The following is a 57,671-nucleotide window of genomic DNA, read 5'->3' as shown; positions in this document are numbered from 1 at the left end:
GAGCACGAGCACCTGGCACCGCGACAACAGCGCGCCGTTGATCTCGAAACTCGGGTTCTCCGTTGTGGCACCGACCAGCGTGACCACGCCACTTTCGACGAAGGGCAAGAATCCGTCCTGCTGCGCCTTGTTGAAACGGTGGATTTCATCGACGAACAGGAGCGTTCCCTTGCCAACCTTCCGGCGGCCCTCAGCCCGGTCGAACGCCGCGCGCAAATCCTTCACGCCTGAAAAGATTGCACTGATTGCCTCAAATTCGAGATCGGTTTCCTGCGCCAGTAGCCGGGCAATCGTTGTTTTCCCGACGCCGGGCGGGCCCCAGAAGATAATGGACGACAGGCGTTTGGCCTGCAGCATCCGCGATAGGGTACCATCCGGACCGACCAGATGGTCCTGCCCGACAACCTCGGACAGCTTCTGAGGGCGCAGCCTGTCTGCGAGGGGACGCGGGGCCCCATCTGACAGACCGGCAGATTCGAACAGATCGCTCATGACCTGTGTTCTAGGCGAGCTGGCGCGCCGTGATAAGGTGGGTGTCGGAGGAAACGCATATGAGCCTGGAGATTACCCCCTCCGGGCAGGCCTGCGGCGCCACTGTGCGCGGCGTGGACCTGACCCGGCCCCTGAATACGGACATGATCGCCCAGATCCGGAAGGCCTGGCTGGACCACCAGGTCCTGTCTTTCCCGGATCAGAAGATGACTAATTCGGACTTAGAGCGATTTACGCAATACTTCGGGCCGTTCGGGGATGACCCATTCATTGCCCCCATCGAGGGCCATCCGCATATTATCGCCGTGAAGCGGGCCGCCGACGAGACGGCCCCCATCTTTGCCGAGAGCTGGCACTCCGACTGGAGCTTCCAGAAGCGTCCGCCTGCCGGTACCTGCCTGTTCGGCATCACGATCCCGCCCAGCGGCGGCGACACGCTTTTCGCCAACCAGTACATGGCGCTGGACCAGATGCCGGATGATTTGCGGAAACGGCTCGAAGGGCGTCACGCCATACACTCGGCCCGCAACGCCTATTCTCCTGTCGGCATGTATGGCGATGATGACAAAGCCAAAGGACGCAGCATGGACATCCGCCCGTCTGCCGATGCGGACGCGACGGAGCGCCATGACATCATCCGCACGCACCCCGAGACCGGCCGCAAGGCCATTTTTGGCTGTGCCGGCTATATCGTGGGAATTGCCGGGATGGAGCATGATGAAGGCTGGGAGCTGGTGACCGAACTCTATCGCTGGCAGACCCGGCCGGAATTCCAGTACAGGCACAAATGGAAGCCCGACATGTTGCTGATGTGGGACAATCGCTGCCTGCTGCACATGGCCACCGGCGGATATGCCGGGCACGATCGCTTGTTGCACCGCACAACAATTGGGGCGGCATAAAAACTTCCCAGAAACAGGCTTCGCACGTACTCTCCTCCCCATAAGGGCAAAAAAATGCCTGTTTGGGAGGAAAATATGGCCGACACAGCACAGTCGATTGACGTGGAAGTACCAGACCCCTGGAGCCTGCCGCTGGAAGGGTTTGACGTTTCGAAAGCGGAAATCTTCCAGCAAAACAAACAGGGCGAGTATTTCCGCCGGCTGCGCCAGGAAGCGCCTGTCCATTATTGCCCGGACAGCGCGGTCGGCGCGTATTGGTCTGTGACCAAGTACAACGACATCATCGCCGTCGATTCGAACCACAAGGTTTTCTCGTCCGTCCCCAGCATCGTGATCGGGGATCCGTCAGACGATTTCCAGCCGCCGATGTTCATTGCCATGGACCCACCGATCCATGACATCCAGCGCAAGGCCGCTCAGCCCGCTGTCGCTCCCAGCCAGCTGTCAGAGCTGGAAGACCTGATCCGCCAGCGCGTCTGCAATATTCTGGACGGCCTGCCGGTCGGCCAGGAATTCAACTGGGTGGACCGGGTTTCCATCGAACTGACGACGCAAATGCTCGCCACCCTGTTCGACTATCCATTCGAAGACCGGCACAAGCTGCCCTTCTGGTCCGACGTTGCAACGACGTCAGACGCGGTTGGCGTGGCCGGGGCCGACATGGAATGGCGGATGAAGCATCTCAACGAGTGCCTCGCAAGCTTCACCGAGCTCTGGCACCAGCGCGCGGCTGAGCCCCGGAAATTCGATTTCATCTCCCTGCTCGCCCATGATCCCCAGACGAAGGACATGGTGAACAACCCGATAGAACTGCTCGGCAACCTGATGCTGCTGATCGTCGGCGGCAACGACACGACGCGGAACTCCATTTCGGGCGGAGTCTACTTCCTCAACAAATTCCCGGACCAGTATGCGAAGCTGAAAGCCGACCCGTCGCTGATTCCGAACATGGTATCTGAGATCATTCGCTATCAGACGCCACTGGCGCATATGCGCCGCGTCGCCACGGAAGACACCGAACTCGGTGGACAGAAGATCCGCAAAGGCGACAAGGTGGTGATGTGGTACGTTTCAGGCAATCGCGATGAAGAAGCGATCGAACGGCCGGACGAGTTCCTGATCGACCGCCAGAATGCCCGGCGCCATGTGTCCTTCGGCTTCGGCATTCACCGCTGCATGGGCAATCGCGTCGCCGAGATGCAGCTTCGCATCCTGTGGGAAGAAATCATGAACCGTTTCGAGCATGTCGAAGTCGTCGGTGAGCCGGAACGTGTCCTGTCGAACTTCGTCCTGGGATACACCCACCTTCCGGTGGTCCTGCACGCGAAAGCGAACTGATCTCGCGCTAGAGGCGGACTGTCCCCCGGATGGTCCGCCCGTTGCGGTCCAGCTCAATATCCCAGCTACGGTCGGAGTCGCGCAAGACGGCTTCGAGATCTTTCACGGTCGTGGTCTTCTTTCCGTTGACGGAGCGGATAACATCTCCCGGCCGGAAGTAGTTGCGCGCGATGGAGCGGCGCGCGACCGAGTAAACATAGATGCCGGAGCCCTTCTGGAACGGATCGAGCCCATTCTCCTCCGCGAGGCGAGGTGACAGTTCAACAACACGGGCCCCGTTGAATACATCCTGGCCTTCCAGCAACACGATGTCCGCTTCGGTCGCCCCCGGAGGCGGCTCGACCTTCACGCCGATCACCTGGTTCCGTCCGCCGCGCAGAACGTTCAGCTGCGCCTTTTCTCCGGGATTGCGGATGGCCGCGAGGAATTTCAGGCCCTTCTCGTCAAAGACTTCCCGGCCGTCGATGGCGGTGACCAGATCGCCGCGCCGCAGGCCTGCCTTGTCCGCCGGCCCCCCATCATAGACTTCGGTGACCATCACGCCGATCGGGCGGGACAGGCCCTGAGCCTTCGCCATGTCAAAACTGACTGACTGGGCCGCAAGGCCAAGCCATGGACGCACAAAGGTGCCTTCATTCATGGCAGCATCAACGACGCGCTTCACCATCTCGGACGGAATGGCAAAGCCGATCCCGTTCGATCCGCCACCACGGGAGAAGATCGCCGTGTTCACGCCGACAAGCTGGCCTCTCATGTTCACGAGAGCGCCACCCGAATTGCCCGGGTTCACGGCCGCGTCGGTCTGGATGAAGAAGGAGTAGTCGGAGATGCCGACATCAGTCCGCGCCGTGGCGGAGATAATGCCGCTGGTCACCGTCTGGCCGACCCCGAACGGGTTGCCGATGGCCATGACCAGATCTCCGACCTGGGCTTCGCGCGTGTCGGCAAAATGGAGAACGGGCAGCGTATCGCCGCCTGTATCGATCTTCAGAACCGCCAAATCCGTCCGCTCGTCGTTCAGAACGAGCTCGGCCGGATATTCCCGACGGTCGCTGAGCACGACGCGGAACGAGTCAGCGTCTTCAACCACATGATTGTTCGTGACTATCACACCGTCTTCCCGCACGATCACACCGGACCCGAGGGAGTTCTGAACACGGCTCTGCGGGGCTGCGCGGCCATAGAGCAGCATCTCCATCGGCGTGACACCAGTCTTGACCGTTTTCTGGGTGTAGACGTTCACCACGGCAGGCGAGACTTCCTTCACCAGTGGCGCAAAGGTCAGGTCGATCTCCGACCGTGTTTCCGGCAATCGCTGGGCGTGCGCCATAAGGGGGGAAACCGCCAGCACCAGAAGGGCCACCACGCAAAGCCCGGCCAACGCCAGGAACTTTGAAACATGTCTTGTCATGCGAAGAGCGTGCATCATGTCTATGGCTCTATTGCGGCGCCAAGGGAGTGGCAATTCGGCGGTTCATGACAATTCAGTCAGGAATTCAGGAGGCTGTCTCTTCTTCCACCCTCGCCGCGAGCGCTGCAAGGTTTCTCTCATGGCTCTCCCGGCTGATCCGGTAGAAGGAAACCGCGACGATCATCAGCGTCCAGGCAACCAGCAATGAGACCGCATAGCCCCAGCCAAGCGACCGGATGGCCTCCGGCCCGGCTGCCGCAACTCCGCCGCCCTGGGACAGCCCCGCTACGCTCAGCACGACAGACGCAATCATGACCCCCCCGCCCTGCGACAGCTTTTTGATGAAGCTGATGCCAGCAAAGAAGATGCCTTCATTACGGCGGCCGGTCTGAAGCTCGCTGTCTTCGACGATGTCGGCGACCATCGCCCCCATCAGCATCTGGGTCGTGATGATCAGGGCCAGGTCAAAGATCGTGATGGCGAGCACGATATTATACAGGCTCTCCGTTCCATTTGGCGGAAGCAAACCGAACTGCCTCAGGATGACCGGCATGGGCGCGATGGTGAATGCCAGGATCCCGATACCGATCGCACCTTTCTTCTTGCCAATCGTCTTGCCGACAATCGGCGCAATGATCAGCGCCAGCACTGCCGAGACATAGACCCCCATGGTCAGCCCGGCGATCTGTTCGTTATCGAACTCCCAGAAAATCGTATTGATGTACTGGTTCAGCGTCGCCGAAATGCCCGTGGCCATCAGGCCGAACAGGGTCGCCAGGAACAGCGCGCGGAAAGACGGGTTGGAAACGGTTTCGAAAATCTCGGCGAAGATCCGGCTGAGGGTCAGCTTTCGCGCCGCTGGCGGTGCCTTCAGATGCGGAATGTGACTGTGGGTTCCGACGGCGCACAGGAAGACCGCGATGAGAATGCAGACCGCCGCGATGGCACCATAGGTGTTCCAGCCATCCACATTGAACACACCGACCTGAATTTCCGGCGTGGGAACCAGCAGATATTTGAACAACAGGATCTGGATCGTGAGCCCGCCAAACCAGGCAAAGAAGTAGCGAAGCGACATCAGTCCGGTTCGCGTGTCATAGTCCTGGGTCAGTTCCGCCGCCAGCGCCTGGCTGGAGACTTCGTAAAAGGTAAAGCTCAGCCGCACGAAAATGGTCATGCCGACCAGCCAGGGGAACAGGGCGTTTCCGTCCATGCCGTCTGGCGGGTTCCATGTCAGGTAATAAGCCAGCGCCACCGGCACCAGCGCAGCATACATGAAGGGATGGCGCCGCCCGAACCGGGTGCGGAGATTGTCAGACCAGTAACCGACAACCGGATCCGAAATCGCATCGACAATCAGCGCGACCAGAAGCGCCATGCCGACCAGGCCGGCATCGACGCCCAGGATGTTGCTGTAGAAGAACAACAGGACATAATCGAACCCGTTATTCTTTATGCCCTCAGCTGCCCCGCCGATCCCGAAGGAAAGGCGCGTCAGAAACCCGGGTTTATTTGTACCGGCGACAAAACCGGCCTGAGCCGTATCGGACATCCGCTTGCTGGCCGTCAGAGCCCAAGAACCATCTTGGCCATGATGTTCCGCTGGATTTCATTGGAACCGGCATAGATGGAAGTTTTCCGATAATTGAAATAGTTCGGCGCTGCGACCAGGTCGTGCTGAGGTGTCGGACACGTTTCATTGCCGCCGGCCTCCAGCAGGGCGATCGTGTCCTGCACGAACGGCGCGGCGTAGAACCCTGCTGCCTCAAGCGCCAGTTCGGTGATCGCCTGCTGTGCTTCAGACCCGGCACATTTCAGCATTGAGCTTTCCGGCCCGACATTCTGACCAGCCGACAGGGACGACAGCACCCGCCGCTCGGTCGCGTCCAGCATATCGATCCGGATCTCCAGCTGGGCCAGCTTGCGGGCAAAATCCGGATCGCGGATCACCGGCTCCCCTCCGGCGATTTCCTTCGAGGCGACCTTGCGGGCCTTGCGCAGCATGTGGCGCAGCCCCGGCGCATAGGCGTTGCCGCGCTCGAACTCCAGCAGGTACTTGGCATAGGTCCAGCCCATGTTCTCCTCGCCGATGAGGGCATCTTTGATAGGCACACGGACGTTCTCGAAGAAGACCTGGTTGATCTCGTGCTGACCCTCAGCCGGGCCGTCCAGCGTCGGCAATGGCCGGATGGTAATACCCGGCGAGGTCATCGGGAACACGATAAAGCTGATCCCTTCCTGCGGCTTGCCCGATTTCGAGGTCCGTACCAGGCAGAAGATCATGTCGGCCCACTGGGCCAGCGTCGTCCATATCTTGGAGCCATTCAGCACATAATCGTCACCATCACGCACAGCGCTCATCTGAAGCGAAGCGAGGTCAGATCCCGCGCCCGGTTCCGAATAGCCCTGACACCACCAGATGTCAGACGCGAGGATCGGCGGCAGGTGCTTCTTCTTCTGCTCCTCGCTGCCAAAGGCCATGATGACCGGCGCGACCATGGACACGCCAAACGGCGCGACATTCGGCGTGCCGGCGCCGGACAGTTCTGAATGCAGAATGTAGCGCTCGGTCGCCGAGAGGCCCGGTCCGCCATATTGCTTCGGCCAGTTCGGCGCGATCCAGCCCTTGGACGCCAGCTTCTTCTGCCAGGCCACCTGGCTTGCCTTGTCGACATAGCCATTCTTGGACAGTGCCATCCGGGCGCGCAGGTCAGCGTCAAAATTGACGTCAATCCAGTCGCGCACCTCTTTCTGGAATTTCATGTCGACGGGCGAGAGCGAGAGATCCATGGCCGCCCGTCCCCTATTCGACGATGTCGTAATACTGGATTTCGGGCGCACCGGCGAGGCAGGCGCCGATGGCCGGACCAGCGGCCTTGAAATAGTCGCTCTGGCCGTGCGCCTTGAAGGCTTCTTCGGAAGCATACTGCTCCATGAAGATGTAGACGTGCGCATCCTTCTTGGATTTGTAGAGCTGATAGGTCAGGCAGCCCGGCTCGTTGGCTTTAACCTTGGCCATAAGGTCCTTGCCGACCTGCTCGAATTCAGACTCTTTGTCCGGCTGGATCGTCAGTTTCGCCACAACGCCAATCATTTTGAGCATCTCCTCCTGTTTCAACCCACCATATGGGGTTCGGCCAGCGCGGCAAGATTGACGTTGGGTATGCCTTTTGTCCGGAAAGCACACTGGAGTGGAATGGAATTTGCTCCCCCATCAGGGGAAAACTGTTACCAGAGGTCGCCATGAGTGCGCATGCAATGGCTCAAATCGATAACAACGACGCGCCGGAACCGGCGCCGGGCGCGATTCTGGCTGTCATTCCGGCTCTGAATGAAGAGCGCCACATTGAAACATGCATACGCTCGCTGATGGCGGGCAGCCCAGAGCTTCGCCAGGTTCCGCTTGTCGTCGCGGATGGCGGCAGCACCGACGGAACCGTCGCCATTGTCGAGCGCATGAAGTCGGAATTCCCGAACCTGCAGGTGATTCATAACCCGAAACGGCTGCAGGCAGCCGCGATGAACCTGGCCGTTGAGAGCCTCAGCACACCTCAGACACGCTATATCGTTCGCTGCGATGCCCATTCGATCTATCCGGCAGGCTTTATCCTTTCTGTCGCCCGGACACTCCAGGCAACGGGCGCGTCGTCTGTCGTCATTCCCATGGATGCCGTTGGTGACACCTGCTTCGAGCGCGCAAATGCGTGGATTGTGGATACGCCGCTCGGTTCGGGCGGGTCTGCCCATCGTGGCGGCACGGTATCCGGCTATGTCGATCATGGACATCATGCCGGTTTCGACATCGCCATGTACCGTCAGGTCGGCGGCTATGACGAAACCTTCTCGCACAATGAAGACGCCGAATATGATGAACGGGTGGCCCAGTCCGGCGGCAAGATCTTTCTCGATGCAGGCATCCGCATCCGCTATATCCCCCGCGGCTCCGTCCAGCGGCTGGCGAAACAGTATTTCAACTATGGCAAGGGCCGCGCGCGGAATGTGCGCAAACACGGCCAGCGTCTGAAGATCCGCCAAGCCTTGCCGGTATTCGCCCTGTTGGCCAGCAGCGGCGGATTTGTTCTTTCGCCCGTCTTCCTGCCGGCCATCCTCCTGCCAGCCGGCTATATCGGCGTACTGGCCGCCGCATCACTCGCAATTGCTGTCTGGAAACGGTCCATGTGCGGCCTTCTTGCTGGCCTGATTTCCGGCACGATGCATATGAGCTGGGCAGCCGGTTTTCTGAAGGAAGCGGTGACCGGTTCGAAACCCTGAAATTCCCGCCCCGATTGGTTTAAGACCAGAAAGCGCTATAAGTAATTGTTAATACTGACGCCCAGATGAGCAAAATGTCCGACCAAACCCGGCAAAGCTTCCTGCAACGGATCGGCAACCTGACGCGGTCCGCGACCTCTCTGCGTGCGCGAATCCGCCGGGGTATTGGCAGGTCCTCACCTGAAGTCGCCGAGCCTGAAAGCGAAGCGGCGCCGGTTGAGGTAACTCGCCAGACCCGCACGCCGGACGGCCAGTGCATTTACGCTATCGGAGACGTTCACGGCCGGTGCGACCTGTTGAAAAAACTGGTCGAACAGATCGAGGAGGACTCAAAATCCCTCCCCAATGGCACGAAGCGAGTCCTTGTATTTCTTGGAGATTACATCGATCGGGGCCTCCAATCCAAGGACGTCATCGACTTCCTGCAAAGCGAACAGGTTCAGGCTTTCGAGCGGGTTTTCCTGATGGGCAATCACGAGGAAGCCCTGCTGCGGTTCCTCAATGATGTGAATTTCGGCAAGCAGTGGGTTCGCTATGGTGGCGCTGAGACGCTCTACTCCTATGGCCTTCAACCGCCCCCGAATGCCCGGGCAGCCATGCAGTCTCACGAAGCAATGCAGGCCTATCAGCGCGCCTGGGACAAGGTCTGGACCGAGTTCCGGAACCGCCTGCCGGAAAACCACCTGAAATTTTACCAGGGGCTTCAGCACTACCACGTCGCCGGGGACTATCTTTTCGTGCACGCTGGCCTTCGGCCAGGCGAAGAGCTCGAGAAACAGACCGTGCGTGACATGCTTTGGATCCGGGAGGAATTCCTGGACGCGCCGGAACAGTTTCCTCAAGTCGTGGTGCATGGACACACGCCCACTGATGCCGTCTTCCGGGACAATCGCCGGATCGGACTGGATACCGGCGCCTTCATCAGCGGAAAACTTTCAGCCGTGCGCCTGTTCGGGGATGAAGTTTCCTTCCTCTCCACCTGAAACTCTGGAATAGGTCTTGCTACGCGGCAGGACCGCCAAACCTGGGAGAATAGAGACGATGAATTTCCTGCGCCCCCTTCTCATGGCCACTCTGGGCAGCCTGCTTCTGTTGGTTGCCGCCTGTGAGACAGCGATCCCCGCTGGCCCCAGCACCTCCGGAGAGCAAGTGGTGCAGCAGCAAGCAGTTAGCGCCTACACTCTGGGCAATGGCGACCAGCTGCGCATTACGGTCTTCGGACAGCCAGACCTTTCCGGACAATTCGAAGTGGACGGCACCGGCTCCATCTCCATGCCGCTGATCGGCCAGGTCGAAGCCCTGGGTCTGACGACGCCTCAGCTGGAAGACCGCATCGTCGAAAAGCTTGAAGGCGATTATGTCCTCAATCCGCGCGTCAGCGCCGAGGTGATCAACTACCGCCCCTACTACATCCTCGGCGAAGTGAACCGCCCTGGCGAATATCCCTATAATTCTGGCCTGACTGTCGTGAATGCTGTTGCTGCGGCCGGCGGCTGGACCTACCGCGCCAGGAAAAATGTCGTCTACATCAAGAGCGTGGATTCGAACCAGGAGCAGGCAATCGAACTCACAACTTCCACGGTCGTCAGCCCAGGCGACACGATCCGGATTGGTGAACGCAGATTCTGATTTTCACCAATCAGACTCACGAATCAGAGCGGCAGGAACCCCGGTTCCTGCCGCTTTCTTTTTCGTGTCGAAATGGTACGCGACTGACCTGTCCTGGGACACATCCCCAACCCGATGCACCTCAAATCGAGGTATTTTGGTTAATAAATGCGCACATGACCCCGATTACTTGAAAATTACTTCTCCTGTCAGGCGAATTTCAGGAAAAAGGCCCAAATATTCGGCCCAATCCCGGTATACAGATTGCAAACCTCCCCAAATGAAATAAAGGTTTTGCCGTTCTCCAAGTTAACGTTTGTTGGCTGGGTGCGGGAAATTCCGGGAAGATTTCGCGCACCTCTTGGTAGAGTTCCGGGGACAGTTATGGGTCTGAGATTAAGTAACCAATCACGACATGCGGAGACCGCCGCATACTCCTCCACGCGTCACGACCGCACGGAGTATGAGACCGGTACGAGCGCCAAGCGCCTGATGGACATCGCGATTGCGAGCCTCGCGCTGGTGTTTGTCTTCCCTCTCCTGCTTGTCGTCGGCACGCTCATCCGCCTGCAGGACGGCGGCAAGGCGGTTTATTCCCAGAAACGTTACGGCCGCAACGGGCGCACCTTCAAGTGCTACAAGCTCCGCTCCATGGTCGCCAACGCTGACGAACGGCTGCAGGAAATCCTGGCCACCAACCCTGAAGCCCGCGCTGAATGGGAAGAGACCCAGAAGCTCGTGAACGACCCGCGCATCACGCCGCTGGGCCACTTCATCCGCAAGACCTCGATCGACGAACTGCCGCAGCTGATCAACATCATTCGCGGTGAGATGTCCCTCGTGGGCCCGCGCCCGATCGTCGAGAACGAAATTGCCAAATATGGCGAATACTATCGCGATTATTGCGCTGTCCGTCCGGGCCTGACCGGCCTGTGGCAGGTCGAAGGCCGCAGCGACACGACCTATGAAGAGCGCGTTCAGCTGGACGTGAAATACGCAAACAGCCGCACCTTCACCGGCGACATCATGATCATGCTCCGCACGGTTCCTGCTGTCCTGCTTTCGAAAGGTGCTCGCTGACCCCAGCGCCTGAAGTATTCAACAAAACAAAAGCCCCGGCTGATACCGGGGCTTTTTTGTTGTCTGGATACAGCAACCAGTCTAGCCGAAGAGGGCCACGACGGCGCTGATGATACCTGCCCACAGCAATGCGCTGAGGCCTACGATGATCACCAAACGGGCCCAGACCGGCCATTTGTCATAGGCTTCCTGCTCGGCGTGAGCGCCGGTTTCCCAGTTACGGCGAGCAATTGAAGCATTGGCAATGTCGACCACAGGTCTGCTCCCTGACACGGATGAAGTGGCGTTACTCATCACCCCCCATCAACGCCCCTAACTCTTAAGGGCGTGTTAAATGCCCGTTGAAGTCTATACGTTTCGGATCTGAATTTGGTTCCAGTCCATGTCAGCAATGTGGTCCGCGATGGCAGGAGATGCGGCTGACGGATTTGTCACCGGAGCGGCAGGATCAGTCCATATTTAGAAAAATGCGAGAGCATCACTCTGTTTTAAATGGATATTTCACCCACCTATAGCGCCAGGACGTCCACTTACCCCTCATACCGAACCGGAGAGAGTCCAGGAGGTCAATATCGATATGAGAGCATTTCCGATGGCGCGCCTTCCATGCTCACGGGATCGGATGCGTCATCAGGCAAGTGACGTCAGCGGGCCGGCCGGACGCTGGTGTCACTGACTTTCACCGGGATGTATCCCTCAAACTTCCGGCGGTGCGAGCTGAAGGCCGCCGTCGACGCCAATAGCATGATATTCACCGGCGTATTGAAGACACCCCAGGGCGTGGATTCCGTGAATGTGGTGATGAAGACCAGCAGGAGCAGCATCAGGAGCGCGGAAGCTTCCAGATCCCGGGATACCATCCAGTTCCGGATTGCCCGTTGTCCCTGCCAGATCCATGTGCCGATATAGAGCGCCCAGCCAATCAGACCGAGATGGACGCGCACTTCCATATAGGAGTTATGGAAGGTCAGCACAGTGCCGTAGGGCTTGAAGTCATAATAGTTGATGGACTGCGCTGCGCCGTTATCAGGCTGCCAGAAGCCCGAGAGCCCCGTACCGAAGATCGGGTTCTGATCCTGCACAACGCGGCCGGCCGCCCAGATTTCCGTTCGCCCGCTCAGCGTGCCGTCCTTGCCCAGGGCCTGCAGCACATCGTCGACGAAATCTTCGCCCGGCATGGCCAGCGCAACCGTCAAAATCGCAAAGATGAAAACGATACCGCTCAGAAACAACAGGCTGCGGGCGTTCTTGATGCCACCAATGTCGACCCACAGAACACGAAGTGCGATGAGACCCATGATGCCAGCCGCGCCCAACACCAGATTGGTCGCCGAGTTGGCCGCGATAACAAACAGGATCCCAAGCGGAATAAACGGCAGCGCCGCCAGGCGGATCCATGTCAGTTCGTTCTTGTTCAGGGCCGCCGCCAGAGACAGCAGCATCATGAAGTTCATCTGCAGGGCGACATAGTTCTTGGATGGGTATGGTCCACCGGAGTCGATTGAGGAGAACTTCGCCAGCACCATGAAAGATGTGATCCAGCCTGCGAACATGAGACACCGCATGGCCCTGCGCGCATCCAGCACAGAGATAATCGTAATGATGAACAGCGGCGTGAGTATGAAATACACGCCCTGCTTCAGCGCCTCTGAAGGATAGGGCGACCAGAGAATGGACGATGTCGCAAAGGCCGGCAGCACGAAGAGTGGCCAGGCGCGCACAATGTTCGGCAGGACCGTCGAACTCTTCAGCGCGATCACTCCAAACAGAGCCAACACCAGCAGGTAGCGGACTGCTGTCACGGCCGGAAAATCGATATAGGTCGCGAAGAACCAGGCGGTGACAATGAACTGGAACCAGATCGGCGCACTCTTGTCTTCCGAAAAGACCTTGGCCCAGACCAGCGTCGTGTCTTCGGTCACTTTCATTTTCCGGGACATGACGTTCATGCCGCACCGCCTTCCGCAAGCGCGGAATCTACCAGATCTGAAAGCATGCCGACAGGCTGGACGAAGTCATCTTCTGGACAGGCCGCAAGCGCGCGGGCGCAAGCCTGGATGGGCTCGCGGTCGTCGATCAGGCTCACGATGAGCTCAGGCAATGTGTCACCAAGCGGCTCTTCGATAACGAAACCGCCCTGCCGCTGGCTGACCCATTCGGCCGTCTGCGTCCCGGCAGGTGCGATGGCGGGTACGCAGTAATAACCGCCTTCGTAAATCCGGTTCGGCAACAGCCAGACGGAATTGAACCCGGCTTCCATGAAGTCACCCGCCCAGACCATATCGAGACCATGATAGAGCTCTGACAGATCTTCAGGTGACTTATAGCGACCATGATAGATCATGTTCGGATGTTTCGCGATCTCCGGCTCGAAGAAGGGAATTTCCGTCCGCGCCGGCACGCCATGAAGGTGGATTTCCAGAGTCTCCGGAAACCGGTCGGCCAGCGCACAAAGCAAATCGAGCGAACGCTGGCACCGGAGCACGCCGACCCAGCCAAGACGCAACGGACGATCCTTCGCCGGCATTTCCGGAACTGGCCGCGGCCCATACTCGGCGCCGGCCGCAAGCCTGTTCTCCACAAGATACGACCGGAACTGACCGGGATAATACCGCTCGAAATGATTTTTCAGGAATGCCGGCGAACTGACAATCAGCCCCCTCGTCCTACGCAGGAGACGGCCTTCTAGCCAGCGCAGGGTCTTGCCAATCGGATCCTGCCGGCAAAGGAGCCGGTGGATGTCCAGCGACTCATAGATCACCGGCGTGTCGAGTTTGGCCTTGCGTTTGGCCAGAAAGGCGCAGGCCAGCATGTCGAGATTGCGCGCGACGATCACGTCTGCTTCCGCCAGTTCATCCCGTTTTGCCGCTGCCTTTCCAGCCCCCGCAAAGACCTGCCGGATACGCTGAAGGAAGGCCCCGTCTGCCGTGCGGCCGAGATCGATATTGGTCCACTCTGTAGAAGACGCTTCACCCCGGCGCATCATGAAGCCGGTCACCGAGACGCCATCATCTGCAAAAGCCCGGACACGGCGGCGGATCGCAGCGTCCCCGGCGTCATGCCCGAAATAGGCGACGCGCCGTGGCCGCGAGCCCGTCACGGCCTCGCGCTCCATGGATGGTTTCGCGATCCGCGCATCTCCTGACATGGAACCGTCTCGCTTCGTGCCGGCTATTCAAATCCCACAGGGACTTCTTCTTCCATCGTCCCCTTGGCCTTCTCCGGCGGGGTCTGAATGGCCACGGGGCCCTTCCCGCCTTTCTTCCGCTTGCCAGCGCCGTTGAGATCGAAGCCGAACACGGACTTCTTGCTCTCCATCTGGTAGTACTTGCGGTAGGCCTTGTAGCTGGCGCCCGGATCACGGTGATGCCGGCGGCGGTTGAGGTCGACCATGTTGAGGGTCGCGCCGAGGACATCCGCATTGAACGAACGCAGCAGGCTAAGCGACTGCTTGACGGCAGCGCGGGTGGAATGGCGCCAACGCACCATAAGGATCGTCTTGTCGACCTTGCCGGCCACGACGCGAGCTTCGGCCATCAGCAGAAGCGGCCCCGTGTCGATCAGGATCAGGTCATACATGGAGCGCAGGCGCGACAGCAGGTCATCGAAAGCGCGCGTTCCGAACACGTCGTGCGGCGTGTGGCCAGACTGGGACAATGGCAGAATGTCCAGCATGGTCTTGCTGTCTTTCTGGATCGCATCGGACAGCTGACCGGCGCCGAACAGGTGTTCGATGAAGCCAATCTCCGGAGACATGCCTGCCGCTTCCGTCAGCTGGCGGCGGCGGAAGTCCCCGTCGATGACGATGGTGCGCGAGCCCGACATGGCCGACATGCGGCCGAGGCTGAGCGTGAGGCTGGTCTTGCCTTCGTCCGGCAAGGACGAGGTGATCGCCACCGTCTTCGTCTCGCTGTCGAGGTCAGAGAAGGCAATGGCCGCGCGCAAGTACCGGACACTTTCCGCGTACGCAGATAGAGGGTTCTCGACCAGGTAATCGGCCGGATTGGTCTGGCCGAGGCCAAACAGGCTGGAGGCACGGATCAGCGGCACAGAGCCGATCGAGGTCACACCGAGCTTGCGCTCAATATCTTCTGTCGAGCTGATCTTGGCATCGAACATTTCGGCCAGGATGGCCATGGCCGCGCCGATTGCCGCGCCCAGCACCGCACCGATCAGCAGGTTCAGCTTCTTCTTCGGAGCAGCCGGCTGGCTCGGCACCGACGCCGCTGACAGGATAACAGCATCCGCCTGGACGAGGTCGTCCTGGACACTCGTTTCCTTTGAGCGGGCGATAAATTCTTCATAGAGCACGCGGCTCGTCTCAGCGTCGCGCTCAAGCTCGCGCAGGCGCACGCTGGCGATGGAGTTGCCGCGCAGCTGGGCGTTCGCCTGGTTGATACGGGCCTGGATTGCGTTGACCTGGCTTTGTTTCGCTGCGACTTCACTCGCAAGGTTGTCGGCAATCCGATTGACCTCGGCGGCCATCTGCCGCTCGACGTCACGAACTTCGTTCCGGGCACCAATCAGTTCAGGGTGCTGAGGGCCAAGCTTCGTTTCCAGCTCAGCAACACGGCCGCGCAGGATGGAGAGCTGTTCCTTGAGGCGGGAAACCAGAGCAGAATCAAGTACTTCGCTGATCCCGTCGACCCCTTCGCCGGAGTCGATCTGGCGGCGCATGTTTTCATAGCGGGACCGCGCCTGGCTGAGTTCGAAATCAAGCTGTGTCTTCTGCTTGGTCAGATCGGCGATCTTCTGCTCGGACAGCGTGGTGCCCATGGCGGTATCGAGATTGTTCTCGGCACGATAGACGGCAACACGCTTTTCCTTCTCGGCCACTTCATCGCGAAGCCCCGAGACGCGTTCACCCAGCCATTCCGTTGCGCGGCGGGTCGCATCCAGCTTGGTGTCCAGCTGCTGGACCCGGTACTGATCTGCAACCGCGTTCGCAAGGCGGGCTGACGTCTCCGGAGAGGTCGACATCACCGTCACCTTCAGAAGATAGGTTGTGCCAACCCGGGAAACCGTCACGCGGTTTGACAGGGCCTCGACCACAGCTTCAAGGATCGCAGCTTCGCGCTCTTCTTCGCTGAGGCCGGCATACGGGTCGACCCGCTCTGTCCGCATACCGAGGCTTTTCTTGATCGGCTTGACCAACCCGTCGATCAGGCCAGGTTTCTGCTCAACAAGGGTCCAGTTGAATTCCGGATCTTCAACCAGCTTCTGGCGCTCCGCCACCTTCGTCAGAAGGGATTTGGAGCTGATGACCATCACTTCCGTGTCAATCGCCGCCGTGTTGGCAACGATGCCGCCCAGCACGCTGCCAAGGTCGATAACGTTCTCCTGGTTCGTGCCCAGCTGGATCGTCGTCGATGCCTTGTACACCGGCGTCGCGGTGAAGGTGATGTAGGCCACTGCCAGAAACACGACCAGAAAACCGGTCACGATCAGCCAGAACCGGCGATAGACCATGCCGATCAGAGATTTCAGGTCAAAAGATGTTTCCTCGCCCGACGGCCCGTCATGGCCGGTCATCTGGGAAGGTAGCTCGAAGCTGAAACTCTTGGTCAAAACACCACACCGAAAATTAGAGTGAGCAGGAAAAGCGGACAGGCTCGCCCTTGCTTAGGGATGGAAGCGAAGCTCCACGCCGATCAGATTGATTCCGTAAGACGGGACAAACGCCACATCCGAACCGCTGGAGTCCCAGGCCAGGTGACGCGCGAAGGCATCGATGTGCAGGCGTTTGTTCATCTTGTACTTCGCCGCCACACCAATGTTGGACATTTCGTCGGTCCGGTCGATTTCCTGATAGTCATAGTCGGTGAACCCGGCATGAGCGGACAGGATAAGGTTCCGGCGAAGCTCGTGATCAATTTCCGCCCGATACGTCGTGGCCAGGGCGCTCGGCGACGTGAAGACGCCCGTGTCCGCGACCCGGCGGCTGCCGAGGAAGGTGACCGTGGTCAGGCGCGACGGGAACCACTGGATGCGCGCATCCAGCGACAGGCCGTCGACGTCCGCGAAATAGTCATCCTTCTTGTCCTCATTGAGATAGCCGACGGCCACATCACCGCGGATCAGGGACTGAAGTTCGAAATCGACACCGGCTGCAACCGTGTAGCCTTGAGAGTCACGCTTGCGCGGCAAACCGCCGATGATCTGCGTCGAGTTGTAGGCTTCGTCGTGAACAGTGCCCTGTGTGTAGACCGCCAGATCCGGTGAGATGGCGTAGGACAGACGGGTCCGGGCGTAGGTGTTGTCGCGGTCACGGAAATCCTGGTCGGCTTCCGCACCCGTGCCGATGATCCGGCCGTCTTTATAATCGTAGGACGTCACACCGACCGCATTGTTCCAGCGGAACCGGTCATTGGTGTAGTCGGCGCTGACTTCGCCGCCTGCCACGGTGTACTCGATCGGCTTTTCCAGACCGCCAAGGCCGGCCGGCTCATAGCGCTGTTCCACGGCCTTGTCGGCAAACACGCGGGCACCAAGCGAGAAGTCACGGGTCACATCCAGACGGCCGCGTATCCCGGCATGAAGCGTCGGCGCCGACTCATCAGACAGATCCAGATATTCGTTCTGATAGGCAGACACATCGAAGCCGACTTCGTGAACGGCCCAGTTCGTCCGCCCGACAACTTCGCCGCCGATCCGGACGATCACGTCGGATTCCTCGTTATTGTTCTGAGCGTAGACGTTCGAATTGTAGGTCACGCCAACCAGGCCGGTCGCATCGACCAGGAATGTGCCGAGACGAATAGGCTCCGGATCGAATGCCGGCTGCTGGCGGTCTTTGACCGCTTCATACTTGTTTCTGCTGTAATAATTATCGGCGCCCTGCCCTTGCGCAGCAGCTGTTCCGGCAACGAGGCTGCTGCCGGCAACCGTAAGAAGACAAAGACTTTTCAGGTGGTTCATTTTTTCTGTGTTCCCTCACATGCGCGCCGAGTAACCGTACAGGTCGCCATTTACCTCAATCGTTTTGCAAGTGTCATACCATCGACCTGCAAGCTTCCCCGAGGTTGTTAACCTTTAAATACACGAGAACTAGCCACTGCGGCGAATTTTCGTGCCAACCTCCCCTGTTGCGCGTACCTTTTCAAGCGGCGGCGCTTCAAACTCGTTAAATTAACCTTGGAAAAAAGGATCGGTTCTTTGTTGCGGGTTGCCTTCCGGCGACTTGAACCCATACCCGCGAACTGGACCAAATTGTCACACGATCATGGCGAGATCAGGCCGATTTTCCCGCCTGGCGCCCCTTGCCGGAAAGTTTGCCGCCAAATGCTTTCATGAGATTGCCCGCGACATGCCAGCTTGCCGGACCGGATATGGTGAGTGCGCGGACCAGGCCTGCCGGCCGCTTGGCACGAATGGCCTCAATGGCCGTCCAGGCCGCCCATTCCTGCTCGCAATAGCGCGTAAACCCCGCAAATGCCTCGCGCTCAGCCGGCGCAAGTCCGTCCCGCTTCAGGAATGCCCGGCCCATCATGGCCAGCTTGCGGTGATCGTCGGCGCCTTGCCGGTGAGAGGCCGAGCCGTCACGGACAACAAACAGATAGCCTTCCGGGTCTGTCAGAACCGCTTTGGCACCATCCGCCAGCAGGCGGGCATACAATTCAAAATCCTCACCGAACCGGAGATCGGGCTGATAGGGCTCAGCCCCGGATTTGACCGCCCGGCGGCGGATCAGCGGCTTCAGAAAGCCCAGTTCAGACCGCTCGGTCTCTGCCGCATAGGAGCGGCTGACAAACAGTTCCGTTGTCAGAGACACATCGCCCTCGGGTTTTCCCGGCCACAGATGACGGATGACCGTCTCCGGCGCCTTTGTGGAGCTGATCAGCAGATTGTCCGCGACAATATCAAGGTCACCCTGCCGTGCCTTATCGAGCAGATTGGCGACGCGTTCCGGCAGCATGATGTCGTCGCTATCGAACGGCGTGAACCAGCCGGCATCGGTCTCCTTCAGCGCGCGGTTCCGGGCAGCCGCCGGACCGCCATTCTGGTCCATCCGCAGGAAGGTCACGTTGTCGAACCTACGGGCATAATCCTCTGCGATCTCCGGACCGGAATCCCGAGAACCGTCATCGACCACAATCACGTCAAAACGGATGCCCTCGGGCGCCTTCTGCGCGACGGCACTTTCGAGCGCGCGCGCAATGTTCGCTTCGTCATTATAGAGCGGAATTATGATCGCGACCTTGGTCTCGTCATACGTCATGAGGGCGGGCTCTACCGGCATCGGTTCTGAAATATACTTCTCTCTGGTGTCAGGATATGCAATTTCCGGGCAAATATCATGCATTTTAGGCCAATCGCTCACCACACGTTCCGGTCCGGGGCGGCCCCGGAAATACGTGCAGGCAGGACTGGTCCTTAATATGCATGCCCCACAACACTAAAGACCAATGCCGGCAAAAGCCACACACAGGGTTAACGACACTTGATGGAAACCGAAGCCATCGTCATCGGGGCCGGCGCGGTCGGGCTGGCCTGTGCGGCGGCCCTTGCCCGTTCCGGACGTGAAACACTCGTTCTTGAAAGCGCCGCAGGCATCGGCACAGGCACCTCGGCCCGCAACAGCGAAGTTATCCATGCCGGACTCTACTACCCGACCGGCTCTCTGCGTCACCGGATGTGCGTCAGCGGCCGCAGGCAACTTTACCAATGGCTGTCGGAGCGCGGCGTGCCTCACCGGAAAACCGGAAAGCTGATCGTTGGAACATCGGACGCCCAGATCCCGCGCATGGAAACCCTGTTCGAACAAGGCCGGCGCAACGATGTCGAGGGCCTGCACTTCCTGACCAGGGCAGAAGCGATTGCGCTCGAACCGGAACTCACCTGCACGGCCGCCGTGCTGTCTGAAGAAACCGGTATCCTCGACAGCCACGCCTACATGCTTTCCCTACAGGGAGACCTGGAAGATCATGGCGGCTCCGTCGTCATCGGCGCGCCTGTTAATCGGGTTGAGATACTGCCGGATGGACGGTTCAGGCTGGATGTCGGCGGCGCGGAGCCCGCCAGCATCACGACGCCTATCCTCGTAAACAGTGCAGGCCTTCACGCCGTCCGGATCGCCCGCAACATGACCGGCTACGCCGCTGACCTCATTCCATTTTTTACGCTGGCAAAAGGGAATTATTTCAGCTGCCTCACCAAACCGGCATTCCAGCACCTGATCTATCCGGCACCAGTCGAAGGCGGGCTCGGTGTGCATATCACCCTCGACCTTGCCGGTCGCATGCGGTTCGGACCGGACGTGGAGTGGCTGGGCCACGACGATCCGGACAGGATAGATTACAAGGTCGATCTCAGCCGGGCGGATCAGTTCTATGAAGCCGTCCGCAAGTATTGGCCGGGTTTGCCAGATAACGCGATCGCAACAGACTATTCCGGATGCCGGCCAAAACTCTCCGCTCCGGGAGAGCCGGCGGCAGACTTCCGGATCGATGGGCCAGGCATCCACAGCCACCCCGGACTGGTGCACTTGTTCGGCATAGAATCCCCTGGCCTGACCAGTTCCCTCGCCATTGCAGACGAAGTTGTCGGCCTGCTCTCAGACCACGTCTGATTTTAGTTCCGAACCATTTGGCGTCCTCATGCATACATCTCGCGAAAGGACCCTGGATTCACCATGACCGCAATTGTCCCCCGCCGGAGCTATCGGCGGCATCGCACCACTCGCAAATCCCGTTTGAGACCGAACGGCCACGGAACCTGGATACGCGCCTCGATGGTCGATTGGTCTGCTGCAGGTGTTAGCCTGACAGGACCGGTTGAGGACGTTCCGCTTGGCCCCGCCATTCTGGCTGTTTCACCTGTGGACGGCACTGACGACATCCACCTCTCATGCGTTGTCGTCTGGCAAAAGGAAGACAAAGTCGGCCTGAAACTGCTCGGGCCTGTAAACCATTAATACCTGAAACATCGCACTGGCGGTGAACTTGCATTGGCGTCAGGGAAGAACAACCCTAACACCGATCCCCATGACCGACGCCACCAAGACACTGACCCTACTGGTCCAGCGCCAGCTCGACGCGATCACCACCGGTAACGGTGCGTTCCTCGAAACCTTTCTGCGCACCGCGAAAGCGGCGGGTTTCCGAGTCCGGGTCGTCTTCGCACCGTGGCACGCGTTCGGAAACCGTCCATTTGCGTCGGTGCATCCGAGATTGCGCGCCCTGATCGATGAAATTGTCTGGGACGGCACGATTGAGGCCGGCGGGCGCTACTGGTCCGTGTCACCGCGCATCTGGGTCCGCTTCGGCATCCGCCTTGTGCATGAAATCATGCGGCGCGCTGGCCTGAAAGTGCAATGGCGCAACTATTTCGGCCGTCCCATGCCGACCGCCGAAGTGCGTGCCATGGCTCGGGCAGCCGACCGTCAGCCCAGTGATCTGACCATTGCCGAATACAGCTCCGTTGGCCCCGTTCTGGACCAGCTTCAGCACCCTACCCGCAAAGGCGTGTTCGTGCATGATGTGCTCTGGATGCGTGCCCGCCGCTACCGCGAAAAAGGGCTCGCTTTCGATTTCTACGAAACCAGCGAAGCCGAAGAGTGCGATTGGGTAAAATCGGCTGACTTTTTCGTCCATGCCTCGGCCAATGAAATGGAATTTTTCCCGCCTCAGTTTTCGCCGCACCATATGGTCTGGCTACGTCCTGTTCCGCCTGAATTCGGAGACCTGCCCACCGAAGGCAAAGCCGAAGTGGTCTTTCTCGGAACCACGCATGCGGGGAATGTGGATGCGCTCAATCACTTCCTGAAGGACATCTGGCCAATCATTCTGAAACGCCAGCCGGATGCCGTGCTGAAAGTGGCCGGCAGTGTGGGTGACGCGATCGAACCATCTCTGAAAAAGTCTCCGAACATGACGCTTCTTGGCCGGATCGAGAAACTGGAAGACATCGGTGGCTCGCATGCCATCGGCATTGCCCCGACACGGCTCGCCACCGGGGTCAGCATCAAAGTCGCCGAATACCTCATGCTCGGCATGCCGGTCGTCGCCTACCCGTTGGCGATGGAGGGCTTTGGCGGCCGGCTCGACGGCATGGTCGAAATTGCCGATGCGCCCGATGCATTTGCAAACACCATTATCCGCCTGCTGAACAACAAGACAGAACGAGAAAAGCTCTCGGATGGTGCACCGGCCCGCACACGAGAAATTCTGTCGAACCAGGAAGTCGCGGATTTCCTCACCAGGGAAGCTTCCCTGAAACCCGCCTGACAAAGAAAACGGGGGACCGCCTGAACGATCCCCCGCCTACATTTTGAATTCGCAGAACGAGCTTATTCAGCCGCTGCCGGAACGTCTGCAGCAGAGAGTTCCGTGTAGCGCTTCAGGTGATGGTCGACATTGCCGAATTCGGAGTCGATCATGGTCAGGCGCTTGAAGTAGTGGCCGACAGCCAGTTCGTCCGTCATGCCCATACCGCCGTGGATCTGGATCGACTGCTGGCCGACGAAACGGCCGCCCTGGCCGATACGCACCTTGGCAGCAGAAGCCGCTTTCTTGCGGGTGACTTCGTCATCGCCCAGCTTCAGCGTGGCCATGTAGGTCATGGAGACCGACTGCTCATATTCCATGAACATGTCGACCATGCGGTGCTGCAGTACCTGGAACTTGCCGATCGGCGTGCCGAACTGCTTACGCTGGCGCGAGTATTCGACCGTCATCTCGTGGGCAACTTTCATCGCACCGCATGCCTCGGCGCAGAGCGCTGCGATCGCTTCGTCGGAGACGAGTTCGATCAGCGGCAGGCCGTTGTCGACTTCGCCGATGACAGCTTCCGCGCCAACAGCGACGTTTTCGAAATACACTTCCGAAGCCCGGCGGCCATCGACCGTCGGATAGTCGCGGGTGGAGATGCCCGGTGCTGATTTCTCGACGACGAAGACGGTCACACCGTTCTTGTCGCGGCGGTCACCGGAGGTCCGTGCCGTGACGATCAGGTGGGTGGCCCAGGGCGCACCGATGACAACAGCCTTGTGGCCGTTGATCACGAAGCCTTCGCCGTCTTTCTTGGCGGTAGTTTCGAGATCAGCCAGGTTGTAGCGACCGCGCGGCTCTGCATAAGCGAAGGCGAAGATTGTTTCGCCGGACATGATGCCGGTGAGGTATTCTTCTTTCTGCGCATCCGTTCCGCGCTTGATGAAGCCGCCGCCGCAAACAACGCTTGGTACGTACGGCTCGACCACAAGGCCTTTGCCGAACTCTTCCATCACGACCATCGCGTCGATCGGGCCACCGCCGAGGCCGCCGTCTTCCTCGCTGAACGGTGCCATCATCAGGCCCAGCTCGGCGAACTGCATCCACATGTCCTTGCGCCAGCCTTCAGCCGAAGCCACCACCTTGCGGCGGGATTCGAAGTCGTACTGATCGCGGATCATCTTCGCGAGGCTGTCGCGAAGCATTCCCTGTTCTTCAGTGAAATTGAAGTCCATTTGAGTCGTTTCCTCTCTGGCCTCGGGCTTAAAGGCCCAGGATCATTTTCGTGATGATGTTGCGCTGAATTTCGTTGGAGCCGCCATAGATCGACGTCTTACGCATGTTGAAATACGTCTCGGCCGCAAAGTCCGCATAGTCCGGACCGATGCCGGCACCGTTGCCGGTGGCTTCCATGCCATAGGCGTAAGGCGCACCGTAATGGTTCACCGCTTCCAGCGTGAGTTCCGTCAGGCGCTGCTGCACCTCGGTGCCCTTCACTTTCAGGATGGAGCTTTCCGGCCCCGGGCCCTTGCCGGCGGCTTCGGACGCAAGCGTGCGGAGCTCGGTGAATTCAAGCGCGGTCAGGTCAATCTCAAGCTGGCTGATCTTGCGCGCGAATTCCGGCGTTTCGATCAGCGGCGTGCCGTCGACGGTTTCCTGGGTAGCGATGTCACGAAGGCGTTCGATGCCACGCTTGGAGCGAGCAACGCCGGCAATGCCGGAACGTTCGTGAGCGAGCAGGAACTTGGCGTACGTCCAGCCCTTGTTCTCTTCGCCAACGAGGTTCTCGACCGGAACGCGGACATCCGTCAGCCAAGTCTCGTTCACTTCATGCGTGCCGTCGATCAGCTTGATCGGGCGCACTTCGATGCCCGGCGTCTTCATGTCGACGAGGATGAAGGAAATACCTTCCTGGGCTTTCGCGTTCGGGTCCGTCCGGCAAAGGAAGAAGCCCCAGTCGGCGTGCTGGGCGAGCGTAGTCCAGGTCTTCTGGCCATTGATGACATAGTGGTCGCCATCGCGGACGGCCGTGGTCTTCACGCTTGCAAGGTCGGAGCCTGCACCCGGCTCGGAATAACCCTGGCACCACCAGACGTCACCGGAACGGATGCCCGGCAGGTGCTTTGCCTTTTGCTCTTCATTGCCGAACGTGTAGATGACCGGGCCGACCATCGAGACGCCGAACGGCAGCGGCATGATTGCATCCATACGGGCGTTCTCTTCGCCCCAGATGTACTTCTGCGTCGAGGTCCAGCCTGTGCCGCCATATTTCTCCGGCCATGCCGGGACGGACCAGCCTTTTTTGCCGAGGATTTTGTGCCAGGCGAGGAATTGCTCGCGGCTCAGATCCTCGCGTGTGCCGGTTCCAACCAGCTCCTTGGGATAGTTCTCTTCAATGAAGGCCCGAACTTCCTTACGGAATTCGATCTCTTCCGGTGTAAACTCCAGATTCATTACGTGCTCCTCCGAAACGGTCTGATCCTGCTGCCAGGCACACGCTCTCTATGTCAGTCATTTGTATTGGCTGGCAAGGTGACGCGAACGTCAACGTAAAGGAAGTCGCATATAAGTCGCAGATGACCCTGCGTCAGGTCGATGCCGGCTCTGCGATGAAGGGCGCACAGGCCGTTTTCAGCAGGCCGATCGCAGAGGCTGACCCCAAGCCGCCACCCGTCTGGAACTCCATCTGCATGAGCGGCTTCAGGCCCAGCCGCTCCAGCGCGGCCTCATGTGCCGGCCGGCGCGTGATGTGCGAGGCCAGGCAATGGCTGATCGCTTTCGGATCGATGGCATGAACCACACCCGCTGCAATCGTTGTCGCGAAGCCGTCCAGAACGACGGGGATTCCCTGATGCCGCGCGGCGATAATGGCACCGACACACGCTGCCAGCTCCCGGCCACCGAGGCAGCGCAGCGCTTCCAGCGGGTCCGACAGGTGACCGCGGTGCAGGGTCAGCGCCCGGCTGACGAGGTCAATCCGCTTGCGGGCAAGGGTTGCTGTCGTCTGGCTGCTTGGGCGGACCCAGTAATCCGGTGATCCGCCATACAGCGCGCAGGCAACGGCCGCAGCAGCCGTCCCCACACCTGCGCCAGCTACCGCAAGTGCCAGCAGGTCCGGATGGTCTTCCGTCGCCTCGAATCCATAGGCGATGGTTGCCGCGCACTCTTTTTCGGACATCGCGGCCGTTTCAGCGATGCTCGGCGTGGGCCTGTCCAGGGCCAGTTCGAAGACCCGGATGGAGGCTCCGGCCTGTGTCGCAATGGCAGACAGCGGCGCGCGCCCTTCCCGCAGCGCATCGACATGCGCCTGAGTATCGCTGTTGGAAGACATGGAAACGCCTTCCTCAACAATGCCGTGGGACCCGGCAAAAATAGCCAGGGTCGGTTTTTCAATGCGCGGCGGATACCGGTTCTGCCAGTTCGCAAGCCACTCTGCAGCCTCGCCCAGACGACCGAAATCCCCTTCCCGGCCCATTCCGAGCAGGGCTTCGCGGACCTGTTTGCCAGGTTCTGTCGCGGGGGGTGGCGCGCTCATGATGAGCGCGCGCACATCCGCCAATGGTGAGCCTTCGCGAACAGGTTCTGGCACGTTACTTTACTCCCGCATTCCTCTGACGCGTTTCACACGTCATAATAGCAGGTTGCAAGGTGGCTGCACGACAAGGATTTGTTACCTTGCCGCTCATACACTCCGCCCCGCAACCCGCACTGGACACAGGGTATATTGATGTCTCGCGAACCGATAAAGTCCCCATGTATCAAGGTATGTGCAGTTGACGCCTCAACTGGCTGGTGCCTAGGCTGTGGGCGCACATTGAAAGAAATTGGCCAATGGGTCGCCATGGGGGAGCCTGGCCGCGAGCGCGTTCTCTGCGAACTGCCTGAGCGGATTGGCAAGCTGGAGGCTCTGGGGAAGCGCTGACGCCATGTACGCCAGACATATCTTGCCCATGCTCGCCGCAGCGCTGCTCATCGCTGCGACCGCTGTGTTTTTCATCGTCCCGAAAACAGACGCCATGGGCAGCGCAACGCCGGCCGCCGCATCACTGACCAATTCCGCAGTCCCGGATGTCAGCACGCGTCCCCGGGCAAACTTCGACAAGGCCGCGATCATCAGCCGGGAAGCCGACGGCCATTACTGGACAAGGGCAGATGTCCAGGGAACCGATGTCCGGTTCATGGTGGATACAGGCGCAAGTATCATTGCCCTGACCCTGCATGACGCCCAGCGGATTGGTCTCAACCCGGCAGAGCTCGAATTTGACAATGAAGTGCGCACCGCCGGCGGCCTGACCCAAGGGGCCTATATCGTGCTGGACCGTGTGCGTATCGGCCGCGTCGAGATGGAAGACGTCCGCGCGATGGTGCTGAAAGAGGGGCTGGAACAGTCCCTGCTCGGCATGAGCTTCCTCGGCGAACTCTATTCCTATGAGTTCAAAGGCGACACGCTGATCATACGCCAGTAATCGGCTTTCCGTCCTCGCCCTTGCCGACGCCGACTTCCCAGGCGAAGCGCGCCTCATCCCCGGCCCAGCGCGCATAGGCGACACGGCCTTTGAGACCAGCGGCCTCCATCAGGTCACGATACCAATTCGTCGCGCCGGCATTGAGCCGCTGGGGATGCACGCCCCAGAGAAGGCAGGCCTGCCGCAAACGCCGGTCGTCCAGCGAACCGTAAAGGATCGGTGCGGGCCCACGGACCCGGGAAAATCTGGCCAACCGGTCAAACGCGCCGGTTCTGAGCGCAAGCGCGCCAGCGCCCTCGGCACACGCCATCGCCTGAGCCGTTGTTGCGATGACGTCCACAGCCGAAGCCTCGGCCTCAGTTCCCGCGAACTGGGCGATGGACTGGCGATAGTCCTCCGCGGACTCCGTCGCGCGTATGATCCGGGCCATGATGGCGACAGCCGTCGCCGGATGCCGGCCGACTGCTGTCTCGGCCGACAGCATCACGGCGTCGGCGCCCTGATAGATCGCGGTTGCCACATCAGAGGCTTCCGCCCGGGTGGGCGCTGCGTTCTCGATCATGGATTCCAGCATTTGCGTCGCGACGATGACCGGACGCCCGCGTGACCGCGCCACACGCACGATCCGGCGTTGGATGACCGGCACGTCTTCCGGCGCAAACTCGACCCCGAGGTCGCCGCGGGCGACCATCACAGCGTCGGACGCTTCGACGATGGCTTCCAGATTTGTAATCGCCGCGGGCTTTTCCAGTTTGGAGACCAGCGGTGCCCGGCCTGCGATGATGGCCTTCACCTCTTCAACATCTGAAACGCTCTGCACAAAGGAGAGCGCAACAATGTCGACACCGATCTCAAGGGCGAAGTCCAGGTCCGCCCGGTCCTTGTCTGTCAGTGCACGGACCGGGAGCGGTTTTCCGCGCACTGTAAAGCCCTTCTTGTCGGAAAGCTTGCCCGGCACTTCCGCCCGGACCTTCGGCGTTTTGCCTGTCTCGGTCACCGTCAGGATCAGCTTCCCGTCATCGACGAGGATCGTGTCACCTTCTTCGAGAATTTCGACGATTTCTGCATGCGGTACGGGGATCGTGTTTTCGTCGGCGCCCTCTTCCGCCGCCACGATGTTGTACTCTTTCCGGAACCCGAGACGCAGGCTGCCGTCAGGAAATTTTCCGACGCGGACTTTCGGCCCCTGAAGGTCTGCCAGAACGGCCAGCGGCCGGTCCGTTTTCGCCTCTGCTGCACGCACAGCCTGAAGCGCTTCAAGATGGGCGGCGTGCTCACCATGGCTGAAATTCAGGCGGAAGACGTCGACCCCGGCATAGGCCAGTGCCACCACCTCTTTCGGCGAACGGCTGCCCGGGCCAAGCGTCGCGACAATCTTCGCGTTTTCGCCCAGAAGCGGTTTCTCTGCCATGATTGTTCCGCCCCTTCCCGTGGACACTGCTCCTGTTTAGGCGACTCGCAGCCTGCCTTCCAGTCGCAGCGGCGACAGAATCTGAAAACTCAGGCCGCGAAGGGATCGTAATTGAGGATCGGCGCCAGCCACCGCTCGGCCGTGCGCAGGTCCCAGCCCTTCCGGCGGGCATAATCCTCTACCTGGTCCTTCTCGATCCGGCCGACGGCGAAATACACCGCTTCGGGATGCGCGAAATACATCCCTGAAACACTGGCCGCCGGCGTCATGGCGAAGCTGGACGTCAGCGACACACCGATGCGGTTCTCAGCGTCCAGCAGGCGGAAGAGGGTTTCCTTTTCCGTATGATCCGGCTGGCTGGGATAACCGGGCGCCGGGCGGATGCCCTGGTATTTCTCGGCGATGAGGTCGCTGTTCGTCAGCGTCTCATCCGGCGCATAGGCCCACAGCTCGCGGCGCACGCGTTCGTGCATGTATTCGGCCATGGCCTCGGCAAAGCGGTCAGCCAGTGCCTTCACCATGATGGAGGAGTAGTCGTCCCCCTTCTTCGCAAACTCTGCCGCGATCGTCTCGGCTTCGCCGCCCGCGGTCACGCAGAAACCGCCGATCCAGTCTTCACCTTCCGGGGCAACAAAGTCCGACATGGCGAAATTCGCGCGGGTATTGTCCTTTTCCATCTGCTGGCGGAGCGTGTGGAACACATCGCCCGTCTCAAGGCGAATATCGTCCCCGTCGCGATTGGCCTTCCAGAAGCCGACGACCGCCTTCGGCTTCAGCCAGGCCTCACCAACCAGTTGCTGCATCATGGCTTCGGTATCGCGCCACAGCGTTGTCGCAGCCTCCCCGACAATCTCGTCCTCCAGGATCGCCGGATACTTCCCGGCAAGGTCCCAGGCGGAAAAGTACGGTGTCCAGTCGATGTAGCGCGCGAGTGTTGCCAGATCGATGTCCTCGAATGTCTGTACACCGCTGAACGTCGGGACGGGCCTGTCATAAGCCTCCCAATCCGGCTTGAGCGCCTTCTCTCTCGCAACTTCAATCGGCAGGCGCGGCTTCGGCGGGCCACCCTGACGGGACTCGCGCATGCGCTGGTAACGGGCCCGCGTCTGCTCGACCAGCCCCTGCTTCTCACCGGCGCTGAGCAGCGCACTCACCACACCGACAGCACGGCTGGCATCCGTCACATGCAGCACCGGCGCCGACTTGATGACCGGGTCGATCTTCACGGCCGTGTGGGCCGGGCTTGTGGTCGCCCCGCCGATCAGCAGCGGCTGCACCATGCCGCGGCGCTGCATTTCGGCAGCGACATAGACCATCTCGTCGAGGCTCGGCGTGATCAGTCCGGAGAGTCCAATCACGTCCACCTTCTCTTTCTCGGCCGTATCGAGAATTGTTTCGGCTGGCACCATGACGCCAAGATCGAGAATTTCATACCCGTTACAGGCCAGCACGACCCCGACAATGTTCTTGCCGATGTCGTGCACGTCGCCCTTCACGGTCGCCATCAGCACTTTGCCATTGGAGACATCCACCGTGCCAAGGCGCTGCTTCTCTTCCTCCATATAAGGCTCGAGCCAGGCGACGGCCTGTTTCATCACACGGGCGGATTTCACCACCTGCGGCAGGAACATCTTGCCGGATCCGAACAGGTCACCGACGACATTCATGCCGTCCATCAGCGGGCCCTCGATCACATGCAGCGGACGCTCCGCCTTCAGGCGGGCCTCTTCCGTATCCTGATCGATGAATTCGGTGATGCCATGAACAAGCGCGTGCTCAAGCCGCTTTTCCACCGGCGCCTCACGCCAGGAAAGATCCTTCACCGCGGTCTTGCCCTTCTGCCCTTTCAGGCCTTCGGCAATCTCGACCAGGCGCTCCGTCGCATCCGGGCGTCGATTGAGGATGACGTCCTCAACGCGCTCCCTGAGTTCGGCGGGAATATCATCATAAATGTCCAGCTGGCCTGCATTGACGATTCCCATGTCCATGCCCGCCGGAATGGCGTGGTAGAGGAACACGGAGTGCATCGCGCGGCGCACGGGCTCGTTTCCGCGGAAGCTGAAGGACACATTCGAGAGGCCACCGGAGATGTGGCAGCCTGGGCAGGTTTCCCGGATAATGCGCGCGGCTTCGATGAAGTCGACCGCGTAATTGTTGTGTTCCTCAATCCCCGTCGCCACAGCGAAAATGTTGGGGTCGAAGATGATGTCTTCAGCCGGGAAGCCGACATCTTCGGTCAAGATCCTGAAGGCCCTCTGGCAGATCTCGACCTTCCGGTCTTTGGTGTCCGCCTGCCCGACTTCATCAAAAGCCATGACGACAACAGCCGCCCCGTAGGACAGGCATTTTGCCGCCTGCTCGCGGAACGTATCTTCGCCCTCCTTCATGGAGATCGAGTTGACGATACACTTACCCTGAACGCATTTCAGGCCGGCTTCGATGACGTCCCATTTGGAGCTATCGATCATCACCGGCACGCGGGCGATGTCCGGCTCGGCTGCGATCAGGTTCAGGAAAGTGCGCATGGCTTCGGCACCGTCCAGCATGCCTTCATCCATATTGACGTCGATCACCTGCGCGCCGTTCTCCACCTGCTGGCGGGCGACCTCCACGGCGTCAGCGTAACGGCCCTCCGTGATCATGCGGCGGAAGACGGCGGAGCCTGTCACGTTGGTGCGTTCACCAACGTTCACGAAGGATTGGGATGCTGAAGTAGTCATTTTCTCGTTTTTCCGGCGTCGAGCGGCCAGTTGCCATCGGCGACGGGCGAAAAGCCATCGACCGGTTTGTTATACCAGTAGATCCAGGCGGTTTCGCCAGTCTCATTTCCAGTGTCATCGCAAAGCGGGATGCGGGTGCGGATATAGAGGCTGGTGGCCGGATCGTCAGTCACATCCTCAAAATCGTCCATGGGGTCGACAATGGAGACGTCGTCCAGCTTCCAGCGGATTCCGTGGCACAGTTCATCACCAGCCACGACGCCCGGAAAGCCGCCCAGATCGACCATCCGCCCACGGAACCGGCACGGCGCGCCGAAGGCCCCGGCGGTCCCGAGTGGCAGTTCGGCCGGCTGTCCTGCCGCGCCCAGTTTCAGGAGGCCGTAGAAGACGAACAGGTCTCCGGCCTGAACAGGTGGTTTTGTCACGACGCCACCTCGAACGGCTCAAGCCCCGCAAGACGCATCGTATGTTTCTCTGGCGCCGGGTCGCGCGGCTTCACGCCTTCGACGGCTTTCGCAATCGCCGCGATATGCTCCGGCGTGGTGCCGCAGCAGCCGCCGAGAATGTTCACCAGTCCATCCTGCGCCCAGCCGCCAACCGCGCCCGATGTTTGCTCAGGCTGCTCATCATACTGGCCCATCTCGTTCGGCAGGCCGGCATTCGGATAGGCCGCGACCAGCGTATCGGCGATGCGCGACAGCGCCGCGATGTGAGGCCGCATCAGGTCTGCCCCGAGGGCGCAGTTAAAGCCGATGGCAAATGGCTTGGCGTGGCGCACGGAGTTCCAGAACGCCTCCACCGTCTGACCTGACAAGGTACGGCCGGAACGGTCGGTGATCGTGCCGGAAATCCAGATCGGCAGCTTCTCCATGCCCTCGGCCTCAAGATCCATGATCGCCTTGATACATGCCTTGCAGTTCAGCGTGTCAGTGATCGTCTCGATCAGATAGAGGTCCACGCCGCCCTCGTTCAGCGCCTGGATCTGCTGGCGGTAAGCCTCATACACTTCGTCGAACGTAACAGAGCGCGCGCCCGGATCGTTCACGTCGGAAGACATGGACAACATCTTGTTCAGCGGCCCGATAGAGCCGGCAAGGAAGCGCGGCTTGTGCGGTTCCTTCGCGGTCCATGCATCCGCCGCCTCACGGCCGAGGCGGGCGCCTTCGAGATTGATGTCACGCACGGAGTCCGCGTCCAGCTTGTAATCATCCTGCGCGATGACGGTTGCGCTGAATGTATTCGTCTCGGAAATGTCAGCGCCTGCGGCGAAATAGGCATCGTGCAGGTCGGTCACGATGTCCGGCCGGGTGATGCAGAGGATGTCATTGTTCCCCTTCATCTGGCCCGGATACTTCGCCTCGGTGAAGCGGTCGCCGCGATAGTCGGCTTCCTCCAGGCCGCGCCGCTGGATCATGACGCCCCACGACCCATCGAGAATGAGAATGCGTTCTTTCGCGGCTGCCTTCAGCGCCGCAATCCGTTCCTGACGTGTCATCTAAAGCTCCATGCTTCCGTCTTCGCGCAATGGCGAATACGGGTTGTATGCGACTTCCCAAAGGTGGCCGTCGGGATCAGAGAAATATCCCGAATAGCCGCCCCAGAAGACTTTCTCCGCAGCCTTTACCAGCTGACCGCCCGCCTTGACCGCACGGGCCAGGGCATCATCGACCGCGTCCTCGTCCGGCTGGTTCCAGGCCAGCGTGACAGCCCGAAAGCCTTCGCCGTGCGGTGGCACGCCCGCATCCTCCGCAAGTGGCTCACGCCCGAACAGGCCAAGCGCGACGCCGCCCATGTCAAAGAACGCAACAGCCTCTTGCGAGGCAGGTGCGCGCTTCAGGCCGAGCGTCTCATAGAACGCCGCAGAAGCCTGCACGTCGGCGACCCCGAGCGTGACCAGTGTGATATGGATCGGATTGCCGGCCATGGTCTCAGGCAGCCTCCGCCGGGTGGGGTTTCAGGCCGAGCAGGCGGCAGGTGGACAGGGCGAGGCCCGCCCGGTTCAGCGTATAGAAGTGAAAGTTTTCGACGCCCTGCTCCGCCAGCTTGCGGCAGAGGTCGGCAGCGACATTTGCAGTCACCAGCTCGCGGGTCTCCTCGTCATCGTCGAGGCCGTCATAAAGGTCTGCCAGCCAGTCCGGTATAGTCGCCCCGCAGAGTCCACTGATCCGTTGTAGTCCGCGGAAGTTCGCCTGAAGCATGATTCCGGGCACGATAGGCATGGTCACGCCGCCTGCCCGGGCCTTGTCCAGGAAGTTCAGATAGGTCTCCGGTTCGAAGAAGAATTGCGTGATCGCCCGGTCAGCGCCGGCGTCCTGCTTGGCCTTGAGATAGGCGATCTCGGCCTCCCAGCCCTGACTTTCCGGATGGAGTTCGGGATAGCAAGACACTGAAATCTCGAAACATTTCCCAAGTTCGGGCCGGTGTTCGCGCAATCCTTTCACCAGATCGACAGCATCGCGGAAGCCGCCCGGATGAACCTCGAATTCCGCTCCCATGCCCGCCGGCGGATCGCCCCGCAGCGCCACAATATGCTTCACACCCGCCTGCCAGTACTCCTCCGCAACCGCCAGCACCTCCGCCTTCGTCGCGGACACACAAGTCAGGTGCCCAGCCGGCTTGAGGCTGGTCTCTTGTGCAATGCGCTTTACAGTTTCATGCGTCCGTTCGCGGGTGGAGCCACCGGCGCCGTAGGTCACGGACACAAAGTCCGGCGCCATGGGTTCAAGGCGCTGCACCGTGTCCCATAGGCGATTTGCCATCGCGTCGCTCTTGGGCGGGAAAAATTCAAATGAAACGTGGGGTGTAGAGGTGCTCATGCCGCGGATTCCTGCGCGTCTGCGGGCTTTTCGGCGGTCCAGATATGGACTGTCAGCCCTTGTTCATTCCCGGGAGGCGGCGCGAAAGCGCGCGGCTCCGACAGTTTCAGCCCTGCCGCGGAAGCCCATCTTTCCATGGCTTCCGGCGACATGCCCAGGCGGTGATGGCCATGTTCGGTCCGGAGGAACTCCAGATCGTGCGGCGCGAAATCGACGATGAGCAAGCGCCCGCCGGGCTGCAGGACACGCGCTGCTTCAGCGATCACCCGATGCGGCGCATCCACATAATGCAGTACCTGATGAATGATCACGAGGTCAGCCGAGGCATCCCTGAAAGGCGCTGCCGTAACATCACCTTGCCTGACGCGGGCAACCGGGCTCCCGTCCCGTTCCAGATTCGCCCTCGCCACAGTCAGCATGTGATGGCTGAGATCGATTCCTTCAGCTTCCGCTGCGAGTGGCGCGAAAAGCGTCAGCATGCGCCCGGTTCCGGTTCCGAAATCCACAACACGCTGGAACGGCCCCGGCCCGGCAATCTCCAGCAAAGCCTGCTCGATCGCCTCGTTCGGGTAGTGAAGCGTCCGGATTGCGTCCCAATTGTCTGCAACCGACGAGAAATAGGCCTGCGCCGAGGCAGCGCGCGAGGCACTGATCTCATCCAGCCTTTCTGCATCTCTTTGCAGTTCCGGCACATCAGCGCCTAACTGATCGAAAAGCGTATCGAGGAAGCGCCGTCCGTCACCACCACTCGCGGCCCGGTAGAACACAAACGACCCTTCCGGCAGACGCTCGACCAGCCCTGCACCCGTCAATGCTTTCAGGTGATGAGACAGCCGCGGCTGGCTGAGGGAAAGAATCTGTACGATTTCGCCCACAGAAAGGTCGCGTTCACGCAGTAGTGCGAGAATACGCAGGCGTGTTGGTTCTCCAGCCGCCCGCAAGCGCTCCAGCGTAAGGTTAAATCGGTCACTCATGAGGAACGTATAAACATTCTTTTATACGTTTTGCAAGCAACCTCACAGCTGTTGCACCATAGTCGCATGTAATTGAAATTACATAAGTGTGAGTTGCGTCAGTTGGGGGAAGTAACCATGTACCGGGCCAAGAAACGGGAAATCGCAATTATGAACGTTCGGTTTGCGGCCACTGCGGTGGTCTTCACGCTTGGCGCATGCGCTTCAACTCCACCGAATCCTTCGGACCCCGGTTCGATTGCCGACCCCTATGAGGGATTCAACCGACAGATGTTCGCTTTCAACAATGGCGTGGACAAATATGCCCTCGGTCCGGCTGCGGATGCATATGAAACTGTCACCCCCCGTTTCGCGCGCGACCGGATTGGTGATTTCCTGCGCAACCTGCGGGCGCCCGTTATTTTTGTGAATGACGTCCTTCAGGCAGAACCGTCACGCGCCGCCGATACTTTTGTGCGGTTCACCATCAACACAACGGTCGGCGTTGCCGGCCTGTGGGATGCAGCCGACCATTTTGGCGTAGAGCATCACTCGGAAGACTTCGGACAAACACTGGCAGTCTGGGGAGTCGATAGTGGCCCCTACCTGGTGATGCCAATCATGGGTCCGACAACGCCGCGCGACCTTTTCGGCTCAGGAGTCGACCGGGCTCTTGACCCGCTGACCTGGACGGAATTCGACGGCGATCCCGACCTGGATGACAAAATCGCCATCAGCCGGGGCGTTCTTTCCGGGCTGAATGCCCGCGTCGCGCTGGACGATCAGATCGAACAATTGAACTCCCAGCCGGAACCTTATGTGGCCCTCCGCCGTATTTATTCATCTCAGCGTCAGGCTGAAATTCGTAATGGTCGCCCGGAAGATGAGTCAGAGATGTACGAAGATCTCCCAGATTTTGACGAATTTGACCAATAGCGACGAAGACACGACTGAGATCAGGAGCCCACCCGTGAAACGCCTTGTGACCCCCGCAATTGCCCTCGCTGCGCTATCCGCGCTGGCGCTGCCGGCGCTCGCGGATGCCAAGACCGAAGCCTATGTTCAGAAAAACGCCAGTGAAGTCCTCGCTTCCCTGAATGATCCGTCCCTGAATGCAGACGAGCGCACTGCGAAGTTCAATGCCTATATGGACGAGTTCACGGACATGAAGGCCGTCGCCAATTTCGCGATTGGCAAATATGCGCGCCGCTTCACCGAGTCCGAACTCGCCGCCTACCAGAAAGTCTTCCGGGAATACGCTCTGGCAGTCTACGAAAACGAGCTTGATGCCTATCGCGGCGAAGCGGTCGTCGTGAAGGATTCGGTGGACCGGTCTGACACCGATTCGATCGTAAATACCGTCATCCGCCGCGACGACGGAAAAGATATGGATGTCCGCTGGCGTGTTCTCCTGCGCGATGGGCAGTATCAGGTGGTGGATGTCGCCCTGAATCTCGACGGCAACCTGATCTGGCTCGGCATTGAACAACGTGCCCAATTCCTGGCGCTGCTCGACAGGACCAATGGCTCAGCTCAGGCGCTGATCGACAAGATCGAGAGCATGAAACACAAGCTGGAAAACGAAAAACGTACCTGATTGCTTTCTGGCACCCAACGCAAAAAGCCCGCTTCTGCACCGAAGCGGGCTTTTTTTAGCGACCGAGCAGACGGCGCGGAACGCCGCATGCCTCCTTCCCCATGAGATGATATGGTTAATTCGCGTCTGTCGATTGATGCGGCTTTCCATTATAGTGCCGCTCAAACGCAGGAAGCTGCGCAGATTGGTGGGTGAGGCAATGACGGCACAGTCAGTAAAACGGTTCTGGAAAACGCCCCTCGGCGCAATTTGCCTCCTGTCGATTGCAAGTTGCGCCTCTGCTCCGCCAACAACACCAGGTCCGGCAGCTGCCAATCAATGGTCCTCCCTCAGAGACTGTTTCGAACGCAACATCGACGTCCCCAAAACGGGCGCAGAAAACATGGCGCGGACCTGTGAGGGGCCTTCAGCCGCGGGAGATCCCTCACGAAGCGGGATCGACCGGGCCAATGCCTACTTCAATGCCGCAATCGCCTATAATCGCCTCGCTGCGTCCGAGGCTCCCAACACGCTGTGCCGGACAAAAGGCGCATGTAGCCAGCAGGCCCTCAGTCTGCTCGATCAGTCGCTGACATCGCAGCAGGACAACCAGATCAGTCTGACCGGAGATGCTCAGCAGGCTGCTGCCAACAAGCACTTCATCTTACGGCGCACACTCGCCCGCAGCCGCGCCTTGCAAGGGATCGCCCGAAGCGGCGTCATCGATGCGAGCTGCGGTGCCCCATCGGCGTGCCTGACAGATGCTGCAGCGTTGCTCTCCGCAGTCACGGTGGATATTCCACCCGCCGACGAAGCGCCGGAGACGGCCCGCCTCGGCTGCGAAGTGCTGGACACACGCTGGCGGATCAACAGCGATCTCGGGCGGGAGCGAGAATATCTTTATGTCGAAGACCTGAGGCGCCTCGTCAGTTCATGCCCCTCATTCGCCGCATCGGCCACCGACCAGCTTGCCTCGATTGCATTCGATCGAGCCGAACGCGTGAAGGAAGCCCTGGTCAGTGCAGATCCGGCTCCGTCGGTCGAAGCTTCGCTTGGCGCGATCACCGACTATCGGGACGCGCTGAGGGTCGACCGGTTCAAATTGCCCGCCAACAGGGGGATGGGCGCAATTTATCAGGTCCTTGCCCGGCGCGACCCGACGGGCGCCCGGACATATCTTGAAAATGCTGTTGCGGCCTATGGTGATGCGGCAACGCTATCTGCTTCCGCGCCCGCCGCTGAACGTGCAGCAGATCTCGAAAATCTTGGCGCGTCACTTCTGGCGCTCGCCAGCGTGACCGGCACACCCGGGTCAGAAGCACGCACAGCCATGGCTGAACGCGCCGCGGCGACTTTGCAGGATGCAGTCGACCTGTCCCCAACCTCCGCCCGCTTTGTGCTGCTCGGAGAAGCGTACGACAAAACGGGCCAGTGCACACTGGCAATCCCGGCATACAATTCTGCCCTGCCCGGACTCGCAGGAACGGCGAAAATCTCGGCGGTCCTGGCGCTGTCAGCTGCCTATGACGCTTGCGGCCAGCCGGACCTCTCGTTGCAAGCCCTCAACCAGGCAAATGCCGCAGGTACGGTCTCTGCAGAAGTTCGATACGAGATCGGACGGAAGGAGTTCGACAATGGGAATTTTGGCGCTGCGCTGAGGGCCCTGCAAGTTGCGGAAACCGGTCTGAATGGCGCGCAAGCCGCAGACGCGAACTATATGATGAGCGTCGCAGAAACGATCACCCGGCCGTCCGGATGGCAGCAAAGCGCACTCACTCATGCAGAGCGGGCCGTGTCACTGAACGCGCGGACGTGGAAGTACAACCGGCAGGCCTGTCTCGCGACGATCCTGAGAGCAGGCAGAAGTGTCAAAGATGGCAGCAGCCTGGCCCGGTGCCCCGATACGGGCACACCGGAAGCAGACCTGTTGCGCGGCATGTATTTCCTGAAGCAGGCTCAGTCGATGGATGTCAGCGCCTACAATCTCGCCTCCCAGACGCAATGGCGCAGCGTGTTGCGCGCGGCCGAAACTGCATTCACGAGAGGCCAGGAAACGCTCGCTGATGCACCGGAGCGTGAGAAGTTTGTGTACTTCGATGATCTGCAGACGGATGTCGACATCTCCGCGCGGCTGACACAGGGGCTGACCGTGATCCAGAGGTGCAATCGCGAAATCACGCTTGGTCCGCAGGATCCGGTCTGGAACGATCTGAATGCTTTCTATGGTCATTACGGAGTCCTGAAATGCTCCTGACGGCGACGAACACAGAGAATGAGGAAACCTCGGTATGACGGTGCCAACAGTCCAATCTTCCGACAACTCGGACATGCAAGTGTTCCAGTCGGTGCCTACGCATGACGACATGATGGCCTTGTCGCATCAACTGAAGGAAGCCAAACGCGGGCAGGCCCGGCTGCTTATCATGGTCATCTTCCTTGCGGGCGTTTTGGTCGCCGCCGTGGTGGCCTTGTTTATGGTCTTTTCGAACACGGACGCGAAGCTCGCAGAGGCCGATCAGAAACTGGCAACGCAGACGGCCGAACTGGAAAAGATGGAAACCCAGGTCAGCAATCGCGATCAGGTCATTGCGCAACAGCAGGCAACCATCGCCAGCTATGCCGGCTTCCAAAGCATCGTTCAGCTACAGCAACAATCGAAGGCATTGGAGAAGGACATCGCTGACCTTCTGGCACAGCCCAGCCGCGCCAATGCGCCACGCCGCCTGAGAGAACTTCCGGAGAATGTCGAGTGGCTGGATGACGTCATCACCAGCCTGACAGAGCGCAGAGACGCCCTGGCGGAACTTAAATCCGATGTCGAAGCCTGGCCGCCGGTTCCGGCGCCCGTCCGGCCAGATTGATCCAACCGCTTGCCGCCTTATACACCCACGCAGGAGCACACGCAGATGGGCGACCAACAAGACAACTCTCAGGCATTGTTCGGCCCGATTACCGCCGAGAAGAAATCGGGCTTCAGCATGCAGGAACTGGTGACTGAATTCCCTGACCACCCCAATGACTGGAGTATCCCGGAGGCCTTTCTCTGCCTGATCCTCTCATCCGCTTTTGCAGACGGACGCATAGCGGAACAGGAACAGGAAGAAATTCGGGCGCTGTCCCGCCGGTCTCGGACACTGAAAAACCTTGACCAGAATGAACTGGCTCAGGTGAACCGGGTCGTGCTGAAGCGCCGCGCAGATCGGCCGGACTGGCTGGCAGAAGCCTGCGAGGCGCTACCTAAGGACATGCATCTTGCCGTCTTTGCGCACTGCCTGGACATCACGCTTGCAGATGGCGTCCTCGTCCCCGCCGAAGCCGAGTTTCTGGAGAAACTGATCGGCCTGCTCACTATCACCGAGGAAGAAGCGAAGCTCATCACCAAAGTGATCTCACTCAAGAACCGCTTCTGACCCCGCAGCCCACCAGCAAATACGCTTCTTATTTCAGCATCGCTTCGGAGATTTCCGGCCGGTCTTCTGCGCTTTTCAGATAGTGCGGGTCAGGCCGGAGTTTGCTCGCCTGCTCATAGGCATAACCATAGGCCAGGATCGCCGCATCATCGCCGGCCGAACCGATGAAGGACACACCGACCGGTATACCGTGCACGTCACCCATGGGCACCGTGAGGTGCGGGTAGCCTGCCTGCGCCGCCATCCAGCCAGCCCCAGCCCATTGCGGCCAGACATCGCCATTCACCGGATCGATCCGTGGCGCGACCGGCCCGGACGGCGAGACCAGAACGTTCACGTCATATTCAGCCAGAAGACGGTCAATCCCCTGCTCGCGCGTTGAAAACCGCACTGCCGCCTTCGCTGCGATATAGGCCGGATCTGTGAGCGGTCCACGTGCCTCCGACGCCTTGAACAGGCTCTGCCCAAACAGGGGCATTTCCTGGTCAGCATTGGTTTCATTGAATGCGATCAGCTCCCGCAGGTTTCTGGTCGTCACCGTATCCGGCGTTGTCGCCAGATAGGCATTAAGACTGTCTTTGAACTCAAATTCGAGAAGCGGCTGCGTACTATCCCAAAAATTTTCCGCAGCTGGTTCAAACTCATCGATGTCGACGAGTGTTGCTCCCTGTGCCTCCATTTCGGCCAGCGCGGCGGCAAAGCGGTCTTTGATGTCCTTGTTCGCTCCTTCGGCGAACCGCATCACACCGATCCGCATGCCATTCAGCGCATCCGGCGAAAGGCTCAGCGTATAATCTTCATTACCCGGGTCCATCGCGTTCAGCATCAGGGCCGCCCCGCGTACCGTGCGCGTCATCGGGCCGGCCGTATCCTGCGACGGTGAGATCGGGACGATCCACTCCTGTGAAATCAGGCCAACCGTCGGCTTGAAACCGACGATGCCATTGACGTTGGAAGGGCAGATGATCGAGCCATTGGTCTCCGTACCGACCGCACCCGCAGCGAGGGACGCGGCGACAGCCACCCCAGAGCCGGAGCTGGAGCCACAAGGGTTCCGGTCCAGCATATGAGGGTTATGAACTTGTCCGCCAACGGAAGACCATCCGCTCACGGAATCGTCGTCACGGAAATTCGCCCATTGGCTAAGGTTTGTTTTTCCAAGAATGATGGCGCCTTGGGCGCGCAAGCCTGCCACCAGAGGACTATCCCGCCCGGTAATGTTGTCTTTCAATGCCAGAGATCCTGCGGTCGTCGGCATCGGATCCAGGCTCTCGATATTGTCCTTCAGCAACACGGGCACGCCATCCAGCGGCCCAAGCGCATTTCCGCTTGCCCGGCGCTGATCGCTTGCACGTGCCAACGGAAGGGCATTCGGGTTGAGCGAGATGATACTCTGAAGCCTGGGGCCCTCGCGGTCGAGACGTGCGATCCGGTCCAGATAGGCCTGCACCAGTTCTTCAGAAGTTACGCCCCCCTCCGACAGATCATCGACCAGTTCCGGAAGCGTTTTTGCTGTAATTCCGCTGGCTTCATAGGTCGGCATGACGGCAATCTCTTCTTGCGGGGCAGGTGCCGGAGGTCCTCCGCATCCCACCAGCAAAAGTGCTGCCAGAGAAGCTGTCGCCAGAACTCTCATATCCGATACCCCTTTACATACTAAGCCGGAGCCTAGCGGACAGGTATCTGAGGGCAAGAGCAATCGTTTGGGATCAGGTTACAATGCCCAGGCGCTTGCGAAGCATGCGGCCCAGCTTGTTCATCCAGGCTGGACGGGCTGCTACATCTATCTTCCAGGACAGGACGGTACGCGCCGTCCCGTTCGGCAGAAGGCCGATCAAGATCCACCACGCATTCCGGGCGAGAGTCTTGCTGCCAAACCGCTCACGATTAGCGGCGCGGAGTTTCTTAAGGAGTCCGGCACGTGTGTCTGTGCTTACCGGATGCTGTTCCGGCTCGAACAGAAGCGAGACCAATCGTTCCTGCAGATGTCCCGGATCGCGTTCTCCGAGGTCTTCTGCGGTTGGCAGTCCCTGACGCGCCGCATGGTCCCGGATGCAGTCGAAACAGGCTTGTTGGTGACCGATGCGCCAGCGCGCTCGTTTGGCGTACGCTTTGGCAAATTGAGAATGCTGGGAGCCGTGGAGACGATAAGCGGAAATCGGCTGGTCAAAGCCTTTCGCTGTTACATGCAAAGGCACGGTCGCCGACAGATACCCATCACCGCCCTGCCGGAACGTCTCCGAATCCATTGGCATGACCTGTTCCAAAGCGGTGCGGGTGTAGACCAGGCCAGATGTGATTGTCCCGGAGTAGTGCCCCATTTCCCGCAGCTGAGCGGCAACATCGCCGTCAGCCAATGGCACTTGCGGCGGCGGAAACAACCCGCCGAGCGTACCCTGCTCATCGGCATAGTTCATCCGGTACAGATACATGCCGATGTCCGGGTCATAATTGGAAACTATGGTCTTGCCGGCGCCAGGCAGCAGGAAGTCGTCGGCATCAAGGAACATGACCAGATCGCCCGTCGTACGGGCATATCCGGCATTGAAGCCCCCGCCATGCCCCTGATTCACATCCTGAAGAACCGGGACGATCCGGTCTCCATAAGAACGGATGATGTCCCGCGAATTGTCCTTCGAACAATCATCAACGACCACAAGTTCGATCTCAACGTCCTGGGACAAAACGCTGTCGATCGCCGTGGCAACAAAGGCGGCATAATTATAGTTCGTGATCACGACCGAAAGTTTCGGCGAGGCACTTGTCGTCATATCGGGCTCCCTGACGCCCTACCCTTACGCAAGATTCGCACCGAATTGCGTGAAGGCAGACGTCAGAGGCCGACTAAACTCTCCTAGCGCGCGAATTTCTTGAACTTCAGGCGCTTTGGATTCACCGCATCTTCGCCGAGACGGCGCTTCTTGTCTTCCAGATAGGAGGAGAAATCACCCTCAAACCATTCGACATGGGAATCGCCCTCGAAGGCGAGAATATGGGTCGCCATACGATCCAGGAACCAGCGGTCGTGGCTGATGATCACGGCGCAGCCCGGGAAAGCATCGAGGCCTTCTTCCAGCGCCTGAAGCGTTTCCACGTCGAGGTCGTTGGTCGGTTCGTCAAGCAGCAGGACGTTGGAGCTTTCCTTCAGCATCTTGGCAAGATGGACACGGTTACGCTCACCGCCTGACAGAAGGCCGACCTTCTTCTGCTGGTCCGAACCCTTGAAATTGAAGGCGCCGACATAGGCGCGCGAGTTCACTTCCACACCGCCAAGGTCAATCACATCCGTGCCGCCGGAGATCTCCTCCCAGACATTCTTCTTGTCGTCGAGCTTGTTACGGCTCTGGTCGACATAGCCGAACTTCACCGTGTCGCCGACGCGAAGCGTGCCAGCGTCCGGCTCTTCCTGGCCGAGGATCATCTTGAACAGGGTCGACTTACCGGCACCGTTCGGGCCGATCACGCCGACGATGCCACCGGGGGGCAGCTTGAAGTCGAGGTCTTCGATCAGGAGGTTGTTGCCAAAGCCCTTGCGCAGGCCTTCGGCCTCCAGAACGACATTGCCGAGGCGCGGGCCGGGCGGGATGCGGATCTGGGCGGTCGAGACCTTCTCGCGTTCGGCCTCGGCGGCCTTCTGCTCGTAGGACTGGATACGCGCCTTGGATTTCGCCTGACGGGCCTTCGGGCTGGAGCGGACCCATTCGAGTTCCTTGGCCAGCGAGCGCTGCTTGCCGCGTTCCTCGCGGGCTTCCTGCTCCATCCGCTTGGCTTTCTGTTCCAGCCAGTCGGAATAGTTCCCCTGATAGGGAATGCCGCGGCCACGGTCGAGTTCGAGGATCCAGGTGGTGATGTCGTCCAGGAAGTAACGGTCGTGGGTGACGAGGATAACGCAGCCGGGGAAGTTGATCAGGTAGTTCTGCAGCCAGGCCACCGTTTCGGCGTCGAGGTGGTTGGTCGGTTCGTCCATCAGGATCATGTCGGGCTTCGAGAGAAGCAGCGCGCAGATCGCAACACGCCGGATCTCACCGCCGGAGAGCTTGGTCACATCGGCATCGTCATCCGGGCAACGCAGCGCTTCCATGGCCATCTGGATCTTGGAGTCGATGTCCCAGGCATCCGCCGCGTCGATCTTCTCCTGCAGCTCCGTCATCTGCTCCATGAGCTCGTCGGAATAGTCTTCGCCCAGCTTGCCGGAGATTTCGTTGAACTGGTCCAGCATCTGCTTCTCAGGGCAAGCCGCGGCAATGTTTTCGAAAACGGTCTTGCTCTCGTCGAGCTTCGGCTCCTGCGGCAGGTAGCCGACTTTCACGCCGTCAGCCGACCAGGCTTCGCCAATGAATTCCTTGTCCTGCCCTGCCATGATCCGCAGCAGGGTCGACTTACCCGAACCGTTGACGCCGACGACACCGATTTTGGCATCCGGCAGGAAGGAGAGGTGAATGTTTTCGAACACCTTCTTGCCACCCGGATAGACCTTGGTGAGCCCCTGCATGTGGTAAACGTATTGAGGTCCGGCCATGGCGGAAGATCCTGTTCGAAGGGAAAGATTTGTCGCCGCTGAGTTACGCACTCGACCCATAAAATCAAGCGCGCAGATGTCTGCGGTCAGCTTGCCCGGCGGAATGCCCGGCTCTGCTCTTCATCGTTCATGGCGCATTCGAGCCGTCGAAGCTCATTCCCCGCCTCGGGATTGCCCAGACGCTCAGCCTGCCGGAACCAGCGCCAGGCCTTGACCAGGTCCTGCGGACACCCATGCCCGCCCGCATGGGTGATCCCCAGATTGAACGCACACCGGCTGTTTCCCAGCGAGGCACCACGGCTCCACCAGGCTCGCGCGGCACGTGGATCAGCCTGACCGCCCTGCCCGGACATCAGCATCAGGCCAAGATAGGTGATGGCATCCGTCTCATCCTGTTGTGCCGCCCGCAGAAACAGGAAACGAGCCCGCTTGTGGTCTTTCGGGCCTCCGAGCCCGTGGAAACACATAAAACCCATATTAAACAGACCAATAGGAAGCCCTGCGCTGGCAGCCTGATGGTAGTAGGCCCGCGCACCGACCATGTCCTGACGCACACCTCGCCCAGCATGAAGCATGGCCCCGTAATTGTTCGCTGCTGCAACATGTCCGAAATCGGCGGCGCGGCGCATCATATCGGCACCACGAAGGAGGGCGTTGCCGCCTCTACCCGAGGCGACCAGGGTAATTGCTTCCTGAAACAATCCCACCCCATTCATCATGGAGCTTACTTTATTGAGAGGTCCAAGCTTGGCTAGAGGGCGAAAGCAGTCTGTGTAGAAAAAATCGAAACCTGCCAACCCAGTGAGCAACATCTGATGACAATCAATCGACCGTCCGGCTAGGTTCGCAGGCATGAAACGCACGCTTTATACACTGTTTACCGTCCTCACCGCCGTTTTCCTCCCCCCATTACAATCGCAAGCTCAAGCGCCAGCGAACACATTGGAGACTGACATATTGACCGACGCGACCCACACGCTGCCGCTGGAACGACTGTACGCTTCGCCCTCCCTCTCCGGACCAGTGGCCCGGTCGGTAAAGTACTCTCCGGACGGAACGCGCGTCACGTTTCTCAAGTCCCGGGCCGGGGAACAAAACCGGTTTGACCTCTGGCAATTCGACATCGCGACAGGCGGGCAGAGCATGCTGGTCGACTCCATGCTCCTGGAACCCGAAACGGTCGATCTGTCCGAGGAGGAAAAAGCCCTCCGCGAACGCAAGCGGATTGCCGGCACGGTGGGGATCGCGGACTATAGCTGGGGCACTGCCGATACGCTTCTCGTGCCAATCGCCGGTGACCTGCACCTTGTCACGCTGACGGCGAACGGTCCGGTCGTCAAACAGCTGACAGATACCGATGCCTTTGAATATGACGCCCGGATCTCCCCACTTGGCAATTATGTCAGCTTTGTACGGGAAGGCGCAGTCTTTGCGATCCACCTCACCACCGGCACGGAGACCCGGTTGACGCCCGTTGCAGATCCTGACGAGGCGATCAGCTACGGCGTAGCAGAGTACGTGGCGCAGGAAGAAATGAAACGCTTTACCGGTTATTGGTGGAGCCCGGACGAACGCTATGTCGCCTTTACAGAGGTGAACGAAAAGGGCGTGGACATCATTCCCCGCTTTGACATTGAGGCCGACAAAGTCACTGTTGTCCAACAACGCTATCCTAGGGCTGGCCGCCCGAATGCGCGGGTCGCTCTGTTCGTGAACGATCTGGTGAAGGATCGGACAGACCGGATATTCGAAACCGGGCCAAACACTTATCTCGCACGTGTCAACTGGACGAGCGGCAGCTTATGGTTCCAGACCGTCAACCGGGACCAGACAGAAATAAGATATAACAGGACCGACTCTCTGCCCTGGCGTGTCTGGTCTCCTTATACGGAACGGAACCCGGTATGGGTAAATCTGTCCAATGACTTCCGGGAACTGCCGGATGGCCGCATTCTCGTAACCACGGAAGACGGCGGAATGCGCCAGGCGGCGATCCTCCCGCCAGCGGGACAGAGAGACGCTCTTCCCGTCACACCCGCAGACCAGGTAGTACACTCTGTCGAAACGGTCTCCGAGGACGGAACAAAGCTCTATTATTCGGGCTATGCCGACACAGTCCTTGAACGGCACCTGTACAGTATACCGCTGGACCCGAAGGGCGCCCCCGCCTCGCCAAAGCGCATAACCGAGGCCGGAAAGACGTGGGACGTCCGGATCAGCCCTGACCGGCAGACCTTTGTCGGCACGTCATCCTCTCCGGACCATCCGCCACAGACAGGGCTATACCGGATCGACGGAACATTACTTGGCTGGATTGAGGAGAATGCGCTGGACGCGCACCACCCCTATGCACCGTACAAGGTGGATCATCTGACGCCTGAATATGGCACCCTGAAAGCCGAAGACGGGCAGGATCTCCATTATTCGATCCTGAAACCGCCAGCGTTTGATTCAACCAGAAAATATCCGGTGATCGTCGAAGTCTATGGCGGCCCTCACGTACAGACGGTCACACGATCCTGGGGCAGTCTTTCGGACCAGTTCCTGGCACGCCAGGGGTATATCATTTTCCGGCTGGACAACCGGGGCAGCGACAATCGCGGCCGTGAGTTTGAAAATGTCATTCACCGCCGCACCGGTGGACCTGAAGTCCGGGACCAACTGGCTGGTGTCGACTGGCTGAAATCCCAGCCCTTCGTGGATGCCGACAGGATTGGCATTCAGGGCTGGTCTTACGGAGGATATATGACGCTGATGACCATCCTGCAGGCACCGGAAGGCACATTCGCAGCTGCCGCCGCTGGCGCGCCGGTCACAGACTGGAGCCTCTACGATACATTCTACACGGAGCGCTACATGGGCACACCGGAGAATAATGCTGAAGGCTATGCCGCCTCCGGCGTACTCCCTTATGCCGCAAACCTGACCACTCCCCTCCTCCTGATGCACGGCATGGCGGACGACAATGTCACGTTTGACAACACGACCCGCCTGATGACGATCCTGCAGGAGAATGGCAAGCAATTTGAACTGATGACCTATCCGGGCCAACGCCATGGTATCCGCGGGCAAGCACTGCAAACTCATCTGATGAAAACACGGCTGGATTTTCTTGACCGGCACCTGAAACCTTCAGGCTCAGACCAGCCATAAGGCAGGAAAACCATGCTCGACTATCTCGACAAACTTCCCCTGCTGGTGATCATCTTCGGCTGCCTGACGCTTGGACTCGCCCCTTTCGTTCCAGAGCCGCACATCTGGGAGAAGCTAAAAATGCTGGCAAACGGAACGCTGCAGAAGCCGGTCGACATTTTCGACCTCTGCTTCCACGGCCTGCCCTGGGCTGTTCTGCTTGCCAAGCTCGCCCGGATGGCATTGGTGAAGTGACATGAAGCCCTGGACAATCCTCTCCTCGAAACAGGTCATGCGAGACCGTTTCATGGGTCTGCGCACTGACCGCTGCATTCGTGATGACGGACATATCGTCGAAGCCTACCATGTCACGGAACTGACAGACTGGGTCACGGTCATTCCTCTGACCGATACAGGAAACGTCGTGCTCGTCCGGGAGTACCGGCATGCAGGCGGCGTGTTCACGCTCGGCCTGCCGGGTGGCGTATCCGACCCGGGTGAAACGGACTGGCCATCTGTCGGCGCCCGGGAATTGCAGGAGGAAACAGGCTACACGGCGCAGGTGATGCACCATGTCGGCACCTGCTACCCCAACCCTGCCACACAGAACAATCGGCTGCACTATTACCTGGCGCTCGGCTGCAAACCGACCAGTACGCAATCCCTGGATCCGAATGAGGAAATCGAGGTGCTCGAAATGCCGTATACAGAATTCCTGGACTATGGCTCGCTGGAAGTGCAACATGCGCTACATGCCGCTGCGCTGTTTTACGCCGAGCGCTTCCTGATGCACCATCCGGAGCTGCGCCCGCCTGAAGAAATATAAAGAGAGTTTGCCATGCCCGCTTTCCAGCCCACTGCCGACCAGTTCCGCGCTTTCCGGGATGATCCCTATGACGGACCGATCGCCCAGGTGAATATCCTCAAATTCCGTGTCAAAGCCGAATACCAACCCGACGATCCGGAATTCGGAAACAACGAGCCGGGCGCGATCGCTTACCAGCGCTATGCGGACGCTTTCGGTGTGGCCGCCGCTGAAGTGGGCGGGCGGTGCCTGCTGATGGGAGAAGTGGAGCGCTATTTTATCGGCAACGGAGACTGGGACGCCGTCATGGTGATGTTCTTCCCGGACCGCAAAGCCTTCATCGCAACCCTGAACCATCCTGACTACAAGTCCATGGCCCGTCATCGTGACGCCGGTCTCCTCTGTCAGGAACTGCTGACAACACGGCCGGCACGGGCCGAAGGTGTTCTTTAGTCTGCGCCAGCATTCTCCCGACAGGCGAGGTCACGCCGACTAGCTCACCCACAGCTTGTATCCATACGTAGCGACTCGTCAGCCGCAGCCGAATTGCCCAAGGCCTGGGCACCGAGCACAAATTGCTCCTTCGGGCCGAAAACGTCCTGTTCCCCGGTCAGGAGCAGACATCTTGCTTGCCCGCGCATCCACGACTGGAGCGACTAATGACCAGAAATATCCTTTTATTTCAATTGCCTAAAAATGATCCTCGGCTTGCAGAAAGGCATAGCAAAACCTTCGGCGCCCGTTCTGCCGGTCGAGGGAAAAACACGTTAGATACCCAGCCCCTCGCAGCCAGCCCGTTAAACTTGTGACCATGTTAACACGCCGGTTGGATTCTCATGGTTAAACAAGGCGACAACTCGGTGACACCCCATTGTCGTCTGGTATAGTAGTTGCACGGCGCGGGGGGTCGGGTAGATTACATGAAACGCCTTAGTATCATTCTGTTTTTTCTGCTGATTGCGGCAGGTGTGTGGGGGTGGTTCAAACTGACCGCTCCGGCAAAGCCTCTCGCTTTGGCGGAACCTTTGCGCATTAACCAGGGCCTCGTCCTGGGCGGCATCGCCCCGGATAATTCCGACATTCAGGTTTTCAACGGGATCCCCTACGCCACGGCGCGCCGCTGGGGCGCACCGGGTGCACCGCCGCAATGGGGCGCGATGCCCCGCGATGTCCGCGAATTTGGCGCTGAATGCATTCAGGTCCGCAAGGGGATGAATGGCTTCGTCAACGGGATCATCGACGGTGCAGGACTTCCCGGCTGGAAACGTTTCGCCGCGAAGAAATACATGGCCGCCATGCCAGCACCGGCCGAGGCTGAAGACTGCTTGTTCGTCAACGTCCGCACCTCAAATATCGGCAACGACACGCTGCTGCCGGTCATGGTCTGGATCCATGGCGGCAGCCACCAGGCGGGCGCAGGCTCCTCCGAATTCTATCAGGCGAATGCCCTGGTCGAGAACGGCGTCGTGCTGGTCACTTTCAATTACCGTCTTGGCCCCTTCGGGTACTTGGCCCATCCGGCCCTGACGGAAGAGGCCGGCACCTCCGGCAATTATGGCCTGATGGACCAGGCAGCTGCGTTGCGCTGGGTGCGCGACAATATCCGCTCCTTCGGCGGTGATCCGGACAATGTGACGATCTTCGGCGAAAGCGCCGGCGCCCAATCAGTCAGTGAGCTGATGGCTTCTACCATCGCGGACGGGCTCTATCACAAGGCAATCCTTGAAAGCGGCACCAGCAGCTATAACGCCAACTATCTGTCCGAAGCCCCTCTTCCCGGCTCCCGCAGCATGGAGTCTGCTGGCGAGGAGTTCCTCAGCACATTCGTCGGCCGGACGGCAACCGCCGCAGAACTCCGCGCCATTCCCGCAGCCTCGATCATCACCCGCGCGGAACAGCGCGCCGACCTTGCGCGCTATTTCCTGCCGAATGTCGATGGCCAGATCCTGCCCGATACGGTTGGCGCGACAATCCGGGCTGGCAAAGCAGCGAACGTTCCTGTCCTGGCCGGTTACAATGCCGACGAGGGCAGCCTCTTCTATTCCGCCTTCCAGTCTCCGACCGTCCTGGCACGCGGCATCACCGGATCCATGGAAGAGCGCGAGCAACGCCTCGCCGAAGTGTTTGGTGAGAATCCTGCGAAAGCGCTCGAGGCCCTTTATGGCATGGACACACTGGACACCTGGGATGAAGGCGCAGCCGACATGCTGGGTGATGACATGTTCGGCGTTCACATGCGTTTCCTCGCCAAAGCCAACGCCACGGCCGGCAATCCGACGTGGATGTATTTCTTCACGCGCGCGACGCCAACCCGGGCCCAGTCGATCGGCGCCTATCACGGTTCGGAAATCCCGTTCGTCTTCGGATCCGCCTCGCCACTCCTGCCGATGTCCGACAAGGACGAGAAGCTGGCGGAAACCATGCAGGCCTACTGGACCAACTTCGCCCGGACGGGGGATCCCAATGGCCCCGGCCTTCCGGAATGGCCCGCCTATGACCCGAACCGGGATGAGTGGCAGGTGCTGGACCATGAGATCCTCACCGTCGCCGGTGTCCGCGCCCGCAAGCTGGACATTCTGGAAGAAAACCTGATCGACCGGATCGACGCCGTGAGCCGCGCGACGTCCAGCCAACTGCCCTATGAGGCAACCCTTATGTCGACCGTGCCGAAATCAGGCGACGAGTAGGATTTCGCAAATTGCGCTGAGGCCCTCGCGGTCGGCATCGTCGAATGCGTCGGGCTCTGTCGAGTCGATGTCGAGCACGGCTGCCAGTTTCCCGTCAGCGCCGAACACCGGCAGGACGATCTCCGAATTTGTCGCGGAATCACACGCGATATGCCCCGGGAAAGTATGCACATCCGGTACGATGATCGCCTCTTCCGTTGCCGCGACGTGACCACAGACACCTTTGCCGAACGGAATGCGCAGGCAACCGAGTGTCCCCTGGTAAGGCCCGACAACAAGTTCACGATCTTTGAGAGGGTCGACCACGTAAAAGCCGGTCCAGAAAAAACGCGGACGGAAGGCCTGCGCCAGAATACAGCTGGCTGTGGCATAGCGCGCCGTCACCGAGGTTTCACCAGCCACAACGCTTTCAATTTCCGCTTTCAGGTCGCGATATACCGCCGCCTTGTCCATGCTTTGCCTCATCTCTGCCTTGGCCGGGCTATATCGGTTGGGTGGCCGGGGTTCGCAATAGGGCGTTGAAGCCTGCCGCGACCTCTGAAATAGTCGGTTACAGAAGGCAGCCTGTCCGGCTGCCACAAGAGGAGTATCCGGTGCGGTTGAGGTTGAGGACAGGAACTGCCCTTGCGCTCGCCAGCCTGCTTGCCGGATCCGCCATTTCGGGGGCCGCGCTGGCACAGGGCGCGAACGACCGGACGGCCTCGCATGCCGGCACCGTCATCAATGACGAATTCGATCCCGGATACGTTGCAGACGACTGGCGCCCTCAGACCGATCTGGACGCCCTCGACCGCGCCCATGCCGATTACCTGAAGCGTGGTGACCTGCAGCTGGAGCGCCCCGAATGGGAGGCCGATCCCCTTCCGCCTCCCGATCCGCCGCCGCGCTGGCTGCAATGGCTGGGGAATCTGCTGAGCAATCTCGGCCCGCTGTTCCAGTTCCTGTTCTACGCAATGATCGCGGTGGTGATCGCTGGTTTCCTTTATTTCGTGTTCGGGGAAGCCATCCGCGTTCGCTTCGGCCGGTCAGGCAAAGGCAAGATCGACCTTGCCGACGACGTGCTGGTCGATATCCGCCCGAACGAAGCCATGGCGCGCGGCCTTCTGGAAGAAGCGGATGCCTTGGCCCGGGCGGGCAAGTTCGCCGAAGCCGTGCATCTGTTACTGTTCAGGTCCATTGAAGACATACAGACCCGCCTTGAAGGCGGCGTTCCCAAGTCCCTGACCGCACGGGAGATTGGCGGCCTGCAGCACTTGCCGGACAGGGCGAAGACGGGGCTCGGCCCGATCATCCGGATTGTCGAGCGCAGCTTTTTCGGCGGCCGTCCTGTCGACTCGGATGGCTGGCAGGAAGCCCGCGCCTCCTATGAAGACTTCGCCTTCGGGGAGGGCTGGGCATGAGTGACAATACGCAGAGCGGCGCAGCCCCTTTCGCAGTCCGCACCGTCGCCATCCTGATCGCCGTTGCGGTCTTTTCCTTTGGCGCGATCATGGTCCTCGCCGGCTGGTCGCCGGAACTGCGCGACCGCGACCGCGCAGGGGATCACCCCTTCTCCACCTCTGCGATCGGTTATAACGGCTTCATCCGGTTGCTCGAAGCGCAGGGCTATCCGGTCGAAACGTCCCGCTTTAAAAGCAATCTGGACGGCCATTACGGCCTGATGGTTCTGACGCTCTCTCCCAGAGGCATGAGCAAGGCGCTGGAAGACTATGAGCCGCAGGACGGTACACTGATCGTCCTCCCGAAATGGTCGGGCATGGTCGACTGGACCAATCCATCCCGCCTGAAAGACACAGACCTCGCAAACGAAAGCTCCATCGATGCCCTCCTGGATGCGCTCGATATTGACGCTGAGATTGTGCGAACAGATGTCCCGCCACGCGTCTCGACGCCATTCGGGCGGATGGCCCTGAAACCTGACCTGGAGATGCAGCTTGTCCGGTCTGATGACCTGACCCCGATCGTGGCAACACGCAACGGCGCTCTGCTCGCCCAGATCCCTGGCCGCGACATCTACATCCTCGCGGATCCGGACATGATCAACACATTCGGCCTGGCGGAGCGCGAGAATGCCCGCTTCGCGATGCAGATGATCAACATGATGCGCTACAGCGATGACGAGCCCATCCTCTTCGATGCCACGCTGCATGGGTTCAACCAGTCTGAAAATCTGCTGCAGATGATGTTCGACATCCCTTTCCTTGCGGTGACGCTGGTGGCCCTGGCCGCCGCCCTGCTGCTTGGCTGGGCCGCGTCGATCCGGTTTGGGCCACCGGCCCGGGAAACCCGCGCCATTGCGCTGGGCAAGCAGGCCCTTGCCGACAATTCCGCCGGACTTGTTTCCATGGCGCGCCGGGAAACACGAATGGCGCCGGGATACCTTTCCCTGATCCGGCGGCGCCTTGCCCGGCAGATCGGCGCCCCGCGAAACCTGACCGAGGCGCAACTCTCGGAATTGTTCGACCGTCTTGGTCCGGAGGAAGCCTCCGGAAAGACTTTCTCACAGATCGAAGCCGGACTGCGCGGTCCCGCCGCCAGCCGGGAAGACTTGATGCACAAGGCCCGCGACCTCTGGCGCTGGCGCCGCGATATTCTCAGGAGATCCATGAATGACCCCAGCTGACATCCGCGAACTCGCCGGGCGCATCCGCGGCGAAGTCCGCAAGGCCGTGATTGGCCAGGACACGACCGTTGACCTGTTGCTGACCGCCCTGTTCTCCACCGGGCACGTCCTGCTGGAAGGCCCGCCCGGCACGGCCAAGACCCTGCTGGCACAATGCTTTGCCCGCTCGATCTCCCTCGACTTCGGACGCATCCAGTTCACACCCGACCTGATGCCCGGGGATGTTCTTGGTACGAATTTGTTCAACTTCCAGACCAATGAGTTCACACTCACCAAAGGCCCCATCTTCACCGACCTCCTCCTCGCCGACGAGATCAACCGGACTCCGCCAAAAACACAGGCTGCCCTTCTGGAAGCGATGCAGGAACGTAAAGTCACCATTGATGGCGACGCGTACCAGCTGAACGCCCGCTTCATGGTGATCGCCACCCAGAACCCGATCGAGCAACAGGGCACCTATCCGCTTCCTGAAGCACAGCTGGACCGTTTCCTGTTCAAGCACACCCTCGATTACCCTTCGCGCGAAGAAGAATTCGCCATCGTTGCCCAGCATGGCACCCGCACAGGCATGAAGACACCGCAGGCCTTCGGCGTGGAGTCCGTCATCTCGCATGATGAACTCGATGCCGCTGTCGAGTCCGTCGCCGCCATCAAGATACAGGATGACGTCATCGGGTATGTGGTGGATATTGTCCGCGCCACACGGACTTCTCCGGCACTTGAAACCGGCGCCAGCCCGCGCGCTGCTGCAGCACTTGCAACAGCAGCCCGTGCCCGCGCCGCGCTCGACGGACGTGACTTCGTCATCCCCGATGATGTGAAAACCCTGGCACTGCCAACCCTTCGCCACCGCATACTGCTTTCCCCGGCGGCCGAGATTGAAGGCCGCACGACCGAAGAAACCCTGATGGCGATCATCGAACAGACGGCGGCGCCCCGGTGATCTCGCCGACCGCCCGCGCCATCTTCCTGATGCTGCTCGGCCTGCCCCTCATGGTCGGCATTGCCCTGCTGCGTCCGGACCTCTGGACGCTCTCGGCCGGGTGGATCGCGCTGGTTGGCGGGCTGATGTTCCTGGATGCGATGGTCGGCCCGGCTTTGCGAGCCTTCGAAACCGACGTCCACGCGCCGCTGATCCTTTACGCCGGCGACAGCGACCCGCTGCCAGTGACCTTCCGCTTCACGCGCGGCAGCCTGCCGGCCCGCCTGGAAGTTCAGCTGGAAACAAGTGAGCTGCTGGAAGACCAGCCCACGCGCGGCCTGCGCGGCTGGGAAGGACGCGAGCGCCGCTATGACTTCACGCTGACCCCGCTGCGCCGGGGCACGGCAAAACTGGTGCGTCTCTGGTGCCGCTGGCAGGGGCCGCTTGGGCTGGTACAAAAGCGCCATCTCAAGGAGCTCGATACGGAAATCGTGGTCACGCCCAATATCCGCTGGGTAAAGGATGAGGCCGTCCGCCTTTTCTCCCGCGATGCCGAGTTCGGTATCAAGACACAGATTGAGCGCGGCGACGGCAGCGAGTTCGACGCCCTCCGGGAGTTTGCCGCCGGCATGGACCGCCGCGCCATCGACTGGAAACACTCGGCCCGGCACCGCCACCTGCTGGCCAAGGAATTCCGCACGGAGCGCAACCACAACATCGTCTTCGCCTTCGATACCGGCCGCCTGATGAGCGAGCCGCTGGGCGGCGTGCCGAAGATAGACAGGGCGATCAATGCGGGCCTCCTTCTCTCTTACGTCTCCCTCCGCAATGGCGACCGGACCATGTATTTCGGTTTCGACGCCCGGCCCGGCCTCTCCAGCGGCCTCCTCTCCGGCTCGCGCAGTTTCCCCCGGATGCAGAGCCTCGCATCCCGGCTGGACTATTCGGCGGAGGAATCCAACTACACACTCGCCCTCTCCACGCTGGCAGGCCAGCTGGAGCGGCGCAGCCTGATCATCATCTTCTCGGACTTTGTCGACACGATCTCGGCCGAGCTGATGCTGGAGAATGTCCGCCGCCTGACCGATCGTCACCTTGTCCTCTTCGCGACCTTCGAGGATGAAGCCCTCTCCTCCATGGCGGACGCCCCGCCGGAGACGACAGAGGATGTCTCCCGCGCGGTGATCGCGGGCAATCTCCTGTCGGAACGCGATGTCGTCCTGCGCCGGCTGCAGCGGATGGGCGTGCAGATCATCGAGACCCGGCCGGAGCATTTCGGTGGCGCGCTCATCTCCCGCTACCTTGAGATCAAGAGGAGGGACATGCTGTGAGCGACATGCTGAAGTCCTACCGGTTCCGTGAGGAACGCGAGTCCGACTGGCGCAAGCTGGACCTCATCCTCACCCGCGCCGAGAATTCCGGCGTGAAGGCGCTGTCGGATGAAGACATGATGGCGCTGCCGCATCTCTATCGTCAGGCCGTCTCCTCGCTTTCCGTCGCGCGCTCCATCTCTCTCGACCAGAACGTCATTACCTATCTGGAAGGCCTCTGCACGCGGGCTTACTTCTATGTCTATGGCGCCCGCACTTCGATGGGCGAGCGGATTGCGCAGTTCATCCGGACCGACTGGCCGGAGGCCGTCCGCGGCGCGGTCCTGTCCACAATCCTCGCGGCCCTCTTCCTGTTTGGCGGCGCCGCGCTCGCCTTCTTCCTCTGCCTTCAGGACATGGACTGGTACTGGACCATCCATGGCCAGAACTTCGGCGAGATCCGCACGCCGGATGCAACGGTCGAGCAACTGCGCTCCACCATCTATACAGAGCCCGGAGACATCGGGCAGGACAGGCTGACCGCCTTTGCGAGCTTCCTCTTCAACAACAATGCGCAGATCGCCTTGTTCGCCTTTGCGCTTGGGTTTGCCTTCGGCATTCCGACGGCCTGGCTGCTGGCGTGGAACGGCATCAACCTCGGCTCCATGTACGCCGTCTTCTGGGCCAAGGGGCTCGGCTATGAGTTTACCGGCTGGCTGATGATCCATGGGGTGACCGAACTCTTCGCCATTGTCCTGGCCGGGGCGGGCGGCTTTGTCATCGGCGGCGCGGTCGCCTTTCCGGGCCGCAAGTCGCGTCTCGCCTCCGCCAGGGACTCCGGACAGAAAGCGGCGACCATCGCGATGGGCTGCGTGATCATGCTGATCATCGCCGCCGTGCTGGAAGGCTTCGGCCGGCAGCTGATCAATTCCGACACGGCCCGCTATAGTATTGCCGGCACGACGCTGGTCTTCTGGCTTCTCTATTTCTACCTCCCCCGCCGGAGGTCCGGCGCATGACCGCTCAGACCGCGACCTCCGTCCGGCAGATGGACATCGAGGCCGCCCGCCGCCGCCGCGCCCGCATGGCGGAGGAGCAGCGCCTCAACAAGATGATGCGCGTCCTCGTCACGCCGGAGGGGGCCCAGCTTCACCTGAAGCTCGCCACGGCCGCCGAGCGGGCCGGTGCCTTTGCCATGGATGTCGCCATACAGTGGGCGATCGTCATCACCACCCTGCTCGGCCTCGGCTTTGCCGCCTCGTCCATGGGCTTTGAGAATGCCAACATCGCGTTTGCCTTCTGGCTGGTCTTCTATTTCTTCGTCCGCAATTTCTACTACATCTTCTTCGAGATTGGCCGGAAGGCCGCAACACCGGGCAAGCGGGCGCTGGGCCTCCGGGTCGCGTCCCGCGATGGCGGACGGCTGACGGCCAATGCCGTCCTTGCCCGGAACTTCACGCGCGAAGTGGAAGTCGGCCTGCCGATCCAGTTCCTGCTGATGGGCGGCGACCAGCTGGGCGCCTGGATGGCCCTGTTCGGCCTGCTCTGGTCCGGCATTTTCCTGTTCTTCCCGGTCTTCAACAAGGACAAGATGCGCGTCGGCGACCTGATCGCCGGCACCTGGGTGATCAAGACACCGAAGGTCAAGCTGATGGGCGACATTGCCGAAGTGGCCGCCACCGCGCCCGGCACCAATATGTTCGCCTTTACCCCGCAGCAGGCCGACGCCTATGGCATTCACGAACTCCACGTCCTGGAAGATGTGCTGCGCAATTCCACCGGCGACATCAAATCCCAGGTCGCCGAACGGATCCGCACCAAGATCGGCTGGACGGCCCAGCCTGGCGAAACCGACACCGCCTTTCTCGAAGCCTATTACGCGGCGCTGCGCCGCCGGCTGGAACAACGTATGCTGATGGGCGACCGGAAAACCGACAAGTTCGACGTACGGCGATAGCCCTTCCGGTGCCATCCCGGAATTTGCGCCGCAGATCTCCGGGACCCAGCACAT

At 60.2% G+C, this 57,671-nt stretch carries 53 protein-coding genes (1 of these 53 running past the window's edge); 27 read left to right on the top strand and 26 right to left on the bottom strand.

Annotated features, from left to right (window positions below; all coding sequences use genetic code 11):
* Positions 1–492, bottom strand: the 5' end (the start) of a protein-coding gene (locus HJA_RS15895) for a replication-associated recombination protein A (protein ID WP_035584043.1). Its footprint begins 819 nt before the window's first position; only the first 492 of its 1,311 coding nucleotides appear in the window; the start codon lies at positions 490–492; its stop codon lies off the left edge, out of view.
* Between the two features lie 59 nt (positions 493–551).
* Between HJA_RS15895 and HJA_RS15890 the strand changes: the two genes are divergently transcribed.
* Both HJA_RS15890 and HJA_RS15885 read left to right on the top strand, forming a co-directional pair.
* Positions 552–1,394: a TauD/TfdA dioxygenase family protein gene (locus HJA_RS15890; RefSeq protein WP_035584040.1), complete on the top strand. Its 843-nt coding sequence runs from the start codon at positions 552–554 to the stop codon at positions 1,392–1,394.
* 75 nt (positions 1,395–1,469) lie between these two features.
* Positions 1,470–2,732: a cytochrome P450 gene (locus HJA_RS15885; protein WP_035584037.1), complete on the top strand. Its 1,263-nt coding sequence runs from the start codon at positions 1,470–1,472 to the stop codon at positions 2,730–2,732.
* A 7-nt stretch (positions 2,733–2,739) separates the two neighbouring features.
* Here HJA_RS15885 and HJA_RS15880 read toward each other — a convergent pair whose 3' ends face one another.
* The 4 genes from HJA_RS15880 to HJA_RS15865 all read right to left on the bottom strand — a co-directional run bounded on the left by HJA_RS15880 (position 2,740) and on the right by HJA_RS15865 (position 7,237).
* Complete coding sequence (locus tag HJA_RS15880; protein ID WP_241764389.1) at positions 2,740–4,161, bottom strand: Do family serine endopeptidase; 1,422 nt, start codon at positions 4,159–4,161, stop codon at positions 2,740–2,742.
* Positions 4,162–4,228: 67 nt separating this feature from the next.
* Positions 4,229–5,695: an MFS transporter gene (locus HJA_RS15875; RefSeq protein WP_035584031.1), complete on the bottom strand. Its 1,467-nt coding sequence runs from the start codon at positions 5,693–5,695 to the stop codon at positions 4,229–4,231.
* 14 nt (positions 5,696–5,709) lie between these two features.
* Complete coding sequence (locus HJA_RS15870; RefSeq protein WP_035584026.1) at positions 5,710–6,933, bottom strand: acyl-CoA dehydrogenase family protein; 1,224 nt, start codon at positions 6,931–6,933, stop codon at positions 5,710–5,712.
* Between the two features lie 13 nt (positions 6,934–6,946).
* Positions 6,947–7,237 (bottom strand): putative quinol monooxygenase, encoded by a 291-nt coding sequence (locus HJA_RS15865; RefSeq protein ID WP_035584134.1) that lies wholly within the window; start codon positions 7,235–7,237, stop codon positions 6,947–6,949.
* 149 nt (positions 7,238–7,386) lie between these two features.
* Between HJA_RS15865 and HJA_RS15860 the strand changes: the two genes are divergently transcribed.
* From HJA_RS15860 to HJA_RS15845, 4 genes are all read left to right on the top strand, one after another.
* A complete protein-coding gene (locus HJA_RS15860; protein ID WP_155840063.1) occupies positions 7,387–8,415 on the top strand; it encodes a glycosyltransferase family 2 protein in 1,029 nt (342 codons plus the stop codon).
* Positions 8,416–8,489: 74 nt separating this feature from the next.
* Positions 8,490–9,398 carry a metallophosphoesterase family protein gene (locus tag HJA_RS15855; RefSeq protein WP_081814766.1) on the top strand — a complete coding sequence of 303 codons (909 nt, stop codon included), beginning with the start codon at positions 8,490–8,492 and terminating at the stop codon, positions 9,396–9,398.
* Between the two features lie 58 nt (positions 9,399–9,456).
* Entirely contained in the window at positions 9,457–10,044 is a 588-nt protein-coding gene (locus HJA_RS15850) for a polysaccharide biosynthesis/export family protein (RefSeq protein WP_051597790.1), read from the top strand.
* Positions 10,045–10,407: 363 nt separating this feature from the next.
* A complete protein-coding gene (locus HJA_RS15845; protein ID WP_081814765.1) occupies positions 10,408–11,103 on the top strand; it encodes a sugar transferase in 696 nt (231 codons plus the stop codon).
* Between the two features lie 81 nt (positions 11,104–11,184).
* On the opposite strand, the gene HJA_RS18585 is transcribed toward HJA_RS15845, so the two are convergent.
* From HJA_RS18585 to HJA_RS15820, 6 genes are all read right to left on the bottom strand, one after another.
* Complete coding sequence (locus HJA_RS18585; RefSeq protein WP_155840061.1) at positions 11,185–11,358, bottom strand: hypothetical protein; 174 nt, start codon at positions 11,356–11,358, stop codon at positions 11,185–11,187.
* Positions 11,359–11,747: 389 nt separating this feature from the next.
* Positions 11,748–13,052: an O-antigen ligase family protein gene (locus HJA_RS15840; RefSeq protein WP_035584021.1), complete on the bottom strand. Its 1,305-nt coding sequence runs from the start codon at positions 13,050–13,052 to the stop codon at positions 11,748–11,750.
* Complete coding sequence (locus HJA_RS15835; RefSeq protein ID WP_155840060.1) at positions 13,049–14,251, bottom strand: glycosyltransferase family protein; 1,203 nt, start codon at positions 14,249–14,251, stop codon at positions 13,049–13,051. Before HJA_RS15835 ends, HJA_RS15840 begins: the two co-directional genes overlap by 4 nt.
* Before the next feature lie 23 nt (positions 14,252–14,274).
* The gene (locus HJA_RS15830; protein ID WP_155840058.1) at positions 14,275–16,671 is read right to left on the bottom strand and encodes a GumC family protein; all 2,397 of its coding nucleotides are present in this window, start codon (positions 16,669–16,671) and stop codon (positions 14,275–14,277) included.
* Between the two features lie 54 nt (positions 16,672–16,725).
* Positions 16,726–18,021: an outer membrane beta-barrel protein gene (locus HJA_RS15825; RefSeq protein ID WP_035584019.1), complete on the bottom strand. Its 1,296-nt coding sequence runs from the start codon at positions 18,019–18,021 to the stop codon at positions 16,726–16,728.
* 313 nt (positions 18,022–18,334) lie between these two features.
* Positions 18,335–19,321, bottom strand: a complete 987-nt coding sequence (locus HJA_RS15820) for a glycosyltransferase family 2 protein (RefSeq protein ID WP_162177081.1) — start codon at positions 19,319–19,321, stop codon at positions 18,335–18,337.
* Positions 19,322–19,546: 225 nt separating this feature from the next.
* Between HJA_RS15820 and HJA_RS15815 the strand changes: the two genes are divergently transcribed.
* From HJA_RS15815 to HJA_RS15805, 3 genes are all read left to right on the top strand, one after another.
* Positions 19,547–20,671, top strand: a complete 1,125-nt coding sequence (locus HJA_RS15815) for an NAD(P)/FAD-dependent oxidoreductase (protein ID WP_035584016.1) — start codon at positions 19,547–19,549, stop codon at positions 20,669–20,671.
* A gap of 63 nt (positions 20,672–20,734) precedes the next feature.
* A complete protein-coding gene (locus HJA_RS18430; protein ID WP_081814763.1) occupies positions 20,735–21,016 on the top strand; it encodes a PilZ domain-containing protein in 282 nt (93 codons plus the stop codon).
* Positions 21,017–21,086: 70 nt separating this feature from the next.
* Positions 21,087–22,328, top strand: coding sequence for a glycosyltransferase family 4 protein (locus HJA_RS15805; RefSeq protein ID WP_035584010.1), 1,242 nt, complete (start codon positions 21,087–21,089; stop codon positions 22,326–22,328).
* 62 nt (positions 22,329–22,390) lie between these two features.
* Here the strand turns inward: HJA_RS15805 and HJA_RS15800 are convergent, their stop codons facing one another.
* From HJA_RS15800 to HJA_RS15790, 3 genes are all read right to left on the bottom strand, one after another.
* The gene (locus tag HJA_RS15800) at positions 22,391–23,545 is read right to left on the bottom strand and encodes an acyl-CoA dehydrogenase family protein (RefSeq protein ID WP_035584008.1); all 1,155 of its coding nucleotides are present in this window, start codon (positions 23,543–23,545) and stop codon (positions 22,391–22,393) included.
* A gap of 28 nt (positions 23,546–23,573) precedes the next feature.
* A complete protein-coding gene (locus HJA_RS15795) occupies positions 23,574–24,764 on the bottom strand; it encodes an acyl-CoA dehydrogenase family protein (RefSeq protein ID WP_035584006.1) in 1,191 nt (396 codons plus the stop codon).
* 133 nt (positions 24,765–24,897) lie between these two features.
* Positions 24,898–25,899: a nicotinate-nucleotide--dimethylbenzimidazole phosphoribosyltransferase gene (locus tag HJA_RS15790; RefSeq protein WP_035584004.1), complete on the bottom strand. Its 1,002-nt coding sequence runs from the start codon at positions 25,897–25,899 to the stop codon at positions 24,898–24,900.
* A gap of 138 nt (positions 25,900–26,037) precedes the next feature.
* Between HJA_RS15790 and HJA_RS18425 the strand changes: the two genes are divergently transcribed.
* Both HJA_RS18425 and HJA_RS15785 read left to right on the top strand, forming a co-directional pair.
* Entirely contained in the window at positions 26,038–26,232 is a 195-nt protein-coding gene (locus HJA_RS18425; protein ID WP_081814762.1) for a DUF1289 domain-containing protein, read from the top strand.
* A gap of 4 nt (positions 26,233–26,236) precedes the next feature.
* Positions 26,237–26,776 carry a TIGR02281 family clan AA aspartic protease gene (locus tag HJA_RS15785; RefSeq protein WP_081814761.1) on the top strand — a complete coding sequence of 180 codons (540 nt, stop codon included), beginning with the start codon at positions 26,237–26,239 and terminating at the stop codon, positions 26,774–26,776.
* On the opposite strand, the gene pyk is transcribed toward HJA_RS15785, so the two are convergent.
* The 7 genes from pyk to HJA_RS15750 form a co-directional block, all read right to left on the bottom strand.
* Positions 26,763–28,187 (bottom strand): pyruvate kinase, encoded by a 1,425-nt coding sequence (gene pyk, locus HJA_RS15780; RefSeq protein WP_035584002.1) that lies wholly within the window; start codon positions 28,185–28,187, stop codon positions 26,763–26,765. The genes HJA_RS15785 and pyk overlap by 14 nt on opposite strands.
* Positions 28,188–28,276: 89 nt before the next feature.
* Complete coding sequence (gene metH, locus HJA_RS15775; RefSeq protein ID WP_051597785.1) at positions 28,277–30,907, bottom strand: methionine synthase; 2,631 nt, start codon at positions 30,905–30,907, stop codon at positions 28,277–28,279.
* Entirely contained in the window at positions 30,904–31,332 is a 429-nt protein-coding gene (locus HJA_RS15770; RefSeq protein ID WP_035584000.1) for a gamma-glutamylcyclotransferase family protein, read from the bottom strand. Before HJA_RS15770 ends, metH begins: the two co-directional genes overlap by 4 nt.
* Positions 31,329–32,402, bottom strand: a complete 1,074-nt coding sequence (locus HJA_RS15765) for a homocysteine S-methyltransferase family protein (protein ID WP_035583998.1) — start codon at positions 32,400–32,402, stop codon at positions 31,329–31,331. The genes HJA_RS15770 and HJA_RS15765 overlap by 4 nt, the downstream gene beginning before the upstream one ends.
* On the bottom strand, positions 32,403–32,831 hold the full coding sequence (locus HJA_RS15760; protein ID WP_035583996.1) for a VOC family protein: 429 nt from the start codon (positions 32,829–32,831) through the stop codon (positions 32,403–32,405).
* A gap of 4 nt (positions 32,832–32,835) precedes the next feature.
* Positions 32,836–33,723: a methylenetetrahydrofolate reductase [NAD(P)H] gene (gene metF / locus HJA_RS15755; protein ID WP_035583994.1), complete on the bottom strand. Its 888-nt coding sequence runs from the start codon at positions 33,721–33,723 to the stop codon at positions 32,836–32,838.
* Positions 33,720–34,697: an ArsR/SmtB family transcription factor gene (locus HJA_RS15750; protein ID WP_035583992.1), complete on the bottom strand. Its 978-nt coding sequence runs from the start codon at positions 34,695–34,697 to the stop codon at positions 33,720–33,722. The genes metF and HJA_RS15750 overlap by 4 nt, the downstream gene beginning before the upstream one ends.
* Positions 34,698–34,814: 117 nt before the next feature.
* Here HJA_RS15750 and HJA_RS15745 point away from each other — a divergent pair, with 117 nt between their 5' ends.
* From HJA_RS15745 to HJA_RS18225, 5 genes are all read left to right on the top strand, one after another.
* The gene (locus HJA_RS15745) at positions 34,815–35,612 is read left to right on the top strand and encodes an MlaA family lipoprotein (protein WP_241764387.1); all 798 of its coding nucleotides are present in this window, start codon (positions 34,815–34,817) and stop codon (positions 35,610–35,612) included.
* Between the two features lie 34 nt (positions 35,613–35,646).
* Complete coding sequence (locus HJA_RS15740) at positions 35,647–36,273, top strand: MlaC/ttg2D family ABC transporter substrate-binding protein (RefSeq protein WP_035583990.1); 627 nt, start codon at positions 35,647–35,649, stop codon at positions 36,271–36,273.
* Between the two features lie 382 nt (positions 36,274–36,655).
* Positions 36,656–38,506 carry a tetratricopeptide repeat protein gene (locus tag HJA_RS15735; RefSeq protein WP_035583988.1) on the top strand — a complete coding sequence of 617 codons (1,851 nt, stop codon included), beginning with the start codon at positions 36,656–36,658 and terminating at the stop codon, positions 38,504–38,506.
* A gap of 34 nt (positions 38,507–38,540) precedes the next feature.
* The gene (locus HJA_RS15730) at positions 38,541–39,113 is read left to right on the top strand and encodes a hypothetical protein (protein ID WP_035583986.1); all 573 of its coding nucleotides are present in this window, start codon (positions 38,541–38,543) and stop codon (positions 39,111–39,113) included.
* A gap of 45 nt (positions 39,114–39,158) precedes the next feature.
* Complete coding sequence (locus tag HJA_RS18225) at positions 39,159–39,662, top strand: tellurite resistance TerB family protein (RefSeq protein WP_051597784.1); 504 nt, start codon at positions 39,159–39,161, stop codon at positions 39,660–39,662.
* A 28-nt stretch (positions 39,663–39,690) separates the two neighbouring features.
* Here HJA_RS18225 and HJA_RS15720 read toward each other — a convergent pair whose 3' ends face one another.
* The 4 genes from HJA_RS15720 to HJA_RS15705 all read right to left on the bottom strand — a co-directional run bounded on the left by HJA_RS15720 (position 39,691) and on the right by HJA_RS15705 (position 45,035).
* On the bottom strand, positions 39,691–41,205 hold the full coding sequence (locus HJA_RS15720) for an amidase (protein WP_206741734.1): 1,515 nt from the start codon (positions 41,203–41,205) through the stop codon (positions 39,691–39,693).
* A 166-nt stretch (positions 41,206–41,371) separates the two neighbouring features.
* Positions 41,372–42,433 (bottom strand): glycosyltransferase family 2 protein, encoded by a 1,062-nt coding sequence (locus tag HJA_RS15715; protein WP_035583982.1) that lies wholly within the window; start codon positions 42,431–42,433, stop codon positions 41,372–41,374.
* Positions 42,434–42,516: 83 nt separating this feature from the next.
* Positions 42,517–44,181, bottom strand: coding sequence for an energy-dependent translational throttle protein EttA (gene ettA / locus HJA_RS15710; RefSeq protein ID WP_035583980.1), 1,665 nt, complete (start codon positions 44,179–44,181; stop codon positions 42,517–42,519).
* A gap of 86 nt (positions 44,182–44,267) precedes the next feature.
* Entirely contained in the window at positions 44,268–45,035 is a 768-nt protein-coding gene (locus tag HJA_RS15705; RefSeq protein ID WP_035583978.1) for a tetratricopeptide repeat protein, read from the bottom strand.
* Positions 45,036–45,138: 103 nt separating this feature from the next.
* Between HJA_RS15705 and HJA_RS15700 the strand changes: the two genes are divergently transcribed.
* The 5 genes from HJA_RS15700 (at position 45,139) to HJA_RS15680 (ending at position 50,805) form a co-directional block, all read left to right on the top strand.
* Positions 45,139–47,334, top strand: a complete 2,196-nt coding sequence (locus tag HJA_RS15700; RefSeq protein ID WP_051597783.1) for a S9 family peptidase — start codon at positions 45,139–45,141, stop codon at positions 47,332–47,334.
* A 12-nt stretch (positions 47,335–47,346) separates the two neighbouring features.
* Positions 47,347–47,568, top strand: a complete 222-nt coding sequence (locus HJA_RS15695) for a hypothetical protein (protein ID WP_035583974.1) — start codon at positions 47,347–47,349, stop codon at positions 47,566–47,568.
* 1 nt (position 47,569) lies between these two features.
* Positions 47,570–48,139 (top strand): NUDIX hydrolase, encoded by a 570-nt coding sequence (locus tag HJA_RS15690; RefSeq protein ID WP_051597782.1) that lies wholly within the window; start codon positions 47,570–47,572, stop codon positions 48,137–48,139.
* 12 nt (positions 48,140–48,151) lie between these two features.
* Positions 48,152–48,571, top strand: coding sequence for a DUF1330 domain-containing protein (locus HJA_RS15685; protein WP_035583972.1), 420 nt, complete (start codon positions 48,152–48,154; stop codon positions 48,569–48,571).
* Positions 48,572–49,038: 467 nt separating this feature from the next.
* On the top strand, positions 49,039–50,805 hold the full coding sequence (locus HJA_RS15680; protein ID WP_051597781.1) for a carboxylesterase/lipase family protein: 1,767 nt from the start codon (positions 49,039–49,041) through the stop codon (positions 50,803–50,805).
* On the opposite strand, the gene HJA_RS15675 is transcribed toward HJA_RS15680, so the two are convergent.
* The gene (locus HJA_RS15675) at positions 50,791–51,258 is read right to left on the bottom strand and encodes a GAF domain-containing protein (RefSeq protein ID WP_035583970.1); all 468 of its coding nucleotides are present in this window, start codon (positions 51,256–51,258) and stop codon (positions 50,791–50,793) included. The genes HJA_RS15680 and HJA_RS15675 overlap by 15 nt on opposite strands.
* A gap of 140 nt (positions 51,259–51,398) precedes the next feature.
* Here HJA_RS15675 and HJA_RS15670 point away from each other — a divergent pair, with 140 nt between their 5' ends.
* From HJA_RS15670 to HJA_RS15645, 6 genes are read left to right on the top strand one after another with little or no spacing between them, the layout of a single operon-like run.
* Complete coding sequence (locus HJA_RS15670; RefSeq protein WP_155840054.1) at positions 51,399–52,205, top strand: hypothetical protein; 807 nt, start codon at positions 51,399–51,401, stop codon at positions 52,203–52,205.
* A complete protein-coding gene (locus HJA_RS18220) occupies positions 52,202–53,428 on the top strand; it encodes a DUF4350 domain-containing protein (protein WP_051597779.1) in 1,227 nt (408 codons plus the stop codon). Before HJA_RS15670 ends, HJA_RS18220 begins: the two co-directional genes overlap by 4 nt.
* A complete protein-coding gene (locus tag HJA_RS15660; RefSeq protein ID WP_035583968.1) occupies positions 53,415–54,371 on the top strand; it encodes an AAA family ATPase in 957 nt (318 codons plus the stop codon). The genes HJA_RS18220 and HJA_RS15660 overlap by 14 nt, the downstream gene beginning before the upstream one ends.
* Positions 54,368–55,681, top strand: coding sequence for a DUF58 domain-containing protein (locus tag HJA_RS15655; protein ID WP_035583965.1), 1,314 nt, complete (start codon positions 54,368–54,370; stop codon positions 55,679–55,681). Before HJA_RS15660 ends, HJA_RS15655 begins: the two co-directional genes overlap by 4 nt.
* Before the next feature lie 5 nt (positions 55,682–55,686).
* On the top strand, positions 55,687–56,679 hold the full coding sequence (locus HJA_RS15650) for a stage II sporulation protein M (protein ID WP_035584082.1): 993 nt from the start codon (positions 55,687–55,689) through the stop codon (positions 56,677–56,679).
* Entirely contained in the window at positions 56,676–57,617 is a 942-nt protein-coding gene (locus tag HJA_RS15645) for an RDD family protein (protein ID WP_241764386.1), read from the top strand. Before HJA_RS15650 ends, HJA_RS15645 begins: the two co-directional genes overlap by 4 nt.
* The last annotated feature ends 54 nt before the right edge of the window (positions 57,618–57,671 follow it).

The organism is Hyphomonas jannaschiana VP2, from assembly GCF_000685215.1.
GTDB classification, from domain to species: Bacteria; Pseudomonadota; Alphaproteobacteria; order Caulobacterales; family Hyphomonadaceae; genus Hyphomonas; species Hyphomonas jannaschiana.
This window is presented reverse-complemented; position numbering and strand designations above follow the sequence as displayed.

Excerpts from the sequence above, each read along its gene's own strand:
- HJA_RS15695 (WP_035583974.1), top strand. The coding sequence starts at position 47,347 with ATGCTCGACTATCTCGACAAACTTCCCCTGCTGGTGATCATCTTCGGC.
- HJA_RS15860 (WP_155840063.1), top strand. The coding sequence starts at position 7,387 with ATGAGTGCGCATGCAATGGCTCAAATCGATAACAACGACGCGCCGGAA.
- HJA_RS15835 (WP_155840060.1), bottom strand. The coding sequence starts at position 14,251 with ATGTCAGGAGATGCGCGGATCGCGAAACCATCCATGGAGCGCGAGGCC.
- pyk (WP_035584002.1), bottom strand. The coding sequence starts at position 28,187 with ATGGCAGAGAAACCGCTTCTGGGCGAAAACGCGAAGATTGTCGCGACG.
- HJA_RS15680 (WP_051597781.1), top strand. The coding sequence starts at position 49,039 with ATGAAACGCCTTAGTATCATTCTGTTTTTTCTGCTGATTGCGGCAGGT.
- HJA_RS15765 (WP_035583998.1), bottom strand. The coding sequence starts at position 32,402 with ATGACACGTCAGGAACGGATTGCGGCGCTGAAGGCAGCCGCGAAAGAA.
- HJA_RS15890 (WP_035584040.1), top strand. The coding sequence starts at position 552 with ATGAGCCTGGAGATTACCCCCTCCGGGCAGGCCTGCGGCGCCACTGTG.
- HJA_RS15720 (WP_206741734.1), bottom strand. The coding sequence starts at position 41,205 with ATGCCGACCTATGAAGCCAGCGGAATTACAGCAAAAACGCTTCCGGAA.
- HJA_RS15645 (WP_241764386.1), top strand. The coding sequence starts at position 56,676 with ATGACCGCTCAGACCGCGACCTCCGTCCGGCAGATGGACATCGAGGCC.
- HJA_RS18425 (WP_081814762.1), top strand. The coding sequence starts at position 26,038 with ATGTCTCGCGAACCGATAAAGTCCCCATGTATCAAGGTATGTGCAGTT.
- HJA_RS15865 (WP_035584134.1), bottom strand. The coding sequence starts at position 7,237 with ATGATTGGCGTTGTGGCGAAACTGACGATCCAGCCGGACAAAGAGTCT.
- HJA_RS15785 (WP_081814761.1), top strand. The coding sequence starts at position 26,237 with ATGTACGCCAGACATATCTTGCCCATGCTCGCCGCAGCGCTGCTCATC.
- HJA_RS15760 (WP_035583996.1), bottom strand. The coding sequence starts at position 32,831 with ATGGCCGGCAATCCGATCCATATCACACTGGTCACGCTCGGGGTCGCC.
- HJA_RS15805 (WP_035584010.1), top strand. The coding sequence starts at position 21,087 with ATGACCGACGCCACCAAGACACTGACCCTACTGGTCCAGCGCCAGCTC.
- metH (WP_051597785.1), bottom strand. The coding sequence starts at position 30,907 with ATGACTACTTCAGCATCCCAATCCTTCGTGAACGTTGGTGAACGCACC.
- HJA_RS15845 (WP_081814765.1), top strand. The coding sequence starts at position 10,408 with ATGGGTCTGAGATTAAGTAACCAATCACGACATGCGGAGACCGCCGCA.
- HJA_RS15850 (WP_051597790.1), top strand. The coding sequence starts at position 9,457 with ATGAATTTCCTGCGCCCCCTTCTCATGGCCACTCTGGGCAGCCTGCTT.
- HJA_RS15855 (WP_081814766.1), top strand. The coding sequence starts at position 8,490 with ATGTCCGACCAAACCCGGCAAAGCTTCCTGCAACGGATCGGCAACCTG.
- HJA_RS15815 (WP_035584016.1), top strand. The coding sequence starts at position 19,547 with ATGGAAACCGAAGCCATCGTCATCGGGGCCGGCGCGGTCGGGCTGGCC.
- HJA_RS15650 (WP_035584082.1), top strand. The coding sequence starts at position 55,687 with ATGCTGAAGTCCTACCGGTTCCGTGAGGAACGCGAGTCCGACTGGCGC.
- HJA_RS15745 (WP_241764387.1), top strand. The coding sequence starts at position 34,815 with ATGTACCGGGCCAAGAAACGGGAAATCGCAATTATGAACGTTCGGTTT.
- HJA_RS15800 (WP_035584008.1), bottom strand. The coding sequence starts at position 23,545 with ATGGACTTCAATTTCACTGAAGAACAGGGAATGCTTCGCGACAGCCTC.
- HJA_RS15820 (WP_162177081.1), bottom strand. The coding sequence starts at position 19,321 with ATGACGTATGACGAGACCAAGGTCGCGATCATAATTCCGCTCTATAAT.
- HJA_RS15690 (WP_051597782.1), top strand. The coding sequence starts at position 47,570 with ATGAAGCCCTGGACAATCCTCTCCTCGAAACAGGTCATGCGAGACCGT.
- HJA_RS18430 (WP_081814763.1), top strand. The coding sequence starts at position 20,735 with ATGACCGCAATTGTCCCCCGCCGGAGCTATCGGCGGCATCGCACCACT.
- HJA_RS15730 (WP_035583986.1), top strand. The coding sequence starts at position 38,541 with ATGACGGTGCCAACAGTCCAATCTTCCGACAACTCGGACATGCAAGTG.
- ettA (WP_035583980.1), bottom strand. The coding sequence starts at position 44,181 with ATGGCCGGACCTCAATACGTTTACCACATGCAGGGGCTCACCAAGGTC.
- HJA_RS15660 (WP_035583968.1), top strand. The coding sequence starts at position 53,415 with ATGACCCCAGCTGACATCCGCGAACTCGCCGGGCGCATCCGCGGCGAA.
- HJA_RS15875 (WP_035584031.1), bottom strand. The coding sequence starts at position 5,695 with ATGTCCGATACGGCTCAGGCCGGTTTTGTCGCCGGTACAAATAAACCC.
- HJA_RS15870 (WP_035584026.1), bottom strand. The coding sequence starts at position 6,933 with ATGGATCTCTCGCTCTCGCCCGTCGACATGAAATTCCAGAAAGAGGTG.
- HJA_RS15685 (WP_035583972.1), top strand. The coding sequence starts at position 48,152 with ATGCCCGCTTTCCAGCCCACTGCCGACCAGTTCCGCGCTTTCCGGGAT.
- HJA_RS15825 (WP_035584019.1), bottom strand. The coding sequence starts at position 18,021 with ATGAACCACCTGAAAAGTCTTTGTCTTCTTACGGTTGCCGGCAGCAGC.
- metF (WP_035583994.1), bottom strand. The coding sequence starts at position 33,723 with ATGAGCACCTCTACACCCCACGTTTCATTTGAATTTTTCCCGCCCAAG.
- HJA_RS15715 (WP_035583982.1), bottom strand. The coding sequence starts at position 42,433 with ATGACGACAAGTGCCTCGCCGAAACTTTCGGTCGTGATCACGAACTAT.
- HJA_RS18225 (WP_051597784.1), top strand. The coding sequence starts at position 39,159 with ATGGGCGACCAACAAGACAACTCTCAGGCATTGTTCGGCCCGATTACC.
- HJA_RS15705 (WP_035583978.1), bottom strand. The coding sequence starts at position 45,035 with ATGCCTGCGAACCTAGCCGGACGGTCGATTGATTGTCATCAGATGTTG.
- HJA_RS15880 (WP_241764389.1), bottom strand. The coding sequence starts at position 4,161 with ATGATGCACGCTCTTCGCATGACAAGACATGTTTCAAAGTTCCTGGCG.
- HJA_RS15750 (WP_035583992.1), bottom strand. The coding sequence starts at position 34,697 with ATGAGTGACCGATTTAACCTTACGCTGGAGCGCTTGCGGGCGGCTGGA.
- HJA_RS15735 (WP_035583988.1), top strand. The coding sequence starts at position 36,656 with ATGGCGCGGACCTGTGAGGGGCCTTCAGCCGCGGGAGATCCCTCACGA.
- HJA_RS15885 (WP_035584037.1), top strand. The coding sequence starts at position 1,470 with ATGGCCGACACAGCACAGTCGATTGACGTGGAAGTACCAGACCCCTGG.
- HJA_RS18220 (WP_051597779.1), top strand. The coding sequence starts at position 52,202 with ATGAGTGACAATACGCAGAGCGGCGCAGCCCCTTTCGCAGTCCGCACC.
- HJA_RS15675 (WP_035583970.1), bottom strand. The coding sequence starts at position 51,258 with ATGGACAAGGCGGCGGTATATCGCGACCTGAAAGCGGAAATTGAAAGC.
- HJA_RS15840 (WP_035584021.1), bottom strand. The coding sequence starts at position 13,052 with ATGAACGTCATGTCCCGGAAAATGAAAGTGACCGAAGACACGACGCTG.
- HJA_RS15795 (WP_035584006.1), bottom strand. The coding sequence starts at position 24,764 with ATGAATCTGGAGTTTACACCGGAAGAGATCGAATTCCGTAAGGAAGTT.